The 57,671-nt window shown below is 39.4% G+C and carries 57 protein-coding genes (3 of these 57 cut by a window edge); 21 read left to right on the top strand and 36 right to left on the bottom strand.

Annotation, left to right across the window (positions count from 1 at the left end; genetic code table 11):
• Positions 1-3: the 5' end (the start) of a signal peptidase II gene (gene lspA / locus WFN33_RS08630; protein ID WP_004718873.1), read on the bottom strand. Its footprint begins 537 nt before the window's first position; 3 of the gene's 540 nt are visible here — the first part of the coding sequence; it begins with the start codon at positions 1-3; its stop codon lies off the left edge, out of view.
• Positions 1-2,836 carry the 5' portion of an isoleucine--tRNA ligase gene (gene ileS / locus WFN33_RS08625; RefSeq protein WP_004718871.1) on the bottom strand. 5 nt of this gene lie to the left of the window's left edge, so 2,836 of the gene's 2,841 nt are visible here — the first part of the coding sequence; the start codon lies at positions 2,834-2,836; its stop codon lies beyond the left edge, outside the window. Before ileS ends, lspA begins: the two co-directional genes overlap by 8 nt.
• 61 nt (positions 2,837-2,897) lie before the next feature.
• Positions 2,898-3,899 (bottom strand): riboflavin biosynthesis protein RibF, encoded by a 1,002-nt coding sequence (ribF, locus tag WFN33_RS08620; RefSeq protein WP_336952569.1) that lies wholly within the window; start codon positions 3,897-3,899, stop codon positions 2,898-2,900.
• Positions 3,900-4,106: 207 nt separating this feature from the next.
• Here ribF and WFN33_RS08615 point away from each other — a divergent pair, with 207 nt between their 5' ends.
• Entirely contained in the window at positions 4,107-5,237 is a 1,131-nt protein-coding gene (locus WFN33_RS08615) for a TDT family transporter (RefSeq protein ID WP_336952568.1), read from the top strand.
• 182 nt (positions 5,238-5,419) lie between these two features.
• Positions 5,420-6,136 (top strand): nucleotidyltransferase domain-containing protein, encoded by a 717-nt coding sequence (locus WFN33_RS08610; RefSeq protein ID WP_336952567.1) that lies wholly within the window; start codon positions 5,420-5,422, stop codon positions 6,134-6,136.
• Between the two features lie 49 nt (positions 6,137-6,185).
• Here WFN33_RS08610 and WFN33_RS08605 read toward each other — a convergent pair whose 3' ends face one another.
• From WFN33_RS08605 to WFN33_RS08595, 3 genes are all read right to left on the bottom strand, one after another.
• Positions 6,186-7,487, bottom strand: a complete 1,302-nt coding sequence (locus tag WFN33_RS08605) for a solute carrier family 23 protein (RefSeq protein ID WP_336952566.1) — start codon at positions 7,485-7,487, stop codon at positions 6,186-6,188.
• 331 nt (positions 7,488-7,818) lie between these two features.
• Positions 7,819-10,509, bottom strand: a complete 2,691-nt coding sequence (gene ppc / locus WFN33_RS08600) for a phosphoenolpyruvate carboxylase (protein WP_336952565.1) — start codon at positions 10,507-10,509, stop codon at positions 7,819-7,821.
• A 226-nt stretch (positions 10,510-10,735) separates the two neighbouring features.
• On the bottom strand, positions 10,736-11,356 hold the full coding sequence (locus WFN33_RS08595) for a TetR/AcrR family transcriptional regulator (RefSeq protein ID WP_336952564.1): 621 nt from the start codon (positions 11,354-11,356) through the stop codon (positions 10,736-10,738).
• Positions 11,357-11,501: 145 nt separating this feature from the next.
• Between WFN33_RS08595 and WFN33_RS08590 the strand changes: the two genes are divergently transcribed.
• From WFN33_RS08590 to dnaJ, 4 genes are all read left to right on the top strand, one after another.
• Positions 11,502-12,602: an efflux RND transporter periplasmic adaptor subunit gene (locus WFN33_RS08590; RefSeq protein WP_336952563.1), complete on the top strand. Its 1,101-nt coding sequence runs from the start codon at positions 11,502-11,504 to the stop codon at positions 12,600-12,602.
• A gap of 2 nt (positions 12,603-12,604) precedes the next feature.
• Positions 12,605-15,751: an efflux RND transporter permease subunit gene (locus WFN33_RS08585; RefSeq protein WP_336952562.1), complete on the top strand. Its 3,147-nt coding sequence runs from the start codon at positions 12,605-12,607 to the stop codon at positions 15,749-15,751.
• A gap of 136 nt (positions 15,752-15,887) precedes the next feature.
• A complete protein-coding gene (locus tag WFN33_RS08580; protein ID WP_004718846.1) occupies positions 15,888-16,265 on the top strand; it encodes a hypothetical protein in 378 nt (125 codons plus the stop codon).
• Between the two features lie 92 nt (positions 16,266-16,357).
• A complete protein-coding gene (dnaJ, locus tag WFN33_RS08575) occupies positions 16,358-17,470 on the top strand; it encodes a molecular chaperone DnaJ (protein ID WP_004718844.1) in 1,113 nt (370 codons plus the stop codon).
• An 80-nt stretch (positions 17,471-17,550) separates the two neighbouring features.
• Here dnaJ and WFN33_RS08570 read toward each other — a convergent pair whose 3' ends face one another.
• Together WFN33_RS08570 and WFN33_RS08565 are read right to left on the bottom strand one after the other, a co-directional pair.
• On the bottom strand, positions 17,551-17,766 hold the full coding sequence (locus WFN33_RS08570) for a hypothetical protein (RefSeq protein ID WP_336952561.1): 216 nt from the start codon (positions 17,764-17,766) through the stop codon (positions 17,551-17,553).
• A gap of 271 nt (positions 17,767-18,037) precedes the next feature.
• Entirely contained in the window at positions 18,038-18,229 is a 192-nt protein-coding gene (locus tag WFN33_RS08565) for a hypothetical protein (RefSeq protein WP_336952560.1), read from the bottom strand.
• Between the two features lie 289 nt (positions 18,230-18,518).
• Between WFN33_RS08565 and dapB the strand changes: the two genes are divergently transcribed.
• Positions 18,519-19,334 carry a 4-hydroxy-tetrahydrodipicolinate reductase gene (gene dapB, locus WFN33_RS08560; protein WP_336952559.1) on the top strand — a complete coding sequence of 272 codons (816 nt, stop codon included), beginning with the start codon at positions 18,519-18,521 and terminating at the stop codon, positions 19,332-19,334.
• Between the two features lie 57 nt (positions 19,335-19,391).
• Positions 19,392-20,042 (top strand): START domain-containing protein, encoded by a 651-nt coding sequence (locus tag WFN33_RS08555; RefSeq protein ID WP_336952558.1) that lies wholly within the window; start codon positions 19,392-19,394, stop codon positions 20,040-20,042.
• Between the two features lie 172 nt (positions 20,043-20,214).
• On the opposite strand, the gene WFN33_RS08550 is transcribed toward WFN33_RS08555, so the two are convergent.
• Together WFN33_RS08550 and dkgB are read right to left on the bottom strand one after the other, a co-directional pair.
• On the bottom strand, positions 20,215-21,390 hold the full coding sequence (locus WFN33_RS08550; RefSeq protein WP_336952557.1) for an MFS transporter: 1,176 nt from the start codon (positions 21,388-21,390) through the stop codon (positions 20,215-20,217).
• 276 nt (positions 21,391-21,666) lie between these two features.
• Positions 21,667-22,479, bottom strand: coding sequence for a 2,5-didehydrogluconate reductase DkgB (gene dkgB, locus WFN33_RS08545; protein WP_336952556.1), 813 nt, complete (start codon positions 22,477-22,479; stop codon positions 21,667-21,669).
• Between the two features lie 123 nt (positions 22,480-22,602).
• Here dkgB and WFN33_RS08540 point away from each other — a divergent pair, with 123 nt between their 5' ends.
• Complete coding sequence (locus WFN33_RS08540) at positions 22,603-23,493, top strand: LysR family transcriptional regulator (RefSeq protein WP_336952555.1); 891 nt, start codon at positions 22,603-22,605, stop codon at positions 23,491-23,493.
• Here the strand turns inward: WFN33_RS08540 and WFN33_RS08535 are convergent.
• Positions 23,453-23,860 (bottom strand): hypothetical protein, encoded by a 408-nt coding sequence (locus WFN33_RS08535; protein ID WP_336952554.1) that lies wholly within the window; start codon positions 23,858-23,860, stop codon positions 23,453-23,455. The genes WFN33_RS08540 and WFN33_RS08535 overlap by 41 nt on opposite strands.
• Before the next feature lie 110 nt (positions 23,861-23,970).
• On the opposite strand from WFN33_RS08535, the gene WFN33_RS08530 reads away from it, so the two are divergent.
• Positions 23,971-25,407 (top strand): aminotransferase-like domain-containing protein, encoded by a 1,437-nt coding sequence (locus WFN33_RS08530; RefSeq protein ID WP_336952553.1) that lies wholly within the window; start codon positions 23,971-23,973, stop codon positions 25,405-25,407.
• Between the two features lie 83 nt (positions 25,408-25,490).
• Here the strand turns inward: WFN33_RS08530 and ahr are convergent, their stop codons facing one another.
• The 8 genes from ahr to WFN33_RS08490 form a co-directional block, all read right to left on the bottom strand.
• The gene (gene ahr, locus WFN33_RS08525) at positions 25,491-26,513 is read right to left on the bottom strand and encodes an NADPH-dependent aldehyde reductase Ahr (protein WP_336952552.1); all 1,023 of its coding nucleotides are present in this window, start codon (positions 26,511-26,513) and stop codon (positions 25,491-25,493) included.
• Positions 26,514-26,544: 31 nt separating this feature from the next.
• Complete coding sequence (locus tag WFN33_RS08520; protein WP_336952551.1) at positions 26,545-27,099, bottom strand: DNA-3-methyladenine glycosylase I; 555 nt, start codon at positions 27,097-27,099, stop codon at positions 26,545-26,547.
• Positions 27,100-27,141: 42 nt separating this feature from the next.
• The gene (locus tag WFN33_RS08515) at positions 27,142-27,387 is read right to left on the bottom strand and encodes a hypothetical protein (RefSeq protein ID WP_336952550.1); all 246 of its coding nucleotides are present in this window, start codon (positions 27,385-27,387) and stop codon (positions 27,142-27,144) included.
• Between the two features lie 30 nt (positions 27,388-27,417).
• Entirely contained in the window at positions 27,418-27,966 is a 549-nt protein-coding gene (locus WFN33_RS08510) for a M23 family metallopeptidase (protein ID WP_336952549.1), read from the bottom strand.
• A 76-nt stretch (positions 27,967-28,042) separates the two neighbouring features.
• Positions 28,043-29,077, bottom strand: a complete 1,035-nt coding sequence (gene mutY / locus WFN33_RS08505; protein ID WP_336952548.1) for an A/G-specific adenine glycosylase — start codon at positions 29,075-29,077, stop codon at positions 28,043-28,045.
• A 135-nt stretch (positions 29,078-29,212) separates the two neighbouring features.
• On the bottom strand, positions 29,213-29,581 hold the full coding sequence (locus WFN33_RS08500; protein ID WP_336952547.1) for an HIT family protein: 369 nt from the start codon (positions 29,579-29,581) through the stop codon (positions 29,213-29,215).
• Between the two features lie 63 nt (positions 29,582-29,644).
• Positions 29,645-30,382, bottom strand: a complete 738-nt coding sequence (locus tag WFN33_RS08495) for a dienelactone hydrolase family protein (RefSeq protein WP_336952546.1) — start codon at positions 30,380-30,382, stop codon at positions 29,645-29,647.
• Positions 30,383-30,567: 185 nt separating this feature from the next.
• Positions 30,568-30,726, bottom strand: coding sequence for a DUF1328 domain-containing protein (locus WFN33_RS08490; RefSeq protein ID WP_004718815.1), 159 nt, complete (start codon positions 30,724-30,726; stop codon positions 30,568-30,570).
• Positions 30,727-30,915: 189 nt separating this feature from the next.
• Between WFN33_RS08490 and WFN33_RS08485 the strand changes: the two genes are divergently transcribed.
• The 4 genes from WFN33_RS08485 (at position 30,916) to WFN33_RS08470 (ending at position 36,208) form a co-directional block, all read left to right on the top strand.
• Positions 30,916-31,368, top strand: a complete 453-nt coding sequence (locus WFN33_RS08485) for a YcgN family cysteine cluster protein (protein WP_336952545.1) — start codon at positions 30,916-30,918, stop codon at positions 31,366-31,368.
• 73 nt (positions 31,369-31,441) lie between these two features.
• The gene (locus tag WFN33_RS08480) at positions 31,442-32,371 is read left to right on the top strand and encodes an alpha/beta hydrolase (protein ID WP_336952544.1); all 930 of its coding nucleotides are present in this window, start codon (positions 31,442-31,444) and stop codon (positions 32,369-32,371) included.
• A gap of 70 nt (positions 32,372-32,441) precedes the next feature.
• Positions 32,442-33,716: a replication-associated recombination protein A gene (locus WFN33_RS08475; protein WP_336952543.1), complete on the top strand. Its 1,275-nt coding sequence runs from the start codon at positions 32,442-32,444 to the stop codon at positions 33,714-33,716.
• Between the two features lie 143 nt (positions 33,717-33,859).
• The gene (locus WFN33_RS08470; RefSeq protein ID WP_336952542.1) at positions 33,860-36,208 is read left to right on the top strand and encodes a glycerophosphodiester phosphodiesterase family protein; all 2,349 of its coding nucleotides are present in this window, start codon (positions 33,860-33,862) and stop codon (positions 36,206-36,208) included.
• A 17-nt stretch (positions 36,209-36,225) separates the two neighbouring features.
• On the opposite strand, the gene WFN33_RS08465 is transcribed toward WFN33_RS08470, so the two are convergent.
• Positions 36,226-37,095, bottom strand: coding sequence for a LysR substrate-binding domain-containing protein (locus WFN33_RS08465; RefSeq protein WP_336952541.1), 870 nt, complete (start codon positions 37,093-37,095; stop codon positions 36,226-36,228).
• 97 nt (positions 37,096-37,192) lie between these two features.
• Here WFN33_RS08465 and WFN33_RS08460 point away from each other — a divergent pair, with 97 nt between their 5' ends.
• On the top strand, positions 37,193-37,510 hold the full coding sequence (locus WFN33_RS08460; RefSeq protein WP_336952540.1) for a carboxymuconolactone decarboxylase family protein: 318 nt from the start codon (positions 37,193-37,195) through the stop codon (positions 37,508-37,510).
• Positions 37,501-37,908, top strand: coding sequence for a tautomerase family protein (locus tag WFN33_RS08455; RefSeq protein ID WP_336952539.1), 408 nt, complete (start codon positions 37,501-37,503; stop codon positions 37,906-37,908). The genes WFN33_RS08460 and WFN33_RS08455 overlap by 10 nt, the downstream gene beginning before the upstream one ends.
• 70 nt (positions 37,909-37,978) lie before the next feature.
• Here WFN33_RS08455 and WFN33_RS08450 read toward each other — a convergent pair whose 3' ends face one another.
• Both WFN33_RS08450 and WFN33_RS08445 read right to left on the bottom strand, forming a co-directional pair.
• Positions 37,979-40,381 (bottom strand): TonB-dependent receptor plug domain-containing protein, encoded by a 2,403-nt coding sequence (locus WFN33_RS08450; RefSeq protein ID WP_336952537.1) that lies wholly within the window; start codon positions 40,379-40,381, stop codon positions 37,979-37,981.
• 426 nt (positions 40,382-40,807) lie between these two features.
• On the bottom strand, positions 40,808-40,996 hold the full coding sequence (locus WFN33_RS08445) for a heavy-metal-associated domain-containing protein (RefSeq protein ID WP_004818287.1): 189 nt from the start codon (positions 40,994-40,996) through the stop codon (positions 40,808-40,810).
• 237 nt (positions 40,997-41,233) lie between these two features.
• Here WFN33_RS08445 and WFN33_RS08440 point away from each other — a divergent pair, with 237 nt between their 5' ends.
• Entirely contained in the window at positions 41,234-41,794 is a 561-nt protein-coding gene (locus WFN33_RS08440) for a DUF4303 domain-containing protein (protein WP_336952536.1), read from the top strand.
• Between the two features lie 51 nt (positions 41,795-41,845).
• Here WFN33_RS08440 and purC read toward each other — a convergent pair whose 3' ends face one another.
• The 3 genes from purC to dapA are packed head-to-tail and all read right to left on the bottom strand — an operon-like array spanning position 41,846 to position 44,123.
• A complete protein-coding gene (gene purC / locus WFN33_RS08435; RefSeq protein ID WP_004818291.1) occupies positions 41,846-42,565 on the bottom strand; it encodes a phosphoribosylaminoimidazolesuccinocarboxamide synthase in 720 nt (239 codons plus the stop codon).
• A gap of 37 nt (positions 42,566-42,602) precedes the next feature.
• Positions 42,603-43,211: a lipoprotein-34 precursor (NlpB) gene (locus WFN33_RS08430; protein WP_336952534.1), complete on the bottom strand. Its 609-nt coding sequence runs from the start codon at positions 43,209-43,211 to the stop codon at positions 42,603-42,605.
• A gap of 15 nt (positions 43,212-43,226) precedes the next feature.
• On the bottom strand, positions 43,227-44,123 hold the full coding sequence (dapA, locus tag WFN33_RS08425) for a 4-hydroxy-tetrahydrodipicolinate synthase (protein WP_336952533.1): 897 nt from the start codon (positions 44,121-44,123) through the stop codon (positions 43,227-43,229).
• A 484-nt stretch (positions 44,124-44,607) separates the two neighbouring features.
• Between dapA and pncA the strand changes: the two genes are divergently transcribed.
• A complete protein-coding gene (gene pncA / locus WFN33_RS08420) occupies positions 44,608-45,243 on the top strand; it encodes a bifunctional nicotinamidase/pyrazinamidase (protein WP_336952532.1) in 636 nt (211 codons plus the stop codon).
• Between the two features lie 93 nt (positions 45,244-45,336).
• Positions 45,337-46,290 (top strand): bile acid:sodium symporter family protein, encoded by a 954-nt coding sequence (locus WFN33_RS08415; RefSeq protein WP_336952530.1) that lies wholly within the window; start codon positions 45,337-45,339, stop codon positions 46,288-46,290.
• A gap of 61 nt (positions 46,291-46,351) precedes the next feature.
• Here the strand turns inward: WFN33_RS08415 and WFN33_RS08410 are convergent, their stop codons facing one another.
• On the bottom strand, positions 46,352-46,822 hold the full coding sequence (locus tag WFN33_RS08410) for a DUF523 domain-containing protein (protein ID WP_336952529.1): 471 nt from the start codon (positions 46,820-46,822) through the stop codon (positions 46,352-46,354).
• Positions 46,822-47,340, bottom strand: coding sequence for a GNAT family N-acetyltransferase (locus WFN33_RS08405; RefSeq protein WP_336952528.1), 519 nt, complete (start codon positions 47,338-47,340; stop codon positions 46,822-46,824). Before WFN33_RS08405 ends, WFN33_RS08410 begins: the two co-directional genes overlap by 1 nt.
• 105 nt (positions 47,341-47,445) lie before the next feature.
• On the opposite strand from WFN33_RS08405, the gene WFN33_RS08400 reads away from it, so the two are divergent.
• Both WFN33_RS08400 and WFN33_RS08395 read left to right on the top strand, forming a co-directional pair.
• Positions 47,446-47,715 carry a DUF4031 domain-containing protein gene (locus tag WFN33_RS08400; protein WP_004718783.1) on the top strand — a complete coding sequence of 90 codons (270 nt, stop codon included), beginning with the start codon at positions 47,446-47,448 and terminating at the stop codon, positions 47,713-47,715.
• 250 nt (positions 47,716-47,965) lie between these two features.
• Positions 47,966-48,286 (top strand): ArsR/SmtB family transcription factor, encoded by a 321-nt coding sequence (locus WFN33_RS08395; RefSeq protein WP_004718782.1) that lies wholly within the window; start codon positions 47,966-47,968, stop codon positions 48,284-48,286.
• A 110-nt stretch (positions 48,287-48,396) separates the two neighbouring features.
• On the opposite strand, the gene WFN33_RS08390 is transcribed toward WFN33_RS08395, so the two are convergent.
• From WFN33_RS08390 to WFN33_RS08350, 9 genes are all read right to left on the bottom strand, one after another.
• Entirely contained in the window at positions 48,397-49,368 is a 972-nt protein-coding gene (locus WFN33_RS08390; protein WP_336952527.1) for a cation diffusion facilitator family transporter, read from the bottom strand.
• Between the two features lie 445 nt (positions 49,369-49,813).
• Positions 49,814-51,652, bottom strand: coding sequence for a glutamine--fructose-6-phosphate transaminase (isomerizing) (glmS, locus tag WFN33_RS08385; RefSeq protein ID WP_336952525.1), 1,839 nt, complete (start codon positions 51,650-51,652; stop codon positions 49,814-49,816).
• A gap of 12 nt (positions 51,653-51,664) precedes the next feature.
• Positions 51,665-53,029 carry a bifunctional UDP-N-acetylglucosamine diphosphorylase/glucosamine-1-phosphate N-acetyltransferase GlmU gene (gene glmU, locus WFN33_RS08380; RefSeq protein ID WP_336952524.1) on the bottom strand — a complete coding sequence of 455 codons (1,365 nt, stop codon included), beginning with the start codon at positions 53,027-53,029 and terminating at the stop codon, positions 51,665-51,667.
• Between the two features lie 21 nt (positions 53,030-53,050).
• Positions 53,051-53,527 carry a phosphatidylglycerophosphatase A family protein gene (locus WFN33_RS08375; RefSeq protein ID WP_336952600.1) on the bottom strand — a complete coding sequence of 159 codons (477 nt, stop codon included), beginning with the start codon at positions 53,525-53,527 and terminating at the stop codon, positions 53,051-53,053.
• Between the two features lie 22 nt (positions 53,528-53,549).
• Positions 53,550-54,467: a thiamine-phosphate kinase gene (gene thiL / locus WFN33_RS08370; protein WP_336952523.1), complete on the bottom strand. Its 918-nt coding sequence runs from the start codon at positions 54,465-54,467 to the stop codon at positions 53,550-53,552.
• An 11-nt stretch (positions 54,468-54,478) separates the two neighbouring features.
• Entirely contained in the window at positions 54,479-54,928 is a 450-nt protein-coding gene (nusB, locus tag WFN33_RS08365) for a transcription antitermination factor NusB (RefSeq protein ID WP_004718751.1), read from the bottom strand.
• Positions 54,929-54,931: 3 nt separating this feature from the next.
• On the bottom strand, positions 54,932-55,402 hold the full coding sequence (gene ribH, locus WFN33_RS08360) for a 6,7-dimethyl-8-ribityllumazine synthase (protein WP_004718750.1): 471 nt from the start codon (positions 55,400-55,402) through the stop codon (positions 54,932-54,934).
• A gap of 97 nt (positions 55,403-55,499) precedes the next feature.
• Positions 55,500-56,621, bottom strand: a complete 1,122-nt coding sequence (gene ribBA, locus WFN33_RS08355; RefSeq protein ID WP_336952522.1) for a bifunctional 3,4-dihydroxy-2-butanone-4-phosphate synthase/GTP cyclohydrolase II — start codon at positions 56,619-56,621, stop codon at positions 55,500-55,502.
• A 291-nt stretch (positions 56,622-56,912) separates the two neighbouring features.
• On the bottom strand, positions 56,913-57,671 hold the 3' portion of the coding sequence (locus WFN33_RS08350; protein ID WP_336952521.1) for a hypothetical protein. Its footprint extends 528 nt past the window's final position; only the last 759 of its 1,287 coding nucleotides appear in the window; the start codon falls outside the window, past its right edge; it ends in the stop codon at positions 56,913-56,915.

The raw sequence follows: 57,671 nt of genomic DNA, 5'->3' as shown, positions 1-57,671 counted from the left end.
CATATTTTCTCTCTTCGCCTTGACCTGTAGGAAGGTTAATAATACAACGAGAACAAAGCCCTGGATGTGCATGATGTGTATTCACATCTGGAAGGACATGCCAGCAACGTGCACATTTTTCGCCTTCCGCAGCAGAAACTTTAACGCGTAGGCCTTCAAGTTCTGTTGCTTCACCTTGCTCAGCATAGTCATAAACAATCGCTTGAGAGGTGATCAAGACAAAACGAAGCTCATCGCCCAATTGCTTCAAGACGTTTTGTAGGTCTGTATTTGCCCAAAGTTCAACTTTAGCAGACAGGTTACTACCAACCAATTTAGCATTACGCGCTGTCTCAATCTGTTTATTAACCGCAGATTTGACTTCAATTAAGGTTTGCCAATCCGCTTCAGAGATCAAGTTGGTGCTTGATGCCACTGGAATATCATACCAATGCGCTGTAAATACATATTTTTCAGTTTGTTCTGGAATCAATGGCCACGCTTCTTGTGCTGTAAAGCTCAAGATAGGGCTCATCCAACGAACAAAGGCTTGAACCAAATGATACAACGCAGTTTGAGCAGAATGACGTGCTGTGGAGTCTGCTTTAGTCGTGTATTGGCGGTCTTTGATGATGTCTAAGTAGAAACCACCCAAATCATTGATACAGAAACTGGTCAAAGCATTGGTGACGACATGGAAGTTCATATCTTCATAAGCTTGTTGAATGGTTTTCTGTACGTCTGCTGCACGTTGTAAGATGTATTGATCCAATGCAATCAATTGATCTACAGGTAACGCATCTGTTGATGGTTTAAAGCCATTCAAGTTTGCCAATAAGAAACGTAAAGTATTACGAATACGACGATAGCTGTCACTTACACGGCTAAAAATTTCGTTACTTGCGGCAATTTCATAACGATAATCGCTTGATGCAACATATAAACGTAAACCATCAGCACCTAACTGCTTAATGATGTCTTCAAGTGGGATAAAGTTACCCAATGATTTCGATAATTTACGACCTTTTTCATCCACGGTAAAACCATGCGTAAGCAGGGCTTTATAAGGTGCGCGTTTATGGATCGCAATCGACGTGAGCAATGAAGACTGGAACCAACCACGATGTTGGTCAGAACCTTCAAGATATAAATCAGCAGGATCTTGCAGTTCTGCACGTTCACGCAATACTGCATAGTGCGTTGTACCTGAGTCAAACCATACATCGAGTGTGTCACGAACAGCATTGTACTGTTCAGCATCATCACCGATAAATGCTTTGGCTTCACGGTTATACCAACCATCAATGCCTTCTTTTTCGATGAGCTTCGCCACATCTTCAATGAGCTCTGCGGTACGAGGATGCAATTCATTGGTGTCTTTATGTACAAAGAATGGAATCGGCACACCCCAAGTCCGTTGACGAGAGATACACCAGTCTGGGCGGCCTTCAATCATTGACTTGATACGGTTTTTACCCCAATCAGGGACAAAGTCGATGTCATTTTCAATCGCATTTAAAGCATCTTGGCGTAACCCATTCGCATCCATGCTGATAAACCACTGTGGGGTTGCACGGAAGATGATTGGTGTTTTATGACGCCAGCAATGTGGGTAACTGTGCTTAATTGGCAGATGCGCCCAGAGTTTGCCAGCATCTGTTAATGCTTCAATAATTTTTGGATTGGCTTTATAAATGTGCTCGCCTGCAAAAAGAGGCGCAGTCGGTAAATATACACCATTACCACTTACAGGGTTTTCTACTTTTAAGTTATAGATTAAGCCAACTTTATAATCGTCCACACCATGTCCAGGTGCAGTATGCACAGCACCTGTACCACTGGTTGCGATGACATGTTCACCTAAAATTACAGGTACTTGACGATCTACAATCAATGGATGTTGTAATTGTAAGTTTTCGAGCGTCGCACCAACAAAGTCAGCCAATACTTTTGGTTGTTCAAGTTTGTAACGTTCACATGCAGATTCAACTAAATCTTTGGCTAAGATTAAGTTTTGTGTGCCACGCTCAGACTGAACTTCCACCAATTGATAGGCAATATCTGCATGTAAGGCAACTGCTTGGTTCGCGGGTAATGTCCACGGTGTCGTTGTCCAAATCACGATATCTGTTGGATTACTAACGCTGACACCCACTTTTGCAGACAAATCAGCAAGATCTACAACACCGAAACCCACATCAATTGCATCAGATTTTTTATCTTCATATTCCACTTCTGCTTCAGCAAGTGATGATCCACAATCCATACACCAGTTCACTGGTTTTAGACCAGGTTCGATATGGCCTGCTTTGGCAATTTCACCGAGCGCGCGAACAATATCTGCTTCTTGTTTGAAGTTCATGGTGAGATATGGATTATCCCAATCTCCAAACACGCCCATACGAACAAAGTCTTTTTTCTGTAATTCGACTTGGGTATATGCATATTCACGGCAGGCTTTACGGAAAGTCGATGCGTCAACTTTTACGCCAACTTTACCGATTTTTTCTTCGACTTTGAGCTCGATTGGTAGACCATGACAGTCCCAACCTGGAACATAAGGTGCGTCAAAATCATCTAAAGTGCGACTTTTAACAATAATGTCTTTTAAAACTTTATTGACGACATGACCTAAATGCAATGAACCATTTGCATATGGAGGACCGTCATGCAGAATATATTTTTTCTTGCCAATACGCGAAGCACGAATCTGCTGATAAATGTTGTCGGCATACCACTCTTCTAACCATTTTGCTTCACGTACTGCGAGATTTGCTTTCATTGCAAATTCAGTACCTGGTAGGTTTAGCGTGGCTTTATAATCCACTGCATTTTCAGAAGTTTGCTTATCGCTCATGCAAGTTGTCATCCAATATTATCAGCACCATTGCTGACGCGTTTTACAATAAAAGTTTAAGTTAAAAAGGAAATTTGGGGGTGTTTTTGCGAAACTCAAGCAAACGCTCGACATCATCATCAATTCCCGCCTGAAGCGCTTCAAGTGATGGGTAATTTAATTCACCATGTAAATAGTCGAGGAAAGTGACCCGCATTAACAGACCATACAGATTAGCAGAAACATTTGGAAAATGTACTTCTAATCGCCATTCTGGATGTTCTTGTTTGATTGCAGGGCGTGTTCCCACATGGCCCGCACCAAATAACGCATCTGTTTGATAACTAGCAATACCGATTTTATCGGGGTTCTCAGCTTTGACTTTCTGGGTCAATGAGGTGCTTTCGCAAATAACATCGACGGCATAAATACCACTTAAACAAGGTTTATGACGGCCAAGTCGAACATTGATGGTTGGAAAATTCAAAGTACGACCAATTTGATCACCATATTGCACACGACCAATCATGCTGTATGGACGACCCAATAATTTTGCTGCAAGTGATAAGTCACCCGCTTGGAGAACTTGGCGAATACGGGTTGAACTGACACGTTCGCCATTAAATTCAATGGTATTGAGATTGGTGACATCAAAACCATATTGTTTTAAAAATTCACTATTGCCTTGACGGTCTTTGCCGAAGTGAAAATCATCACCTAAGATCAAACTTTGCGCATTGAGTTTGCTTTTTAACAGGCTTGCAAAGTTTTCTGCACTTAAGCTACGGAATTGATTATCAAATTTAGCGATAGCAATATAATCGACACCCAATTCAGATAAATATTCTACTTTTTCTCTGAGTGATGAAATCCGTGGTGGTGCTTCATAACCTTTGAAAAACTCTAAAGGTTGCGGCTCAAAAATCATCACCAAGGTTTTTAAATTTTGGGCTTTAGCCACTTCTTTGAGTTGAGAAACCATCGCCTGATGTCCCAAATGGACACCATCAAAATTGCCAATCGTCACAGCGGTTTGGGGCAATTGAAAATTTGGTGCTAAGGCATTTAGACGTAACAGCTGCATGGTTTCAAAATAAGCTTAAAATTTGAAAGGACTATATATTGCCATAATCTCACAGTTTCGTCTTTGTTGTTGTGTTTTTATCCAGAAAAAAATGACTGAGAATACTTTTATATCAGTAAAATTGATTAATTTTATGAAATTAAATCAATTTTATTTATTAAAAGATGCTTTTATAATCAATTTATCTGCTGAAATGAGGATGAAGCGATGAAAAAGCCATTTTACCAACTTGAACAAACAGGTGATGTGATTCGACAGTTTACGCCAAACTGGTTCACCATGACCATGGGAACAGGGGTTGTTGCACTGATCTTGCCTGAATTTCCGTTTGCATCTGATTTTTTATGGCAGCTGGCAACTATTTTGTGGCAGTTTAACACGCTACTGTTTACTGTATTTATCATACTGTATGTTCTACGCTGGCTCATCTATCCTCAAGAAGCGAAGCAGATTTTTTCCCATCCCGCAATGGCACTCTTTTTAGGTGCAATTCCAATGGGGTTGGCAACGGTATTAAATGGCTTTTTAAAATATGGCATACCCATTTATGGTGATGTTGCGTTCCAAATTGCGCAGTTGTTGTGGTATGTCGATGTGGTTTTAGCGGTGAGTATCGGGGTGCTGGTACCGTTTTGTATGTTCCACAAACAAGATCATCAATTGCATACAATGACTGCAATGTGGTTATTGCCGATTGTGGCCTGTGAAGTTGCAGCAACTTCAGGCGGTTTACTTTTAGCGCATACGCATGTTAGTCAACAGGCGGTGGGTATTTTATTCACCAGTTACATGCTGTGGGGGATGTCTGTATTGCCTGCTTTTGGGATTCTCACCATTCTAATGTTACGTTTGGCTGTACATCAATTGCCGAGCAAAGAGTTGGCAATTACCAGCTGGTTAGCTTTAGGGCCAATTGGTACAGGTGCGTTGGCACTCTTGATTCTAGGTGCTCAGGCTCCTGAGGTTTTGGCATTGATTCAGTTAGAAAATTTAGGTGTGTTCTTTCAAAATGCTGGGATCGTGGCAAGTTTTATTTTGCTGGGCTTTGGTGTGTGGTGGGTCGCAATCGCAGTTCTAACCACACTCAAACATGCGGCAACTGAGCTACCATTTAATCTCGGTTGGTGGGGGCTAACTTTCCCACTGGGTGTATTTACTTTGGCAATATTGAGTTTAGGTCACCAATTACATCTCAGTTTTATTGTAGATACAGGCTTAGCATTTGCTGCAATTTTGATGATGTTGTGGGTGATGGTGATGAGCAAAACTTTGCAGGGAATGTATCAAGGGAATCTGTTTTTCTCTCCTTGTTTAAAGACTTTTTTAGAACGTGAATAAACAGAAAATGTTGTTGATCAGTCTATAAAAATAATCATTAAGAATCGATGGAAAAAGCGTCCAAACCCAATTGTCTATTGATTACAGTTGGGCTTTTTTAATATTGAAATACAAAATAAATGCTATATAAGCAGTATGATGTTGGTTTGAGAAAATTTAAAAGTGGATGAATATTACAATCAATGAGGATTCAAAAAGCATTTGAACCTGTGCTAGAAAATGTGATTAACCATTTTAGTCGCAGCTTTGTAGAAGATTTACATAGCATCTATGTTTATGGCAGTGTTGCTCAAGGCATTGCAATTATCGGTCAGTCAGATTTAGACCTATGTGTTGTTTTTAAAAATAAACCAAAAAATTTAAATGAAAAGATTGCTGAAATAAGCATAAATCTTAAGGTTTTACACCCATTTCTACCTAAAGTTGATATCGATATTGGTTTTCTAGATGAGGTTTTAAATAAGCATTCCCTACAAAGTTGGGGAGCATGGATCAAATTCTTTTGTCAGCATATTTATGGAGAAGATTTATCTGCGCTTTTTAACGATGTTCAGATTAATCGCGAGGTAATTAAGGCGATAAATAGTGGTTATGATACAGATATACAAGGTTATTTACGCATATTAGAGGCATCTGATAAAACAGCAAAAGAATTAATCAGCCTTAAGAAATCTTTAATTAAACGGATAATACGACTGCTTCCTTTGACATTGGACAATATAAAAGGATGGCCATGCCATTTAAATGATACTGTCGCACAAACGATAGATGTATATCCTGAACAAAAAGCAGTGTTTCAATACTTGTTAAACGAACTTGATCATCCAAATGTACCAAGTGAGACCTCTATCCAAGAAATAAAAAGCGTTTATTTGTGGATAGATGCTCACATTATATAAAAATAAAAAAAGCAGCCTTTTGGCTGCTTAAAATAGGTTAAATTTATAATTATGATTTATCTTTTAAGCTAAAGAACCAGTTGAGTATCAATGCTGCAAACGTTGCAGTACCAATACCACCCAAGTTGAAATCACCAAATTGAAGGGCAAAGTCACCTGTTCCTAAAATGATTGTTACTGCGGCAACCATCAAGTTTTTATTTTGAGAAAAATCGACTTTATTTTCAATCCAAATCTTCGCACCCGCAATGGTAATTAAACCAAAGACCACGATTGAAGCACCTGTTAAAATCGCTGTTGGAATGGTATGAATCACTGCGCCAAATTTAGGTGAAAACCCTAAGAAAATTGCAAAAATACCAGCAATGACAAAAACAATCGTAGAATAAACACGAGTAACGGCCATTACACCAATATTCTCACCATAGGTGGTCATACCAGGTGCACCGACACCACCAGAAAGCGTGGTTGCAATACCATCTGCAACAAAAGCTTTACCAATTTGTGGATCTAGGTTTTCGCCAGTCATTGCACTGACTGCTTTGATATGGCCTAAGTTTTCTGCCACCAGAATTAAAGCAATCGGAGCAATAATTAACATTGCATTGATATCAAAAACAGGTGAATGGAAAGTGGGCGTACCAAACCATGCAGCTTGTTGAATAGGCGTGAAATTAATCGGCGTTCCATTTCCCATTACGTTTGCAACAATGAAATAGATCAAATAAGCCAATAACAACCCGACCAAAAGCAATAAGCGTTGTAATAGACCTTTTGTGAATACAGCAATTGAACCCATACAGAGTACAGTGACCAATGCCATCCACATATTAAAGTCATTACCAGCGACACCTTTCACCGTAACAGGTGCGAGGTTTAGACCAATGATCATTACCACTGCACCAGTCACTACTGGTGGCATGAGTTTTTCAATCCATTTGGTCCCCGTTGCCATCACGAGCAAGCCAAACATTGCATACAACACACCACATGCCATGATCCCACCAGCTGCAATAGCTAAATTTGCGTTTGGCGTACCTGTACCTGATGCAGCATAGCCAGTTGCAGCAATTACTACTCCAATAAAGGCAAAGCTTGAACCTAGGTAACTTGGAACACGACCACCCGTAACAATAAAGAATAAGATGGTACAAATTCCTGACATTAAAATGGCAAGGTTTGGGTCAAAGCCCATTAAAAAGGGGGCGAGTACCGTTGCACCAAACATAGCAAATGCATGTTGAATCCCTAAAACGACACTTTGCGCAGGCGGTAAATACTCATTGGTACCGACAGGTCTTGCATCAATGCTGCCAGAATAAGGACGCCATTTGGGAAACCAGTTGGACATAAATTGAGCACTCAAAAAACAAATTGGACACATCATACGCTTTCTTTTCGAGAGTTTTAATCATTTTAGTCAAACTAAGCATTTGCATTTATTAGGGAAAATTGGTGTTTTGTACCATTTGGTCAAATAATTAAATAATGTTAGTGCGTAAAATCAAAGTATTAAAAAAAATTGTGTGTAAAAATTTAAAAAAAATCCGATTTTGCGATTGGTCAAAAAAAGTTATTGCTGCTTTATAATATGTGAAAAGTTTCGCGTTTTTTAAAAGGAGAGGAGAATGACAGATCACATTCTCCTCGCTTTAGAATTAAGATAATTTTTATAGGGTGGCTTAACCCGTATTACGTAAACCTGCCGCAATCCCAGCAATACTGACCATCAGTGCATGATCTACCGGGGTATGTTCTGCATGACAGTCAGCCAAATATGCACGTCGACGTTTCATTAATTCGGCTTGTAATAAATGTAAGGGCAGTAAATACGGCTTACGTACTTTCATGGCTTGATCAAGCACATCATTGGAACTTAAAAGTTCCGACTCACCTTTCATTGCCAAGAGCGTTTGTACGGCATCATGTAAGCGTTGACGTAATTCTGCACCAAGTACTTTTAAATCTTCATCATCGGTAAGGTGAGATTCATAATACAGTGCAATATTTGAGTCGGCTTTAGATAGCACCATTTCCAACATATCAATTAAAGTTTGGAAATAAGGCCATTCTGTTAACATTTCATCTAATACTGCTTTTTGGCCTTGATCAATCACTTGGTTGATCGCTGCGCCAGTACCCAGCCAAGCAGGAAGCATTAACCGGATTTGTGTCCACGCAAAAACCCAAGGAATAGCACGTAAAGATTCGATTCCACCACTGACTTTACGCTTTGCAGGGCGTGAACCGAGGGGTAACATTTGCAACTCAAGTTCAGGGGTGACAGTACGTAAATATTTTACAAAATGAGGGTTTTCACGCACAGTCTGACGATAAACCTGAACAGATAAATCTGTCATACTGTGCATTAAATCTCGCCAAGCTTGTTTGGGAATAGGTGGTGGTAATAATGTTGCTTCTAAGGTTGCAGCAGCATAAATTTCCAAATTTTGTAAGGCAATTTCTTCTAGACCAAACTTAAAGCGAATCATTTCACCTTGTTCAGTCACACGAATTGCACCTGAAATTGAGCCCGGTGGTTGAGAAAATAATGCTTGTTGAGTTGGTGCACCACCACGACTGATTGAACCGCCACGGCCGTGGAACAAGGTCAATTGAACGCCATGCTGTTTGGCAATTGCGGTCAACTCTTCTTGCGCACGATACTGGGCCCAGTTTGCTGACATAAAGCCAGCATCTTTGGCAGAGTCCGAATAACCAATCATGACTTCATGTTTGCCTTGAATATGTTGTTTATACCAGTGCATATTGAACAGGGTACTCATGGTACTTGCAGCACCATCTAAGTCTTTCAAGGTTTCAAATAAAGGAACAACGCGTAGTGGGTGTTCAATTCCTGCTTCTTTTTGGAGTAATAGTACCGCCAAAACATCACTCGGATATTCAGCCATTGAAATGATATAAGCGCCCAAGCTTTCTTTGGGTTGTTCAGCCAAAGTACGCATGGTTGCAAAGACTTCTTGAACATCAAGATTTTCAATCAGACTACCTGATGGTTCATTTAAATGTTTAGGCAATAACGGGCGTTTGCTTTGTAATTCTTGTAATAAGAAATTTTGGCGAGCTTGTTCTGTCCATGTCTCAAAATTGCCTAAACCAAGATATTCAGTAATTGCTGAGATGGCTTGGCGATGACGACCTGACTCTTGACGAATATCCAGTTTAAGTAATTCAATGCCAAAACAATTTACCCGATAAATAAAGTCGAGCAATTTACCATTGGCAATCTCAGGTAAATTACATGCCATCAGTGAGCGATAGCAGAGCAGTAATGGTTGTAATAATTCATCTTTATGGCGAATGATTAAACTGCGATCTACATCAGAATGTTGACCACGTAATTTATCTGCTAACCATTGACGAGTTGCTTTGAGACGTTCACGGGTCGCACGCAAATATTCGCGGTAAGGTTCAGGATGGCTATAACCCAAAGCTTGAAGTAGCTCATTGGAATAGGCTTCAATCGAGAGTTCCCAACGAAGATCTTCAATATCACGCACATAAAGGTCAGCCGCTTTCCAGCGCGACAACCACAAAACTTCTTGAGTAATGTTATGCGTAACATTTGGGTTACCATCACGGTCACCCCCCATCCAAGATGCAAAACGAATTGGAGAAATATCTAAAGGCAAGGCCTGTGCACAATTGTCCTGAACGAGGTCATCCAATTCACGTATGAATTTTGGAACTGCATTCCATAAGGTCTGTTCAATCGTGGTAAAGCCCCATTTTGCTTCATCTATCGGAGTTGGGCGGTGTTGACGGATTTCGTCAGTTTGCCATGCGGAACAGATCAATTGTTTTAAATCAGTCAACACATCTGCACGTTGCTTAGGTGTCAGTTTTTGCTGATCAAAAGTAGACAGGCAATGATTAATGCCATCATATTTTTGGATTAAAGTACGACGACTAACTTCAGTTGGATGCGCCGTGAGGACCAACTCAATTTTTAATTCACAAATTTGTTTATAGAGCGTTTCTGTTGAAATTTGCTGATCTTTAAACTTGCTAAATAAATGATCCAGCACATTGGGTGATGGTGAATTTTCATCGCACTCACTTTGACGACGACTGCGTACAACGTGATATTGTTCAGCAATATTGGCAAAATTTAGAAAGTGTGAAAAGGCGCGGGTGAGTGGCAGAATTTCATCATCTTTTAAATTTAAAAATAATTGTTCAAGTTGTTTTTCTGCTTCAATTTGACCATCTCGAGCGCCTTTACCTAAAGCCCGAATTTGTTCAATTTGATTAAACAAATCTTGTCCTGCATGTTCTTTTAGCGTTTCGCCTAAAAGGTTTCCGAGTAAGCGTACATCTTCACGCAGCGGAGCATCAATTTGTTGAACCATTTGTTACTCTCCAGTTCTTGTTATCTCGAATATAACGTGATTCCACCACAATCCAAGTGACTCCCTACAAAAGTATGTAAATGACTGTGCAAGAAGTCGACTTTGACTTAATTTTAATTTGGATATTTAGCTTTATTTTTTGCCCTTTTTATATCAACAAGCCTATGCGATATGCATTGAGTATGCCTTAAACAAGAATTGGGCATTATTTTGTTTTTAAATAATTTTAGTTGGGTTTATATTTCAGCATAAATAAATCAATACTTTCGGCGATGATTTGCTGTTTTTCATCTTCCGTAGGAATTTGGCGAATCCCCAATAAGACCTCGTGGTGTCGAACACCCAATAATAATGACAGAATTAGATTAATTTGTTTTTCAATGTCATCTGCTTGAATAAATTTAAGTGTGCCTGCTTGTTGGAAAAAATCTTGCCAGACTGCACACATTCTTTGATGGGAAGAATTATAAAACTGTAAAGCCAAAGGATTTTTCTCTGCGGCAAGTTCTAACAACAAATGCTCGAGTTTAATGGCTTCAGGTAAGCTAATAACAGTGAGTGCCAATTCGCATGCCTGAAAAAAATGCGCATAAAAATCACTTTGAACATTAAGTCGTAATGGTCGAGCATCAATAGATGCTTCACAGGTTGCTTCAATGGCACAGCAAAATAAAGTTTCTTTATCTTGAAAATGGTTATATACCGTCAGCTTTGTGACGCCAGCTTCTTTGGCAATTTGGTTCATGCTTGAACCATGATAACCCAATTTTAGAAATAGCTTTTTGGCGGCTTCCAAAATGTGTTTCCGTTTTTCTAAGTCCTTTGGACGTCCAGCGGTTGTTTGCACAATAATTTCCAAAAAAAAATAGGTTAATTACTCTATACACAATTCACAATTACTGTACCATGCAGTATATTAATTAAAAAATGAGCAAATAAATATACTCATTCTATTTTGCCCGAAAAAATGCATTTGATTAAGAGCCTTGCCTATGCGTAGTTTAAATTTAATGATCACGAGCCTATTGGTATTGTGTAGTGTAACAATAGTGGGGTGTAGCAAACCAGCACCTGAAGCGGAACAAATTCCCTTGGTGATGGTAACCCAACCTGCAACATCACATGAAGATCAAAAAAGTTATGCGGGGGATGTCCAAGCTCGACAGCAAACAGCATTGGCATTCCGTGTCGGGGGACAAATTACAGAACGCTATGTCGATGTTGGTGCTCGTGTCAAAGTTGGTCAAGTCTTAGCAAAGCTTGATGTGAAAGATGCCCAGCTACAATTGAACTCAGCCAAAGCACAACTTGAAAGTGCGCAATCTGCGGCCAAGGCCGCAGCAGATGAATTTAAACGCTTTCAGCAACTCTTACCGATCAATGCTGTGAGTCGCTCACAATATGATTCAGTCAAAAATCAATATGATTCTGCTCAGGCAAGTTTAAAACAAGCCCAATCCAATTATGATGTGAGCGCCAATCAAACCGGCTATAACCAATTGATAGCCAATAAAAATGGGGTGATTACCCAACGTAATATTGAAACTGGACAAGTGATTTCAGCAGGACAAGCGGCATACCAGCTGGCGATTGATGGGGATCGTGAAGTGGTGATAGGTGTCCCTGAACAAGCTATTGCAGAGATTAAAGTCGGTCAAAATGCATGGGTAACTTTATGGTCTAAACCTCAAGATCGATTTGCTGCCTATGTTCGAGAGATTTCTCCAGCAGCCGATCAGTCACGTACATTTATGGTCAAAGTGGCTTTAAAAGAAGGGCAGTCCGCGATTCAACTTGGGCAAAGTGCGCGGGTATTCTTTAATCAAAATATTCAAAATGTATTGAGTGTACCTTTATCTAGCGTCTCGGCAAATAACAATCAAGCCTATATTTGGGCACTGAATCCAGACCAAACCATTCATAAGGTTTCCGTGACTTTAGGCAGCTATGGTCGTGACAATGTTACTGTCGTGAAAGGGTTAAATCCTGGACAATGGGTGGTTGTAGGAGGGGTACATTTACTTCGTGAAAAGCAAAAAATAAACCCAGTAGACCGTGAAAATCGTGCTGTAACTGTTCAAAAAGGAGCATGATCATGAGTCCATTTAACTCCTTTAATTTGTCAGAATGGGCACTCAAAAATAAAGGATTAGTACTTTATTTTATGATTTTGCTGGGTATTGTGGGTTTATTTTCCTACTCAAAACTCTCTCAGAGTGAAGATCCTCCATTTACCTTTAAAGTCATGGTCATCCAAACTTATTGGCCAGGTGCAACAGCTCAAGAGGTTTCTTTACAAGTTACTGATAAAATAGAAAAAGAACTGATGAGTACAGGGCTGTATGACAAGATTATGGCTTACTCGCGTCCTGGTGAGTCAATGGTCATGTTTATGGCAAAAGACTCATTAAAATCTAACCAAATTCCAGATGTATGGTACCAAGTACGTAAAAAAGTAGGTGATATCAAAACACAGTTACCTTCCGGTGTTCAGGGGCCCTTCTTTAATGATGAGTTTGGGGACACTTTCGGTAATATCTATGTCTTAACTGGTAAAGATTTTGATTATGCTACTTTAAAAGAATATGCAGACCGTTTGCAGCTTCGCTTACAACGGGTAAAAGATGTCAGTAAAGTCAATCTGGTGGGCCTACAAGATCAAAAAATCTGGATTGAACTTTCCAACACCAAAGCCGTGCAAATGGGTGTACCAGTTACTGCAATCCAAGAAGCCTTGGCAAAGCAAAACAGTGTAACCAGTGCGGGCTTTTTTGAAACAGGCACTGACCGTATTCAAGTAAGAGTCAGTGGTGCTTTAAAAAGTGTAGATGATTTGAAAAAAATGCCATTGTTGGTGGGAAACAGAACTATTCAACTGGGCGATGTTGCTGAAATTTATCGTGGATTTAGTGAGCCTGCACAACCTCGCATGCGTTTTATGGGCGAGAATGGGATTGGTCTAGCAGTTTCTATGCGTAAAGGTGGTGACATCATCGCACTGGGTAAAAACTTAGAAACTGAATTTAAAACCTTACAAAAATCACTGCCTTTAGGTATGGAGCTGAAAAAAGTTTCAGATCAGCCGGTGGCTGTACAACGTAGTATTCATGAATTCGTCAAAGTTCTTGCAGAAGCGGTCATTATCGTTTTATTGGTGAGCTTTTTTTCGCTTGGTTTTCGTACAGGTTTGGTGGTGGCATTTTCGATTCCACTGGTGCTTGCGATGACTTTTGCGGGAATGAATTTATTTGATGTTGGCTTACATAAGATTTCTCTAGGAGCTTTGATTCTGGCCTTAGGGTTGTTGGTCGATGATGCCATCATTGCCGTCGAAATGATGACCATCAAAATGGAGCAAGGCTATAGCCGGATGAAGGCCGCTGGTTTTGCATGGACCAGTACCGCATTTCCAATGCTGACAGGAACATTAATTACTGCAGCTGGTTTTTTACCTATTGCTACAGCCGCCTCAAGTACAGGTGAATATACCCGGTCTATTTTCCAAGTGGTCACGATTGCCTTAGTTGTCTCATGGATTGCTGCTGTGGTTTTCGTTCCATATCTAGGAGATAAATTACTTCCAGATTTTAACAAAACACCGCAAAAAGCTCCGTGGTATCAGCGTCTTTTGGCAAGATTACGCAAGCAACCAGAACCTCAGCCTGTGATTCATCATAACGGTGAACATTTTGACCCGTATCAATCTAAATTTTATCAAAGCTTTCGAAAGTTGGTGAACTGGTGTGTGACTTATAGAAAAACCGTCATTTCAATTACGGTTGGGGTATTTGTCCTGTCTGTGGTGATGTTTAAGTTTGTACCACAACAATTTTTCCCGTCTTCAAACCGTGCCGAAATTTTGGTCGATTTAAAACTAGAAGAAGGTGCATCACTGACTGCAACTGAAGATGCAGTGAAGAAAGTTGAGGCATTTTTATCCAAGCAAAAGGGCATTGATAATTATGTTGCGTATGTTGGGACAGGTACACCACGCTTCTATCTGCCTTTAGATCAACAAATGCCGCAAGCCAGTTTTGCACAATTTGTGGTTTTAGCATCTTCACTGGATGATCGTGATGAAATTCGTAAATCCTTAGATACGCAAATCCGCCAATTATTGCCACAGGTGCGTATCCGTGTCTCTTTATTAGAAAATGGTCCTCCAGTCGGCTATCCATTGCAATTTCGTGTATCGGGTGAAGATATTGCAGTTGTTCGTGAGGAAGCACAAAAAGTTGCTCAACTGGTTAGTGAAAATCCAAATACCGCAAATGTTCATTTGGACTGGGGTGAGCAAAGTAAAATTATTTCGTTAGTGATTGATCAAGACCGTGCCCGTCAAATGGGTGTGACCTCAGAAGATTTGGCGAATTTTTTAAACAGTTCAATATCGGGTGCAATTATCAATCAATATCGTGAAAAACGTGAGCTGATTGATGTTCGTATCCGAGGAGATCAAGCCGAACGTGTCAATGTTGAAGCATTATCCAGTCTTGCTGTTCCAACAAGTAAAGGCGCCACCGTACCTTTGGCGCAAATCGCTACACTTCAATATAAATTTGAAGATGGTTTGATTTGGCACCGCAATCGTTTACCGACCATTACCGTACGTGCAGATATTCGAACAAAGTTACAGCCTGCAACCGTAGTCAATGAACTGGCTGAAAAAATGGATCAGCTTCGTACAACATTACCAAGTGGTTATTTGCTAGAAGTTGGTGGCGCGGTAGAGGAGTCCGCAAAAGGGCAAACCTCTGTGAATGCAGGTATGCCATTATTCCTTGCGGTGGTTTTTACTTTGCTGATGCTTCAGTTAAAGAGTATCTCTCGCTCATTCATTGTATTTTTGACAGCGCCCTTAGGTTTAATTGGGGTGGTTTTATTCCTGCTCTTATTCAATAAGCCTTTTGGTTTTGTGGCAATGCTAGGTACTATTGCATTATCTGGAATGATTATGCGTAACTCACTGATTTTGATTGATCAGATCGAACAAGATATTCGAGCTGGGCAGAATCAATGGGATGCGATTTTGGATGCAACAGTTCGTCGATTCCGTCCAATTATTCTCACCGCCTTGGCAGCTGTATTGGCCATGATTCCGCTTTCTCGAAGTATTTTCTTTGGACCAATGGCAGTGGCGATTATGGGCGGCTTAATTATTGCGACACTTTTAACGTTATTTTTCTTACCAGCGCTGTATGCGACTTGGTTTAAGATTAAAAAAACTACAGAAAATACATAAATTGTTGAGAATATTAGGTGCGAAAAATTGAAAACTTCAATATAGTAGCACTTAATCTTTAACAGAAAATAACATAGGAAATTTTATTGCATAATAAGTAAATCGGTATGCAATAAATTTGAGGTCAAAAACACCCATGGGGCAAACAAATCCAGAACAGCATCGTAAATTTATTACGAGCTCTTATTTGTTTATGTTTCTCGCATTGTTTACGGTGATTACAGCCGTGTTGGCGTATTGGTTAGCACGTAAAGTAGCAGTGGCAGATAATGCAGAGGTATGGATACATGCGCAAGCGTTGTGGATTATGCGCAATGCTCTTATTTTTTTGATTTTGGCAGCCTTTGCTGCACTATGGTTTATTCCGTTAATCTTTTTCTATTGGGACAGTTTCATTTGGGTAAAAGCGTGCACTGTGGCAGGTGTGGTATTTAGCGCCATTGCGTGGTTATATTTACTCAATACATGGCTCAAAGGTTTTACTAAATATTTGCAGAAAAAAGCTGTTTTTTAAAAAAAACCACATTTCACGCTTGTAAAAAATAACATCGCCCCCAATTTACTCTGCATAGAAGTATTATCAAATTTTGTGGAGCATCGCCAATCATGGCTAAACGTGATTATTATGAGGTTTTAGGTGTTGCTAAAACCGCTAGTGATGATGAAATTAAAAAAGCCTACCGTAAGTTGGCGATGAAGTATCATCCAGATCGTAATCCTGACAATTCAGAAGCTGAAGAAAAGTTTAAAGAATGTGCGGAAGCATATGAAATTCTTTCTGACGGTGAAAAACGTAGCATGTACGACCGTATGGGTCATAACGCCTTTGAAGGTGGTATGGGCGGCGGTGGCTTTGGTGGTGGTTTCAGCGCCGAAGACATTTTCAGTCAGTTTGGTGACATCTTTGGTGGCGCTTTTGGCGGTGGTGGCCGTGGTCAGCAACGTGCGCGTCGTGGTTCCGACCTGCGCTATGTTATGGAATTAACGCTTGAAGAAGCGGTGAGAGGCGTTAAGAAAACCATTACCTTTACTGCACCAGCACCTTGTGATGTGTGTGATGGTAAAGGTTCAAAAAATCCAAATGATGTAGAAACCTGTAAGACTTGCCATGGTGCAGGTCAAGTGCGTATGCAACAGGGCTTCTTCTCTGTTCAGCAGACATGTAGTACATGTCGTGGACAAGGTAAAATTATTAAAAATCCATGCAGCAAATGCCATGGTTCAGGTGTATCAGATCGTCAGCAGACACTTGAAGTTACTATTCCTGCAGGTGTTGATAATGGTGATCGCGTTCGCTTAACCGGTAAAGGTGAAGCAATCCGTGATGGTCAATCTGGTGATTTATACGTTGAAGTCGTAGTGCGTGAGCACGATATTTTCCAACGTGATGGTGCAGACTTATATATGGATGTGCCAGTCAGTATCGCAGATGCTGCTTTAGGTAAAGAACTTGAAATTCCAACGTTGGATGGTCGTGTAAGTTTGAAGGTACCTGAAGGTACACAAACAGGTAAAATGTTCCGACTACGTGGTAAAGGGGTAAAACCTGTACGTAGCAGTATGCAAGGTGACTTACTTTGCCGTATTGTGGTAGAAACACCTGTACACTTGACCAGCCGCCAACGTGAGCTATTGAAAGAACTTCAAGCCACGATGGAAAGTGATGATAATAAATCGTCACCGAAGAAAAAATCTTTCTTCGATCGTTTATTTGACTAATTGAGTTTAGACCTTTTCATTTAGCAAGCTAAACATTGAATAGGTAAAAACGGAGCAACAGATCTTGTTGCTCCGTTTTTTTATTTTGATGCTTGATCCGATGGTGATAAATCAAATTCGTTGTCGTCCGGGGCAGCATCTATTGAATTATCATCTTGGGGGAGGATTACCGCGGGATTTGTTGCTGATATCGATGATTCTGACGATGGAGCGGTAGGCGGGGGGGTGTCTTCGGCCCAAACGAGTGAAACAGTTGTAGTCATCATCAATCCTAAAATGATTTTTTTGAGTTGCATGATATTTCCTCTGATATTTGCTTTTTATGATTGCATCCAAGCGTCTTTAGTTTAATAGATCTGAAAATTTAAATTTTGCTTTTTAGTTATTTTTAGCTGTAATTTAATACACATTTCAAGAATTTTTTAGATGATTTACAAACAAAATAAGTGTTGATGTTTAGCTGCAGCGTCTGATTTTTATGATGATGATTACAATTGAATTGAGCTATTTAAAAAGACAGGTCGAAGATATTGGACATACCCTCAACCACTGAAAAATAGGTGATTATTACTCGATGATTGGTGCATCAATATCTTCAACACGGACTTCTGTTTGAGGTTCAGATGCTGTGTTGCTATTGGGTTGAGCAAGCGTTTTTTCTTCAGTTGTTGCTGATGTTGTTGCAGGCGCTGATTCAGCCCAAACATTTGTCATGATCATGCCGAGTACCAGAGCGAAAGCCATTTTATTCGAATGCATATTGATCTCCTTATAAGCCATATTATTTTCATTCGTGGCATGTAGTCTGCTGTGGGATTCTTGCATTTTGATGAAATAGATTTGAAAAGTTTTAAATTTTTCAAAGTTTTATCGATATGTTTTATAAAATTAATCTATTTATTCGTTCAGGCTATTTTGGATCAATGAGCGCACAAGATCCCAAAGCAAGCAAAAAGATTGCAGTATTTTTTTATATTGAAACGTCGTCTTAGAACCGAGTTTTGTTATAGTAGAGCCAAATTTTCAAATTCAGATTTAGGAATAACGTATGTCAGCAGCTCCACGCATTGGTATTGTAGGTGCAGGTGGCCGTATGGGCCGTACATTGATTCAAGCTGTACAACAAGCTGGTTTTCAACTTGCTGCTGCAGTAGAGCGTCCAGAAAGCACATTAATTGGCGCAGATGCAGGAGAGCTTGCAGGAATTGGTGCTGTGGGGATTAAAGTGGTTGGCAACTTAGAAGAGATCCTCAACGATGTGGATGTGGTAATTGATTTTACTGCACCTGTTGCAACTGAACATAATTTAAAATTATGCAGTGCTGCTGGTGTTGCGATGGTGATTGGCACAACCGGTTTTTCGGATCAACAAAAAGAGCTGTTAAATCAATCTGCGACTCAGACACCGATTGTCTATGCTGCAAATTACTCAGTGGGTGTGAATGTTTCGATTAAATTACTTGAGCTGGCAGCTAAAGTATTTGGCGATACTGTGGATATTGAAATTATTGAAGCACATCATCGTCATAAAGTAGATGCACCATCAGGTACTGCACTGATGATGGGTGAAGCTGTTGCTGACACACTGGGGCGTGATTTAAAGAAAGTTGCTGTCTATGGTCGTGAGGGGCATACAGGTCCACGTGAACGTGAAACCATTGGTTTTGAAACGATTCGTGGTGGTGATATTGTAGGCGAACATACAGTGATGTTTATTGGCGAAGGTGAGCGTGTGGAAGTGACACACAAAGCCACGAATCGTATGAATTTTGCTGCAGGTGCTGTACGTGCAGCTGCTTGGGTTGTCGGCAAAGATGCAAAAAAATACGATATGAAAGACGTTTTAGGCTTAAATGATATTTAAGCTTAAAATCTGATGCGATAGAATTAAAACAATTAGTCAAATTTTGAACATTCAAAAATGAAAAAAACAGTGATGTTATTTGCTTGTGTAATCAGTGCTTTTGGCCTGACTACACAAGCTGCTTTACCAAGCAATGCTAAATTAAGTTTGAATAAGAATAACGTTCAGGTATGGACATACAAGGATGCCAGTAATTCTGTGTTGTCTTATAAAGCTGAAACAATATTAGACGTGCCGATTGATCGTGCTGTTGCTTTGGTATTGGACGTCAAAAACTCACCGAAATGGGTCCCCAATGTTGCCAAAGCTGAAGTGTTATCTCGCGATGATAAAAAAGGCGAATTCAGCATTTATATGGTTTTAGATTTCCCCTTTCCGTTAAAAGATCGAGATATGGTGGTTAAAGGAACCATGTCTAAAGATGCAAATGGCAGTATTTTTATTAAAAACTCTGCGATTCAGCAAGGCAAAGCAGTGAATCCTGACTATGTGCGTTTAAAAGATTATTCAGGTGATTGGACCTTTCAAAAACTGGGTGCCAATAAAGTCAAAGTCATTACCTCTGGACACGCCAATCCAGAAGGCTCTATTCCTGCAAGCTTAACCAATATTTTGGTTGAACAGCAGCCTTATCAGATGTTGCAGAAAATGAAAACAGAATTGGCAAAGAATAAACCCTTTACAGCTTTGCCTGATATTTTAAAATAGGCGTTATTAGATCAATAATCCAGAAGCAGACCTTACTGACGAAACAACGCTATATTTGAAAAAATAATGCTTGGCAGATCTTTCCGCTCATTTAAATATTGAAAGTAACCTTTCTCAATGTGTTGATATAGAAAGAAAGGTTACTTGTAGTCTTTGTGACGATTGTTAATCACTACGCTGAATGACTATACTGCCGTACAGATGCTTTATTCATTTTCATTTGAATAAAAACTAGCACTAACCCTAAAGCTGTGAGTACCGCACCTGCAATAGACACTGCAGCATAACTCATCCCCATACTCAATACTGCTCCACCAGCTGTTGCACCTAAAGCATTACCTAAATTAAATGCACCAATATTCACAGAGGATGCCAATCCAGGTGCTTCATGAGCAACAGACATGACACGCATTTGTAAAGGTGGGACCACTGCAAAGGCTGCAGCTCCCCAGACAATCAGTGCCAATGCTGCACCAATTTGAGTTTGAGCCAGGATTGGAAACAGCAACATGCTCACCATTAGTAACAGTAAGAAACTGGTCAATGTTTTGGTCAGTGACAAGTCTGCAAATTTTCCACCTAAGTGATTACCAATTGAAAAGCCAATCCCAATCAGTACCAGCATCAAGGTAATAAACATCGGACTTGCATGGGTGATGTTTTGTAGGCTAGGCGCAATATAGGTATATAGGGTAAACATTGCACCTGCACTCATCACCGTGGTGAGCAATGCAAGAACTACAGGCAACCGAGTCAGCACTTTTAATTCCGCTTTGACATCTGGACGTTGGCTTGCTTTATCTTCAGGCAAGGCTTTCCATAGCGATAACATGGTAATCACGCCGAGTAAAGCGATTGCTGCAAATGACATACGCCAGCCAATATTCTGCCCAACCCATGTGGCTAAAGGCACACCACCAATGTTGGCAATGGTGAGGCCCATAAACATGGTGGCAACTGCACTGGCTTGTTTGTCTTTAGGTACGACGCTTGTTGCAACAATAGAACCAATCCCGAAAAACACCCCATGATTGAGGCTGGTCAGAATTCGAGCGGCCATTAAGCCCCAATAATTGGGAGCAATTGCAGCGAGAATATTGCCAATGGTAAAAATAATCATGGCTAAAATAAGCGCTTTACGTCGTGGAAACCGTCCAAACCATAAGGTCATAAACGGTGCACCAATCATGACACCGAGTGCATAAGCGGTAATCAGCATACCTGCGGTTGGGATTGAAATATTCAAATTTTCTGCAATTTGGGGAAGAAAGCCCATAGGGGAAAATTCTGTTGTTCCTATTGCAAAAGCGCCAATGGCCAAGGCGAGTAAGGGAAAATTTAATTTCATGAGAAATCTCAAATATACAACATATTGAAAATGATGGCGTGTAACAGCGTTCAAGCAATCAAGTTAATGACGATCTTTACTTTTCAGCCGTTATTTTGATGAAGTGACAAAATAAAGCTTCGCAAGAAACAATCTTGCGAAGCAAGCTAAGCCATGAGCAAAAGGGGTAAAGTGTATTTCGAAGCCTAGCAAGCAAAACCTAGCAATCAAACTTTGCTAATCAAAGCCTGAGCCAAGATTTGTTCTGCTTTAAATCACTTTTACTCCATTGGCGAATTAAACATCCCACTGAGGTGCTAAGTTTTCAGGATCAACCTCACGGCCATTACGTTCCAATTGCGCGATTAATTGCATTTCTTCAGCAGATAATTGAATCTCTTGCGCTTTTAAGTTGGAAATTAAGTTTTCACGTTTAGTTGACGACGGAATGACAGCAAACCCTTTCTGCAACGCCCATGCCAATGCAATTTGAGCGCTAGAAGCCTGATGTTGTTTGGCAATTTCAGTTAACGTTGGGTCATTTAAAACTTTGCCATACGCCAAAGTCATATAAGAGGTCACATCAATATTTTGTGATTGTAAAAAGCTCACTAAATTATCATTTTGTAAATAAGGGCTAAGTTCAATTTGGTTGGTGGCAATATTTTCAAGTCCTACAGCAGTAATGGCTTGTTGCGATAAGTCGATATTGAAGTTTGAAATTCCAATATGTTCAGTTAAGCCCAGCTTTTTCGCTTCTAACAGGTTGTGCATCATTTCTGTAACAGAAATTCCTAGACTTGGTGCAGGCCAGTGAATTAAGGTTAAGTTGACAGCATCAGTACCCAGCTTCTGTAAGCTCTCTTTAAGGCTTGGAATAAGTTTGTCGGCTTGATAATGATCTGTCCATATCTTTGTTGTGATAAACAAATCATCACGATGGATATGGCTTTCTGCAATGGCCTGACCGACTTCTGCTTCGTTGCCATAGATTTGAGCAGTATCTACAGCACGATAACCAACGTCTAATGCTGTTTTCACCGAATCAATCACAGTTTGCCCTGTTAAACGGAAAGTACCTACACCAAATTGAGGAACGATGTTTGTCATACTGGATTTCACTTTATTTTCTGAGATTGAGTGTATTTTGCTACTTTAATTGTTGCGGAAAAATACAGGAATATGCAAAATGTTGTTGACTAAAAATCAACAATAAACAGAGCGCTAGCAGCAATGAAATCTACACTCGAAGAATTACAGGCTTTTATTAATATTGTCGATAGTGGTTCGATTGTTGCAGCAGCAACGCATCTTGAACAAACCACTTCAGGTGTAAGTCGAGCCTTGCAACGACTTGAATCTAAACTGAATGTCACTTTATTAGAGCGGACAACACGTAAACTTAAATTGACCCAAGAGGGGCAATTATTTTTAGCAAAAGCCCGAAAAATTGTTCATGATCTCAATGAAGCAGAAGATGCTTTATTAAAATCTGACAGTGATACATCTGGGCTGATTCGTGTGGATTCTGCGACACCTTTTGTATTGCACGTGATTGCACCATTGATGCAAGAGTTTTCTCGATTGTATCCTGAGATTGAAATAGAGTTAAACAGTAACGATCAGATCATCGATTTATTAGAACATAAAACAGATGTTGCGATACGTTTTGGGGATCTTAATGATTCGAGTTTACATGCGCGTTTGTTGTGTAAAAGCCGGTTATATATCGTTGCCAGTCCTGAATATTTAGCAACACATGGTTATCCAGAGACACCGCAAGATATTTTAAATCATACGCAAATTGGCTTTAGCAAAGTCAGTCGTTTAAATACTTGGCCGATTCGAGTCAATGGAGAAAGGCTTACTGTCAAACCAAAAATCAAAGCATCTAGTGGTGAAACTGTCCGCCAATTGTGTTTACGCGGGCATGGAATTGCGAGATTGTCTGAGTTTGAGATTTTAAAAGATATAAAGCAAGGACGCTTGATCGCTCTATTTGAAGATCAAATAGAGCTTTACGAGCAACACATCCATGCAGTGTATTATCAACAGGAACATTTACCAAAGCGTGTTCGTTTATTTATTGAGTTTTTAACGCAAAAGCTGTCAAAGTTTCGATAGTCTTTTGTGGCGGTAAATCCAGACTCAGTAAAGTTTGGCTACGGGGTTGGTGTGGATTAACCAATTGGATTTCAAAATGATCATTTGCTGTCTGAAGGCATTTAAACGCCAAGTCTTTTTGCACAGGAATATTAATTTTCATCCGCTGATCACTGCTGGCATGGTAGCGGTAGTTTCGGATAGGTGCGGTCTGATGTAAAGTTGGCTCTAAATGATCAAGTTGATATTCACCTAAATTTTGTGTTTTTAAAAAGCCTTCAATCAAAGATTTACATACAAAATGTTGTTTCTGAGCAGCTTGATTTACGTGTTGAGGTTGGCAAGCAGTTAATCCAAAGACAATACTGATTAAAGCGATCGTTCTCATTTTTTTCTCCTTTCAAATCAATTTGTTTGTAAAAATTGGCTGTGAAACAAGCATAAATCTGTTAACTTTATAGATACAGATACAACAAATATTAAAATTTGAGTACAGATATGACTTTTCAATATCAAACATTAGCACAGCAAATTGCACAGAAAATTTATTGCGGTGAGTTGGTTGTTGGGCAACGACTTAGTTCTTTACGAAAATTTGCTGCGTTGCAAAATATTAGTCTCAATACAGCAAAAAGTTGTTATGAATTGCTTGAAGCACAAGGTTTGATTTATGTCAAAGAAAAGTCTGGCTATTTTGTTCAATCACAGCAAAAAATTCCGCAGATAGCTGTACCTGACCATCCTGATTTTAAGTCGAGAGCGCGTGAGGTTTCAAATCTAGACTTACAAATTCAAATTCATGAAGCAGCAATCAACAATAAACTGATCCATTTAGGTTCGATTCAGTTATCGCCTAATCTAGTTCCTGTAGAGGCATTACGCCGTTCAATACAACGTGCTTTAAAGCACAGTAAACCTGAAGACTTTTTATATAATGACCGCCAAGGGCACCTTCAGCTAAGAGAGGCTTTGTCAGCACATTGGGCTGAAGATGGTTTTTATATTGCCAAAGAAGATATTTATATCAGCAATGGTTGTATGCCAGCATTGTCTGTGATGATTCAAAGCCTTAGCCAAATCGGTGACAGTGTGATTGTGCCCACACCAAACTATAATGGTCAGTTGCAATTGTTGGCGTTGCTCAAACGAAAAATTATTGAAATCCCTGCCAATACCGAAGGTTTTGATCTAGATCGTTTAGAACAAGAGATGCAAAACTCAGCTGCAAAAGTCTGTTTATTAACCGCCAATTTTCAAAATCCTTTAGGCTTCTGTTTGACTAATGCCGAGAAAGAAAAAATTGCACAGCTGGCAGCGAAGTATCAGTGTTACGTGATTGAAGATGATATTTATGCTGAATGTAGCTTTAATGCCAAACGCCCGTTACCGATTAAATATTGGGATCAACAGGGCTATGTGGTTTATTGCGGATCGGTTTCCAAGTCGTTGTCGACCTCTTATCGGGTAGGTTGGTTCTGTTTACCACAACGTTTACAGCACTTACATGCCAAGTTGATTTTACAAAATGTTTCGGTCAATACACCATTGCAATTGGGACTTGCTGATTTGATTTATAGCAGAGCCTATCGTCAGCATTTGAGTGAGTTACGCCCTAAGTTGATGACTCAAGTTGCGCAATATCTACAGTTTATTCAACATGCTTTTTATGGGGTAGAGATTCGTCTAAATCAACCGCAGGGAAGTTATGCCTTGTGGTTACAGTTCCCAGAGCAGATTGATAGTTTGGCGTTGTATTATTATGCCCAGCAATACAGTATCAATATTGTGCCAGGGATTATTTTTGGTGAGGATCACCGTTATAACAATTGTATTCGCTTAAATGCAGGGCATGAACTATCGGAAGAGATTCAGGATGCAATTATGTTATTAGCAGATTGGATAAGGGGTGAATTGTTAGCCAAGAGTGTGGCTTAACTGATCTTTGAGCAAACGCATACCACGACAGCCTTATTCCATTCACGGTTCTTGATAAACCGTGATGGATGGTCAGACTTAAATTAGAAATCCGCTTTTAATACGATACGATAACGGGCTTTTCCAGAATGAAGTCGCTCCAAAGCCTCATTAATTTTTGACATTGGATAAACTTCAATTTGCGGTGCAATGTTTTTGCGTGCTGCAAATTGTAATAATTGACGCAATGCAAAAGGGGAGCCCGTTGGTGAACCAGTCACTGATTTTGCACCGCCAATCAGTGCACCCGCAGGAATCGGCATAGGTTCGAGGACTAAACCTAGCATATGAATTGTGCCATTTGGTGCCAGTGTATTTAGATATGCTTTCCAGTCCAAACTCACATTTACCGTACAGAGCAATAAATCAAATTTGCCACGTTGCGCTTTTAACGCATCGGCATCGCGACTATTGACCACATGGTCTGCTCCCATTGCTTTAAGTTCATCTGTTTTATCCAAACTCGATGTGAAAGCGGTGATCTCACAACCCCAAGCTTTGAGTATTTTAATGGCCATATGACCTAAGCCACCAATCCCAATCACACCGACATGGTGAACTGCTTGAATTTGATGTTTTAAAATTGGGTCAAAAACAGTGATACCACCACATAATAAAGGACCAGCACTTTCAGGGTTTAAATCTTCAGGAAAAGGAATAATCCACTGCCAACCTGCACGGACCTTATCTGCAAACCCGCCTGCATGACCAACGATGGTTGCAACTGAACCTCCTGTGCAAAGCACTTGTTGACCACTAACACACGGATCACAGTGCTGACAACTTTCCGCAGTCCAGCCGATACCAACACGTTGACCGACTTTTAATCCTTTCGCTTCTGAACCCAGTTGAATGATGGTACCGATAATTTCATGACCGCCAACCACTGGAAAAACTGAATTTCCCCATTCATTGTTAATCACTGAAACATCGGAATGGCATAAACCGCAATATTCAACTTTGACTTCGACCTGATGAGGCTGTAATTCACCTGCATCAAATTGATAGGGCACAAGTGCTGCACCTGCCTCTAAGGCAGCATAAGCATGAAACGTATTATTTGACATGTGAATCCTTCCTGTTTGCTCAGTTAAACTTTTAGCGGGATATACAATCATTTTCATGGTCATTGACCATGCCCACTGCTTGCATAAAGGCATAGCAAGTGGTTGGACCAACAAATTTAAAACCTTTCTTTTTTAACGCTTTGGAAAGCTTTTGACTGGTTTCGGTTTGTGCAGGCGCTAATTTATAATCAGGGACATCATTGAGCTGTACTTGCTGGTCTACGAAATCCCATAACCAGTTCACCATATCAATGTCTTGAGCTTTCATGTTTTGCCATGCAATGGCATTGTCACGAATCGCTGTTAATTTCCCGATATGGCGAATCAACCCAGCATCCTGACATTTTAGTGCAAGCTCTTGTTCAGTAAAATTGGCAATGGTTTGAATCGGGTGGTTAAAAAATTGGGCGCGATAGCTTTCACGTTTTTTTAAAACAGTAATCCAAGATAAACCTGCTTGTTGCCCCTCTAGGCAAAGCATTTCAAATAAATGCTGTTCATCTCGATTGGATTTACCCCACTCTTGATCATGATATTCAATATAAATAGGATCATCTGAACACCAACCACAGCGTTTATTTGTCATAAAAGATCTACCATTGTTCTGATTGATTTAAGTTTTAATTGTCTAAAGTTTAAATTCGACCCATTGATCTTGTTTGTTGTCCCAATAGGAAAGTTGCGCATGTTCTAAATCTTTAAAATTTACCCAAATATCTTTACCCGCTTTGTCTGCAAAGCCAGTACTGATCATTAATGCTTCATCGGTGATTTCCATAATCCAGCCTTGATGATTTTGTCCATTGAGGGCAATTTTTTGTTGATTGCCTGATTCTGCAAATTCAACTAAACGCTCAAGCAATGCTTCTGACATGGAATATTCCTAAATTGATTCAATCTAAAATTAACGTAAATAAGGGTAGGGGTTGACTGCACCTTGTCCTTTACCTCTTAAGTATAGTCCATAGTGCAAATGCGGTGCAGTATGTCGTGCATTTCCCGTATTTCCCACATAGCCAATTAGCTGGCCTTTTTTAATATAATCACCTTCTTGTAATCCACGTTTGTGATCATTTAGATGTGCATAATAGTGATAAACACCGCCTGGCCCGATGAGCCAAATCACTTTGCCACCTAGATTATTGCTCTTTAAACTGGTAATTACACCTTCAGTGCTACTGTAAACTTTGGTTCCACGTGAAGCCATGATGTCAATTCCTTCATGTGCTCGCCCAGCACTGCGAGATGCACCCCAAGTATCTGTGAGGTTTTGTGGTTTTACTCCATCTACAGGAATTGCCAATCGGGTTGGCATTGACATTGCTTTTAGGCGGTTAATTTGAGCTTGTGGAAGCTGTGGCTTAGATGAGCTTGGTTTTTTAGGTGCAGTGGTACATGCAGTTAAAATAATGGCAAGCAAAGCCATCAAGCAATATTGGATGCTACGTGACACGAGAAATCCTTTTTTTCAAGTTTCAAAAGGGCAAATTAAAATTGAAATATGCTTAGAATACCCGTGTTTGACTATGTCATATTTTTACTGCTGAGATCAATTTTTTCATGGCTGTCGGGATACCCATTTGTGTAGCTTTTTGTGGTGTTAACCATTCGCCCCCAAGTTCAGCCTGGAGGTATTCTTTTTGGTCTGATTCAACTCGAACAATATGTGCATTCAAAATCCAAGTGAAATGGGTAAAGCTATGCGAGATTTGGACAGATTCAACAGTTGAAATAAGCTTTAGACTTTGACAAAGCTGTTGAAACGCGAGCTCGTTTTCAAAAATCGGTAAACTCCATAAGCCTCCCCATAAACCACTGTTAGGACGCTGTTCCCATAACCATTGTTGATCTGACTCAATTAATAACACTGTGGCAGTTCTAGCTGGAACAGGCTTTTTAGCTTTCTTATAAGGCAGTTCGGTTTCTAGCCCCTGTTGATGGGCTTGGCAATGTTGTTGCATGGGACAGTATAAGCAGAGTGGCTTTTTTGGTGTGCAAATGGTTGCGCCCAAATCCATAATTGCTTGGGTATAGTCATGGTTGCGTTCAGTTGGGCATATGCTTTCCGCCAGTTGCCACATGGCTCGTTCATGGATGGGTTTACTCAGGTCATCTTCAATGGCAAAAAAACGGGCCAAAACACGTTTTACATTGCCATCCATAATGACGCCGTATTGGCGTAAGCCAAGTGACATCAATGCGCCACCAGTAGAGCGACCGATACCTGGAAGTTCCACCCATTGTTCTAAGCTTGGTGGGAAATGCCCCTGCTGGCTGACCACGCCTGCTGCTTTATGCAAATTTCTTGCACGGGCGTAGTAGCCTAATCCTGCCCAATAGGGGGCTACATCGTCCCAAGAGGCTTTACCCAAGTCATCGACGGTTGGAAAACGTTGGATAAATTTATCAAAATATTGCAGTACAGTTTTGACTTGAGTTTGTTGCAACATAATTTCAGATACCCAAACTTTGTAGGGATCATCAGCCACTTGCCAAGGTAAATCATGGCGCCCGTGTTGATCAAACCAAGTCAATAGCGCATCTGAAAATGAAAATTGCGACATAACAATCTAGCGTAAAAATTAGATAGTCAGTATAACCAAGATAAATTTATTGCGGAAAATTATCTTAAACCTGAGCATTCAATTTGCATAAAAAAAGACGCCAGAGCGTCTTTCAAATGAGTTTGTATCCACAACTTAACTTTCGTTCACGATACCCCAGCGCTTATCGAGTTTAAGCGGTTCATTTTTATAACGTGGGATAATATGAATATGGAAGTGTCCACTTTGATCTTCACCAAATACATGCCCATCATTAAAGGCAATATGGAAACCTTCAGGTTGATGGCGAATCTTAAGCTCGTTACGAGCGAGTTCCAATAAAGAGGAAAGGCTTTTTCGTTCTTTCTCTGAAACTTCAAAAAAAGAATCAATATGGCGCAAAGGAATAATAACTGAATGACCTTTTGACAAAGGCTGGTGTTCAGGCAAAATTGCACCAAATTCATTTTTATCAATGATATCAAATTCGTCAAAGTCACAATAAGGACATACTTTTTCAGTCATTTCGAATTCCTCGTTTTGTTGTCTCAATCAATGTAGAACGTATTTTAATTAAGCCAGAGTAGGTTAAACCAAGGTACGGTCTAATAAATCATACATTGCTGCTAATCCGTCTTTCTCTGCTTTTGCGTTATAACCTAGATCTACACCATTGGCTTTTGCTTTTTCATCTGCTTGAGGATTACTAAAGCCATGTTTAGCATCTTTAAGGATGATCACTTCAGATTTTACCTGAGCATGATTCATTTCTTGTTTAAACGATTCTACATCCGCCAAAGACACCATACTGTCTTTTTCACCATGCAGGACAAGAACTTGCGCTTTAAATTTTCCTGATTCCGCTGCATTTTGTGCGGATAAATTTGCATGGAAAGTAATGGCAGCTTTTAATTCTGCACCTGAGCGTGCCAAATCTAATATCACTTTACCACCATAACAGAATCCAATTGCCGCCAGTCGGTTTGCATCTACTTCTGGCTGTTCTGCCAAAGCAGCGAGAGCCGAAGCCGCACGCTCAACAATGGTATTTTCATTTTGGAAAGTTTGCATCATCCACTCTTGAGCTTGAGTCGCAACAGTCGTGGTTTTTTTATCACCATACATATCAATTGCCAGCGCAGCAAAACCATGTTGTGCCAACTCTCGAGCACGTTGTTCAGAATACTCGTTTCGGCCCCACCATTCAGGACCAACAATCACGCCTGCAACTTGTTGTGCGGATTCAGGCGCAGCAAAATAACCGATTAAAGTTGTTCCATCTTTTGCTTGGTATTGAATTTCACGAGTTTTGATTGCAAGAGCCATCGGTTAATCCTTGTGTATTGGCGAGAATGAGATTGATTAAAGCATAAATATATAAGATTCAAATGACTAAATTTGGAATATTTACAATTGAAATGTGAAAATTTATGAATAGAAAAGATAGTTTTCAAATGAAAAAGAGAAGAACCGGGGTTCTTCTCTTTTTATTGAAAATTGATCAGGAAAAGTTAAACTTTTCCTCTCGAAATAAATCCAACAATCGCGAGGATTACAGCGACAACGAGAAGAATGACTGCGAAGTCTTTAGACATTCCCGCAACACCACCAAAACCGAATAAACTTGCGATTAAGGCGATCACAGCGAAAATAATTGCCCAACGGAACATAATATTCATCTCCATATTTTTGTTATGTATTTTCAGTATATGCAGAAAAACCTGACTTACTTGTGAAGTTGTGTTTAGAAAGTGTGATTAATAAAGAAATATGTAAAGGTTTGTTCTGTTTTAATTTTTCTAATTTCTGCTTTTATACTGGTATAATTATTCCGCCTTATATGACTTTAATGTTATGCCATGACCTTTGAGATACGTCCCCAGTTTTGGAAGAATTATACGCTGTCTGAGTTAAATCCGACTGAGTGGGAAGCATTGTGTGATGGTTGTGGGCTGTGCTGTTTGGTGAAATTAGAAGATGATGACACACATGAAATTGCCTATACTAAAGTGTCTTGTAAACTCCTCGATTGTACGACCGCTCAGTGTTCTGACTATCCCAACCGTTTAAATTATGTACCCGACTGTATTCAATTAAGCCCTGAAAAATTAGCCAATATTCATTGGTTGCCTTCAAGTTGTGCTTATCGCCGTGTGCATGAAGGTAAAAATTTACCGGCATGGCACTATCTGATCACAGGCTCAAGAAGCAATGTGATTAAAGCGAGAAAATCTGCTGCAGGGCGTTGTATCTCCGAAACCGAAGTCAATGAAGAAGAAATTGATGAGTACATTGTAAGATGGGTGCGTTAATTCATTTATGAATTGATAATCATTATCAAATAGTAATATGATAACTAAGCCCTCCAGTTTGATGTGTTTTAAAATGTTTGCTTTATCTTCGCTGTTGAAAAAAAGTACCTTTTGTCTATGTGCTATCAGCCTGAGTTTTGGTATTCACTCCAATGTTTATGCAAAGCCAGCTTTGCAAGCTTTAGGGCCAAATATTGCGGAGCAAGGCTCCAGTTATTATCAATTCCAAGTAAAAAATTTTAAATCCGCAGATCAACAACGTTATTATAAAGTTTGGGTCGGTATTCCTAAACACATCAATAAAAATAAGATTTTACCTGCTGTTTTTATGTTAGATGGCAACTCTGCTATGGCGCGTTTAGATGAGTCACTGTTGAAAAAATTCTCAGAACAAGACAGCCCAGTGTTGGTGGCAATCGGCTATCAAACCCAATTACCGTTTGAGTCTGCTTCAAGATCTGTAGACTACACACCTGCGGATGAATCTGGAAAAGTAACTGTTGATCCACGCAATCCTGAACGTATGGCAGGGGGAAGTGCGCAATTTAGACAGGTATTGTTTGAAAAAATTATGCCGTGGGTCAATACGCAAGTAAAACTGGATGAGCAACGTACCGCTTTGTGGGGACATTCTTATGGTGGTTTGTTTGTTTTAGATACCCTTTTAAATAGTCAAAGCACAGATAATAAGTTTTCACACTATTTTTCAGCCAGTCCATCTCTCACATGGGCAGATTCGCGACTGCTTAAAGCTGTTGGAAAAGCCAAGCCTGAACAACTAAAAAATAAAAAATTGTGGGTAATGGAAGGTGACATCATTCAGTCTACAACTAGACCAATCAGCCCAAATGCAGATCGGGAGATGATTCAAAATAACCGTCAATTGGTTTTAGATTTGGCCAGCAAAGGTGTAGATGCAAAATTGATGCTTTATCCACATCTCAGTCATGGCCAAGTATTTCAGGCATCATTCATGGATGTTTTACAGAATCGATTATTTTAAAGCTAAAAGTGTAATATTGATGATTTTCCATAGTAGACTAAGGGCAGCATTCATCAATTAAAAAAGCAGTATGTCAGACACTCAAATTCCGCTTCCAGAACGTTTACGTCCACGTGATTTGTCTGAAATTATTGGGCAAGATCATTTACTCGGTGTCGCAGCACCACTCCGTCAAATGATTGATCAAGGGCATTTACCCTCAATTATTTTTTGGGGGCCTCCTGGTGTTGGAAAAACGACAATCGCATTGTTATTGGCGCAAGCGGTTGATCGCCCATTTATCAGCTTATCTGCTTTAAATACGGGGGTAAAGGAGCTACGTGAGGTGATTGCTGAAAGTGGTGATTTATTAACACCAGTAGTGTTTATTGATGAAATTCATCGTTTTAATAAGTCTCAACAAGATGCTTTATTAAATGCTGTCGAAAAAGGCAAAATTACCCTGATTGGTGCAACAACCGAAAACCCTTCATTTGAAGTCAACAGTGCTTTGTTGTCACGTTGTCAGGTTTATACCTTAAATGGCTTAAGTAATGAGGCGATTCAAGAACTCATTTTACGCGCAATTCAACAAGATAAATTTTTACAAGACCGGCATATCCAGATTGAAGAATTTGATGCGTTGGTTCAATTTGCTGCGGGTGATGCACGTAAGGCACTAAATTTAATCGATTTAATTGCTAGCACCTTTGAGTCCGATATAGAAAATATTGTGACCAATGCGATCGTGGTCAAAGTTGCGCAACAGAACATTGCACGCTATGACAAATCAGGTGAGCAGCATTATGATCTGGTGTCTGCATTTATTAAATCTATTCGGGGTAGTGACCCTGATGCAACGTTGTATTGGATGGCACGTATGCTTAAAGGCGGTGAGGATCCGGTTTTTATCGCTCGTCGTATGTTGATTGCTGCTTCAGAAGATATTGGTAACTCAAATCCAAATGCATTGCTTTTAGCGGGAGAATGTTTCCGCTCGGTTCAAGCGATAGGCATGCCTGAGTGTCGAATTATTTTAGGCCAATGCGCAGTTTATCTGGCAACCAGTGCAAAGAGTAACAGCACTTATTTGGCGATCAATAAAGCCTTAGAACTTGCAGAAAAAACTTCCAACCTACCTGTGCCACTCCATTTACGTAATGCACCGACCAAGCTTATGAAACAACAAGGCTATGGTGTGGAATATCTTTATCCTCATAACTATCCTGAAAATTTTGTGCTACAGGAATATTTACCACCTGAATTGAAAGGCACAAAATTATATGAGTCTGCTCGTAATAAGCGTGAAGTTGAAGGTGAGCGTTTACAGCAACGTCGTTGGCAACAAGAACAGCAGCAACAGTAGTTGTGAAGTTTATTTGCTTAGGCATCTTTTAAATAGATGTTCTGTGTCATATAAAGGTTTAAAATATCGGCAAAATTTAAATTAGGCTAATGTTTTTGAAATGTAGCTTGCTAAAAATACATTTTAAAGGCTCTAGAAATTTTATGAAATTATCCGTTTTATCTTTTGCTGTTTTAATTTCTTTGCCGATGTTGAGCCATGCTGAGCTTGCAAGTAAAATTTCGACCCAAAATCAGCCTAAACTTGCTTCGCAGCAGCTTAAAACACTTTATCAACAAAGTTTTGTTCAGCAAAAAACAATCCCTCAAGGCTGGCGTATTCCTGGCAACAATGCCGGCAACGTCTATGTTGAAAATGGGATGCTTCATATTGATGGTCGAGCAAATTCAGTCAGTCCGACCTCAATTTTATTACCGCAAAATCTTGAGAAACAACAAAACTATCGCATTGATCTCGAATTTACTTTAGACCAAGCTGTCAATAACTCGCGTTGGGGCAGTGTGATTTATGATGTCACAGAAACACAGGGGGTGATTCCAAGCAGTTATTATCAATTTACCCTCAGAACAGACACCACTGCAAAAAATGGTACGGAGTTTGGTCGGCATAAAAGTAACGGGCAATGGGAAGTCTCTGAAACGAAAGCATTTTCGGAGAACATCAAAGCAAATCAATGGTATAAAGCCAGCATTGTGGTGTCTGGACAACGGGTACAACACTATTTAAACCACCAGTTGATGCAAGATGTAGAACTTGACCAAGGATCTGCCAAAGGTGGCATCGGCCTTTCAGCAACAGGCCTAGTCTTAAAAGTTAAAAATATTCAAGTCTCTGAACAAACCAGTGCGTTGCCAGACTTAGCCAATAAAGTCACTCAAGTGCAAGAAATTCAAACTAATGTTGGTTTGGCACCGACGCTGATTCAAAAAGTTAAAACTACCAGCAGTCCATTAAATTCAACCAATCAGTTATATTATCAATTAGATGCCAATTTAAACTTGCTTGATCAGACAGGGCAGGTGGTTGAAACATTACAACAATATTTATCCAATCCACAGCGCAATACCATTCCTGTTTTAGAAATCAAAGATCCCAAAAGCATTGAAGCCTTAAAATTACTCTCTAAATCTCACGATATGAGCGATATTACTGTATTGTCCAAAAGTGATGATTTACTCAAGTCTGCGCATCAAATTGTACCTACGCTTCGAACAGCATTAGATTTAAGTCGCGAAAATTTAAAGGAGAGTCATGTTGGTCTTTCTGAAATTATGCGTCGTACTAATCAGGCCTATGCACGCATCGTGGTTCTTCCGCATAGCCTTGCCAACAAACCCAGTGTCAGCTTTATTCAACGTCATTTAATGACAGTGTGGGTTGATACACCAGCACATGATCCGCAGGATGTTGCCAGTATTTTGACTTCAGGTGTGAATGGGATTATTACAACGCAAAGTACGCTATTTGCCAGTGTCTTAAAACAATTTCCAAAAAACACTTTATTGCGTAAACCCTTTATTATTGGGCATCGTGGTGTACCAAGTTTAGAAGATGAAAATACCTTAGAAAGTGCAAAACATGCAGTTGCTTTGGGTGCAGATATTGTTGAAAACGATATTTATTTAACAAAAGACCAGCATCTTGTGGTGATGCATGATGCAACAGTGGATCGCACTACGCGTTCAACAGGTAAAATTGAAGAAATGAGCCTTGCGCAGGTTCAGCAATTAAAATCTAAAAACAAAGCTTATCCAATACCGACCCTTGCAGAATATTTCACTACATTTAAGCACAATCCAAACTTTGTATTGATGATCGAAATGAAAAGTGCCAATCCAGCATTGGTTGCAAAAATGCAGGATGAAATTAAAAAGTACCAAGTTGAAAATCAAGTCGTCACGACCTCATTTAATGCAGATCAAGTTGCACGTGCACAGTCACAATTGTCTGAGATACCGCGAGGGTTATTGGTTGGAAGCATGCCCAATAGTCGCAATACTTTAATTGCCGCCAAACAAATCAATGCCGATGTTCAGAAATATAATTCAACGTATAACCCTGCTTATCGTGCTGATTTGATCAATCTTTTAGAAACGACCAAGCACCGTGGAATCAGTTTTTGGCCTTGGGCATTGACTGATGAAACATTTAAAAAATTATATATTGCAGGGACCTACGGGATAACCACCAATTCTGCGCAACTTTATGCGAAATATATCGTTGATATTCAAGCACCCAAGAATGTCAAAGTAAAAACTGACCAGCCAGTATTACTCAATGCGCAATTGGTTCAGCAAGATGGAGCGAAACTCAATCAGCAACTCAGCAATTTTGTCATTTTATCAGGTTCTGCAAAACATGAGATTAAAAATGGTCAGTTGAGTTTCTCTGAAAAGGGCACTGCATATGTTTTGGCTGGTTATAAATATCAGATCGATGCACAAAACTTCTATCAAATCTTTTCAGCACCTATAAAAGTGGTGGTGAAATGATGGTTTATGAATCTCGGTTAATTTAAACAATTATTTATACATTGTATAAAACAGTGATCAATTTGCTTCAACATTTTGTCTGAATGATATAAACCAAAATTAAAATCGGGTAACTGAGGAAGTGAATGATTTCTAACTTTCTCTAACTCTTGTGGAATAGAAAAATCAGAACGAATCGAAATTCCAATCCCAGCACGCACAGCTGCCCAGAGAGCATTGAGGGAATTACATTCATAAGCAATATGCCAAGGTAATTGATGCTTATTGAGTGTATCAATTGCAATTTGACGTAGGATACAAGGTTGGTTTAATACAATTAATGGTATAGATTGCTGGTTTTGAAGCAATTGACCCAACTGAAAATCTGGATACTTTACCCAAAATGTTGCAATTGATTGCAGTGTTTGAAATTGATTTGATAAATGATCTTGTTGCCATATCAAGGCAAAATCAATACTATTTTTTTCAATTTTTTGAATTAAATTCGCATTACGATCTACTTGAGTATGTAATTTAACATTTGGAAATTGTTGAATAAATTGAGCAATTACAGACTGTAACAAACCATCCCCAAAATCTTCCTGTAAACCAAAATAAATTTCTCCATCACTTTGATTTTGCTGTAATTGAATAAGTATTTTATCATTGCATTCTAATATTTTTTTAGCAGATTCAAACAGCATTTCTCCTTGTTTTGTTAAGACTAAATGACGTCCTTTCTTTTGTACTAAAACAGATTGAGTTTGTTCTTCTAATTTTCTTAAATGCGCACTTACCGCGGCTGGAGAGCGATAAAGCTGACTTGCTGCAAGATTAAAATTACCAAGTTCAATGCCTATAACAAAAGAACGTAAAGCATCTAAATCAAGATTAACTGGATTTTTCATAATTCATAAATCCTGAAGTATTGATTAAAAATATTTTGATTTTTTAAATTATAAAATACCTACATAGTAAAGCAAGGACATAGTAGAGGTTCACACAATGTTTAGACCCATTGATATTTCTAATTTGGCTCAAATTTCACCCAAACTTTATGAATTGAGTAAAGACGTACTCTTTGAAGATATCTGGAAAAGAGAAGCATTAGATACTAAAACCCGTTGTGTACTGACCATTAGTGCTTTGATGACTTTAGGACGGTATAGCCAATTAAATTGGCATATTCAAAATGCTTTAAAGCTGGGAATCAGCAAAGAAGAAATTTTGGAAATGGTTACACATTTGGCTTTTTATATTGGTTTACCCAATGCTATTTCAGCATTGGAACATATGCCTGAGGAGATTTGGACATGCCCATGATTCGTATTGTAACAGCACATACTTATAGTGCAGAGCAGAAATCACAGATTTCTGATTTAACTCAATTCTGTATGGAAAATTACTTTAATACGCCTAAAAATGATCGCTTCCATTTTTTTCAACAATTAAAGTCAGAAGATATAATTATTGATGCAAATTATGGGGTAGAAAAGCAAAGGACTTCTCAATTTATTTTATTTAATATCACAGCGGGTAAACTAAGAAGCCCAGAGCAAAAAGCTGAGTTTATACATGAATTAACCAATCAGCTCAACGCAAAATTTCAGATTCCAAAGCAAGATATTATGATTGTTATTCAGTATAACCAATTAGAAGATTGGAGTTTTGGAGAAGGTGTCCGAGGTGATATTTTAATGAAAAAACTTGTGAGCCAATGATTCTTCGAATTATAGGAATAAAAAACCGAGTCATTTAACTCGGTTGGAAGCCCTTAGTTAACTTTAATCTCTACCACTTATAATTAATTTTGCCGTAATAGAATGCACCATTAAAACCAAACGGTGAGAACTGGCTGTATTGCAAACTTCCGCCTGTAGGCTTATTGATGTCATAAACATCTTTATCTGGGTAAACATTGGTAATGTTGTCCCCCCCAACAGTAAATTTCCAATCGTTTAATTGGTATGTTAGTGCTAAATCCAACAGCCATTTTGCAGAAAATTTCTGATCACTGGCAGCACCTGAGTTACTGTAAGTTTCAAAACTTCCATAACGCGTGATATTGGTATTGATACCAAAATTTCCAATTTTATAATCATTGGCTAAACTGAATTTATGTTCAGGAGTACTTCCGGCCAATAGACCATATTGTTCACGACGGTCTAAACGGGTAAGGTTGACACCCAAAGCATTTAAAATTTCAGGGTTTTTATCAACATCGGTGACTTTATTACGATTAAAATTATAAGCCAAAGATGTGGTTAACTCGCCATAAGGCAGGTTTTCCCATTGGTAATTGGCAACTAAATCTACACCACGAGTGCGAGTATTACTGGCATTATTAAAGAAACGTACCGTGCTGAAATTGGTATCGGTAATCCCTTTAGACACCAAATAAGCGCGAACAGCGGGGCTGCTGGCATTGATATTTGAAGATAAGCTAATACGGTCATCAATATCAATTTGGTAGGCATCCAAAGTCACATATAGGTTTTTAGTTGGGGTAAATACTAAGCCAAGACTATAGTTCTTTGATTTTTCAGCTTTTAAGTCTTCTGCGCCGAGCAATTGTGCAACTTGTGAAGAACTTGGAAATGTTCCAGCCTCAACAAACTGTCCATTGACCAATTGCGAAGAGGTTTGAGTGAAATATTGTTGTGCTAGACTCGGTGCGCGAAAGCCTGTAGAAACTGAGCCACGTACCGCAACTTGAGGTAAAAGCTTATAACGTAATGAAAGAGATGCATTATTGGTGTCCCCAAAGTCATCATATTTCTCATAACGATAGGCTGTAGATGCTGAAAGTTTTTGGGTAATATCTGTTTCTAAATCGAGATATCCTGCATAACTGTCACGTGTCCATTTCCCGGCATCTGCTTGGCGAAAGCCTGATAAACCTGAAGAACCACTTTTATAATAAGAGGCAGGATTGCCTGCTTTGATTTGATATTGTTGGTTTAAATATTGAGTACCAAACGCGACATTTAATGGACTTGCAAAAGCAGAGATCTCAAATTCTTTTGACAAATCAATATTATAAACAGCTTGGATATTCTTTAACTGTCCATTATGGAATGAATTTGGTGTTGAACCTGTATCTTTGTATAGATCGACATTAATGGTTTTTGTATTTACATCATATTGGTTTAAGCCATAATTGGCTGAAACATCATAGCGCCAGTCTGCGACTTCCCCACGTAAGCCTGCAACAGCACTAAAGTCATCTAATTGACCGCGAATCAGGGGTAAATAACCATTTGGAAATAATGCAGGTACATTGTTCGAGGCATTACTCAAACGATAGAATCCAGCAGTTTCTGCATTACGATGGCTATAGGTTGAAAAGCCATATAATTCAACACTCTCACTGAGGTCAAAACCAGCATTAACAGAAGCTTTTACCTCATCAGATTTTGGATCACCAAAACGGAAGGTTCTTTGTCCGTATGTGGTAGCATTTGGATCACGAAAGTCTAAACCTGCACGATTGGTTGCTTCATTGTCCTGCCATTCACCGGAAAAAATGGCATAACCATAATTGCCCAGTTGAGTACCGCCCGAGACATAGGATTGTTTTTGTTCACCATCACCTTTGTTATAAATACCGTAACGAATACCAGCATCACCTGTTTTAGGATCAGACTTTAAGATAATGTTGACGACCCCCGCAATTGCATCTGAACCATAGCGAGCAGACGCACCTTCTCTAAGTACTTCAATACGGCTGATGGCAGAAATCGGAATGGCATTTAAATCGGTCGGTGCTGAACCACGTCCAATGGTGCCCCCAAGGTTAATAAATGCCCCTGTATGGCGACGTTTGCCATTCACTAAAACCAAAACTTGATCAGGAGAAAGCCCTTTTAGTTGCACTGGGCGAACGAGTTCTGTTCCATCGACAACGGTTGGACGAGGAAAGTTAATCGAGGGGATAATTTTAGCCAGCGCAGTACCTAACTCACTTGAACCTGTACGTTCTGTCAATTCCGCTGCACTAATCACATCAATCGGTTGGAAGGAATCTGTTTTAGAACGTTTTAGCGAACGTGTACCTGTGACAACAATGGTATCAAGTGTTTTAATTTCTTGGGTGGCTGGAATCTGTTCCGCAGCGTATGCATGTGGATACAGAAATGTAAAAACTAAGCTGGCGGTCAGGCTTAATGAATATCGTTTTGATAATGTACGCATAACTCTATTTTGTAGCTCTTTTTGTAACGGTTTGTTGTGATCATAGTGAGCTTGAGATTATTTAGAAAACAACTTTTAAAAATATAAATAGAATAAAATCTGCAAAGTGTAGGGTTATTTAAAGTGTTCTCAGTTTAGAAATCTAGATTTTATCATGCGATGTTTTATGGGAAATTTGATACACAATCTTTTGAAATTATTGATAAAGCGTATGATTTTGAATGGCTCAGTGATGAGGCGATGATATTGAATCAAGTTGATGAAATAGAGTGATGATCAACAATTTACATCAGAAAAAGCTGTGTTTGATCAATGCTATACAGACGTATAATTCCCCTGACAGAGCCCAGTTTGATCAGTTTATATTTGCTTTAATGCAAAAGGGCTACCTTAAATTGATAGCCCTTTTAACTTTATCCAATCAGCTTAGCGTGGAGGAAAGCCCGCTTCTGATAAAGCATCAACCACTTGTTGCTGTGTTGCTGTTGTTTCAACTTTAACACTGTGACTTGGTGGATCGGCAATCACCTTAGCATTTTCATCTACAGATTGAATTGCTTTGGTTACACCACGTGCACAACCACCACAGGTCATATTTTCAATATAAAATTCCATATCTCACCCTGCTCTAAGAAGACTTAAACTTAAGATAAACCTTACCATAATTGTAAGGTCAAGTTTTAATGTTTAAAGTTTCATCGCAACGCTTTTTCAAAAATAATTTACAGTATTTTTAAGTCGTCGATTGCTCAATTTTTTACGAATGCTAAATGCCAACCTCGGTGAATGGTTTATATACAGAATTTATGCTTTGATAGTAAACTCTGTATTGAAATTGTGAATGATAAGAACATGATGATGAATAAAGACGATTTATATTCAGTGATTTACCAAGATATCCAAGATGCTTTCGCTGAAATTCAGCAGCTTACACAAGATCAGCATTTATGTGCTATTGGTTTGGGAATGGTTGAGGATTTGTGTGGTTTCTTTTATGTAGGATGCACATTAGAACAATTAAAAACCTTTGAAGACGTCTATGAAGCATGGTGGATTTCAGAATGGAGTTGTTCAAGTACTGCCAATAATCGTGTTCACAATGCAATCACGGCTTTGTATCAGGATTTGGGAGAGGATTATACAAATGAGCAATATAGCGAATTACAAGCGCAGTATCAAAAGACCATTATTCAAGCATTACAAGATTTAAGAATACAAGGAAAATTAAAAAACCAACAGGGTGAAGAAATTATTGTCATTATTCAATATGCAGACTCATCCGATGAAGATTTTGAGGACACCAGCTTCCCACAAATTAATCCTGAGTTTTTGGTACCTTTATTTGAAAACCGCTTTCAGAAAAAAGCTGGTGAAAATTTATATGATTATCTATTAGAAAAATCAGCATTTTAAAATAAGAAACCGAGCTAAAAAGCTCGGTTTTTGAAGAATCAGTATCTAAAATTAGATATCTGAAAGATCTACACCAATGCGTGTAGCCACTTCTTCATAAGCCTCAACAACACCACCTAAACCTTGACGGAAACGGTCTTTGTCGAGTTTTTTCTTGGTGTCTTTATCCCATAGACGGCAACCATCTGGAGAGAATTCGTCACCCAATACGATACGGTCATGGAACACGCCAAATTCAAGTTTAAAATCAACAAGAAGCATGTTGCCTTGAGCGAATAAATCTTTAAGCACAACATTGACTTTTTGAGTCAATTCTTTCATTTGTGCCAATTGTTCAGCATTTGCCCAACCCAATGCAATTGCTTGAGATTCGTTCACCATAGGATCGCCTAAAGCGTCATCTTTGAAGAACAATTCAAACGTTGGTGGAACAAGTTCTAAACCTTCTTCAACACCCAAACGGCGACATAGTGAACCTGCTGCATAGTTACGCATTACACATTCAACAGGGATCATTTGCAATTTTTTCACTAAAACTTCAGTTGGAGAAAGAAGTTTTTCGAAGTGTGTTTCAATACCAGCTGCAGCCAGTTTTTCCATGATAAAGGCATTAAAACGGTTGTTCACCTTACCTTTACGGTCTAGTTGCTCTATTTTTTCGCCATTAAATGCAGAAGCATCGTCACGGAAAACTAGAATTAGATGATCCGCGCTATCTGTTTCATAAACAGATTTCGCTTTACCAGTATAGAGCAAGGTTTGTTTTAACATGGGGGAACCTTTTGCAAAAAAAAATTGCCTAGAACGACTAGGCTGGCCAGTTTTGGTAAATCTGGGTTAATAGTTCTGCAGCTTTTTCTTTGTCTGCAAAGCTATTATCGGCGTTAAACACAGCAAGCGTGTTACTTGAACCTACGGAGGTAAGCTTCAATACATAGGTTGAATTATCGATTTTAACAGTTGCCTCATTGGCATTTTTGCTTTGGCCGATAACCTTATGATTTAAGCTACTGAGGGTCGCAAGTGCGTACTGCCAAATTGTAGCAGAATTTCCATCAATTTTGATCAGTGGATTGCCATTTCCATCAGTTAAAATTTGAGGACGACCAACACTTTCAGCTGATGCAGAAACTTCATCAGCAGGTGCACTGATTTGAGCAACATCTGGACGAGGAACTTCGTAACGATTGCCTCGTTTATTTTCAAATTTTGGTGCATGCTGAAGAGCAAGTGGGTCAACAATAGGAGCTGGATACATTGGCGTTGCAGGTCTAACTGTCGAACCTTCAGGGTAGCTAAGTGGCTCTACGGTGGTCGTGTTTTTATAATCTAAAGAACCATTGTTGATTCCAAGGGAACTACAACCCGCCAAGCTTAAAGCTGAAATGGCAAGAGTTAAACCTAAACGTAATTGCATAATACTAAGCTCTTATTAAATGAGACCCACTGCTTTGAGTTCTTCACGCAGTGGTGCACGGTATTGTTCTGCTAGGGGAGTTAATGGTAAGCGAATGCCAGTACCAATTAATTCCATTTCATGAAGTGCCCATTTCACTGGAATTGGGTTCGATTCGCAAAATAGAATATTGTTTAATTTTGCAACTTGGTCATCTTTGCTTTTCGCTGTTGTAGTATCACCTGCAATTGCAGCGGCACAAAGTTCACTCATGATTTTTGGTGCAATATTTGCTGTTACTGAAATATTGCCGTGGGCGCCTAACTGAATCAATTCACTCGCAGTCGCATCATCACCTGAATACACCACCATGTTTTTGCCTTTTAAGCCATCAATCAGCTCTTTACCACGAGGAACATCGCCAGTCGCATCTTTAATTCCTACGATTTGAGGAATATCTGCTAAACGAATTGCGGTGTCGTTGTGCAGATCTACACCAGTACGGCCAGGCACGTTGTACAGAATGATAGGTAAATCAACAGCTTCAGCAACTGCCTTATAGTGTTGAAATAAACCTTCTTGCGTTGGTTTGTTATAATAAGGGGTGACTAAAAGTGCGGCATCTGCGCCGAGTTGTTTGGCTTCTTTGGTGAGTTCAATCGCTTCGTGTGTCGAGTTTGCACCAGTACCGGCAATAATTGGAATACGTTTATTGGCAACACGGATAATTTCTTTAATTACTTCTGTGTGTTCTGCCATGCTAAGAGTAGATGCTTCGCCAGTTGTTCCGACAGCAACAATACTATTAGTGCCTTGTTCTATGTGCCACTCAACGAGCTTCTCGAGACCCTTCCAATCTACGCTGCCATCTTCAAACATAGGGGTGACGATTGCGACAATTGAGCCTTGAATGGTCTGTGCTTGCTGAGTCATTTTAAAAAAATATCCTATTTTTCCATCCACATGCGTTTGAGTAAACATGGATTGGGATGGTTGCAGTATTTTGATTTGAGCGAGAAACAATCATCTTAAAGATTGCCTAATGCTTACGCAAATTATGACTGATTCAGCGTGTCAGAACAATATGCTTTAGTCAAAGCTTGGAAATTCTTTAACAAAAGCAACAAATCACTCACATTTCCAAGCAATTTTTTTAATTTTCATTTTTTTATCCAAATTGAACAGCGTGCAGTTTTAATTCAAATACAGGGTGAAATCCATCCGCGCTAGAAAATAAGTTTCTATTGGATGGCTGAGCCTCGCCGTTTAGAATCTAGCGAACCGTTCTAGATGATTTCACGATTGATTTTGATAAGACGCTCGCAAAAGTATGCTTTTTTATTGTATGTTGAGTCATCGAATATTTAAATTTTTACGATTAAAATAATAGTCATTGGGCCAATATAAGGGTAGGGAAATGTTGCAATCTGAGCGTAGCGCCTTGATCGTTGTTGATGTACAAAATGGTTTCACTTCAGGGGGAAATTTAGAAGTTGCCTATGCTGAGCAAATCATTCCAACCATTAATCAATTGGCACTACATTTTGACAATATCGTACTGACCCAAGATTGGCATCCTGAAAACCATATTTCATTTGTTGAGAATCATCCCAACCGTAAAGCTTATGACCTGATCAGCTTAGATTACGGCCCGCAAGTATTGTGGCCATCCCATTGCATACAAGGGACCCAAGATGCTGAATTCCATCCTGATCTAAACATACCAACTGCTCAACTGATCATTCGTAAAGGTTTTCGTTCCCAAATTGACAGTTATTCAGCCTTTATGGAAGCCGATCATAAAACCACTACAGGCTTGGCGGGCTATCTTAAAGAGCGCGGTATAGATACAGTGTATATTGTGGGGATTGCGACAGACTTCTGTGTCGCATGGACGGCCATGGATGCCGCCAAGTTAGGTTTTAAAGCCTTTGTGATTTCGGACGCTACCAAAGCAATTGATTTACATGGTTCTTTACAACATGCATGGCAAGAAATGCTGGCTGTGGGTGTAAAACGCCTGATCTCAAAAGAGATTCTCAACACAGCATAAGCATCAAGACTTGCATCATTTGAGAAATATTACTGCTTTAAAACATCTTGCTTTAAGATAAGCCGAAATCCTCAATCTGCTTGGGTAGGGACAATGTCAGCAATTTTACGTTTTAGTCAGTTTGTACAAAAAACTTTTGCCTTGTGGGTTGTGGTGTTTGCCTTTATTGCATTATGTTTTCCAGCAGCATTTGTCTGGATGAAAGCATATATTCCCTGGGTTTTAGGGATTATCATGCTGGGAATGGGCATGACCATGACCGTGGATGAGTTTAAGAATGTCTTGTCAAATCCCAAAGCGGTTGTGATTGGTGTCGTTGCACATTTTGTGGTGATGCCCAGTGTGGCATTCTTGCTCTGTAAAGTTTTTAATTTACCACCCGAAATTGCGGTAGGAGTAATCCTTGTCGGCTGTTGCCCTGGAGGGACAGCATCCAATGTCATCACCTATATGGCCAAAGGAAATACAGCTCTATCCGTCACATGTACATCTGTTTCAACGTTTTTAGCGCCTATTTTGACACCAGCGATATTCTATGTTTTAGCCAGCCAGTGGATTCCGATTGATGCGGGTTCAATGTTCATCGATATTCTTAAAGTGGTGATTTTTCCAATTATTTTGGGCGTGATTTTAAGAAGCCTATTTAAACAAAAGACCGAGCAATATATTCAAGTGATGCCTCTAATATCTGTAGTCGCCATTGTGGTGATCGTGGCGGCAATTATTGCAGCCAGTAAGGCTTCAATTTTACAATCGGGTTTACTGATTTTGGGTGTGGTGATTTTACATAATGGTTTAGGCTTTTTATTAGGCTATTGGGCAAGTCGCCTATTCAACTTATCTTATCCTGACTCTAAAGCTGTTGCGATTGAAGTGGGGATGCAAAATTCTGGTTTAGGTGTGACCTTAGCGGCAATACATTTTGCTGCATCTCCAATAACCGCAGTACCAAGTGCTATTTTTAGTTTATGGCATAATATTTCTGGACCTATTTTAGCCACGTATTGGGCAGCAAAAGCAGATAAAATGGCTGAAAATAAACAATAATACTATTTTAAAATTTACGTTTCATTTAGAGAGCTTTGGCTCTATTTTTATTTATACTGACTTATTCTTGCGCTAACTGCTTTAAAAACTCATCTTCTGTGAGTACGCTAAAGCCATGTTGTTCGAGTAGAGCTGCAGTAACCCCTTTGCCTGATATTTTATGCCCTGAAAATGATCCATCATAAATCATCTGTGAACCACAAGAAGGACTGTTGGCTTTTAAAATAATATGTGTCACTTGATGGTATTGGGCGAGTTTTAGGGTTTTTTCTGCACCTAGAATAAATTCAGCTGAAACATCATCACCATTGGCATCTTTTACTTTGGCTTGCCCCTTTAAAACTTGATAACCATCACCACCTACGATTTCAGCAGGTTGCCGAGGTGTACTTAAGCCGCCTGAAACTTCAGGACAAATCACTACGGCTTGTTGCTTGTCTAACAGTTGTTTAAGCTTGTGTTGTAGGCAGTTCTTGGCATCGTAGCGAACATTTTCACCCACAAGACATGCACTAATCAGGTATTTTTTCATTATCTTGAGGTTAATTCGAGTTGCATTAAATCCATACCAATATCATATAAATCTGTTTTAAAGTCGATGCTTAATTTCTCTATAAAAGCAAAATTTTGATAGAATTTTTTTGCACGGGTGTTGGTTGTTAATACTTCCAAAAATACAGAAGCTTGTTGATATTCACGTGCAATATCAATCGCATTTTGCATAAGCGAAGATGCAAAATTTTTCCCAACCGCCTCTTTAAGCAAGTAAATTTTCTGTAATTCTGCACCAATAATATCTAAATGTGGTTCATATTGGTTGAGATTTAACTTGGCATATCCAATAATTTGCGCTTGTTCATTTTCCAGCAATAGCCAAACTTGATCAGGATCTCGCAGAGATTCGGACAAATTTTCTAAACTAAAATTTTGATTGAGAAAATTTTGTAGGCCTTGTTCTGACCAAAGATCAGCAAAATGTTGGTGATATGTGGTGCAGGCAAGCTGATTGAGTTGCTTGAGATGGATTGGTGTGGCTGGATAAATTTTCATTATATTTTGTCATCAAATGACGCTTTGCTATACCTTGAATTTGTATTCAATCATGGATGAATTTCATGGGATAATCAATCCGAAATAGGGAAAATGAATCTTGTTATGAGTGTGTATGTCGATCGCGCAAAAGTTCCGTTTAAAGGCCAAGAATGGTGTCATTTGATGGCAGATACACTGGAGGAATTACATCACTTTGCGCAAATGCTGGAAATCGATGCCCGTTTATTTCATCGCTCGGCCTCTTATCCGCATTATGATATTACCCTGCAAATGCGGGTAATGGCGATTGCTTATGGCGCAATTGATGCCGATCGAAAAACCATTATTGCTTGTGGAAAGAAACTGAAGTTACAACTCAATCAATCTTTATGAAGTGTTGATAGGCTGAATGAATATATTTATTAAATTCAATTTTTTATGTTTTTAGTATGCTTGTTTCGTACTTAGATGTTTTTGATTCGTGTTTTAAACATTAGAAATAAAGAGTTGGTTTTTTATTTAAGCTTGATAAAACCGCATCTCCAGAAAAATACTTTATCGCGATTAAGTCTTGTCCTTATGAGAAGCACAAGAGTAGAATCTTTTATGATGAAAAATTATGAACAACGATTGTGATTAATATATGACTTTTAAAGACGGCTCAACAGAAATATCGCAAGACGAGATTATTATTCTGGCTGAAACTTTTCGACTTTTAGGAGATGCTTCACGTCTCAGAATTCTTTTATTCTGTATGCGTGGACCTAGTCCAGTTGGCGATATCTGCGAAGCACTCGATTTGTCGCAATCTTTGGTTAGTCATCATTTACGTTTATTACGTTCAGCACGTTTGGTGAAAAGTGAACGTCAGGCCAAACAAGTCTTATATGAAATCGCTGATACGCATGTCAGTCATGTTCTGTCTGATATGGCAAAACATATTGCAGAAGAGCAGTGCGGTTAAATTTTCTATTTTTCAAATCGATTTTAAAACTAAAGTGAATTTCAAAATGTGGATGCCACAAAGCAACAATCAATGACCTTGTGGCGATTTGTGCTTGATCCATATTAATCTTAATGATTATGTCCAGCATGAGGATCAATTTTTGTCGGTTTTTCAAGGCTACAGGTACTATCACCTTGCCAATCAATCGCGACAGTTGGATGTTCAATATCAAATTTGGTTTTTAATTCATCCTCAATTTGTTCGGTGAGTGTCTTGATATCAACATCTGCTTCAGGTTGGACATGTAATGTTGCCATTGCTCTTCCTGAAGTGATCATCCATACATGAATATGGCTAATTTTCTGAATGCCTTGAACGGATTTTAATAAGTGAGTGGTGATATCTGCGGTATTGGCATTGGCCGGCGCACCTTCTAATAAAATATGAATGGTTTGTTTAAACAAAGACCATGCACTGCGCAATACAAGTAATGATACAAGCACAGACAAAATCGGATCAATCGGTGTCCAACCTGAATACCAGATGACGATTGCAGCAATAATTGCAGCAACAGAACCCAATAAGTCACCCATCACATGCAGAATCGCACCTTTGATATTTACATGATCCGTATCATCTCGTGTGAGATACCATAAAACAAAGATATTCACCAACATACCAACAATTGCGACGATAAACATCGGTCCCGCAAGAACGGGTTGTGGTGATTGAAAGCGTACTATCGCTTCATAGATGATCCATCCAACAATCCCAAACAATGTTAGAGAATTGATCAGACCTGCAATCACTTCAAAGCGCATATAGCCGAAAGTCCGTGATTTATCCGCAGTACGACGACCAAAGCGGAACGCTACATATGCTAATCCTAATGCCAATGCATCCGTCATCATATGGCCTGCATCAGCTAACAGTGCCAGTGAACCAGATATGATTCCCCCTGCAGCTTCAACAAGCATAAAACTGAAAATAATGAAGAAGGAAATCAGAATTTTTCTTTCATTTCCTGTAGTTGCTTCAGGTACATGCGTGTGGTTGTGATCAATATGGCTATTATGGGGATGATTGTGATTGTGTCCCATAAGGACCTCTGGATTGGATTATTTACATATGAATATATGTTCATATGTTTGTTTTGTCAAATAGCTTCATGTTAATTTTTTACAGTAATATGAATCAAAAAATTTAAAATTTGATGTCACTAGGTGTTTAAGTTTAATAAAACACAATAAAGTTTTTAAAATGAACTGATTCACTTTTGAGCTTATTTACTTTGATGCGAAGTAAAAAAAAGGAGGCTTTTTCTCGCTAAGGGATCTTGTTGGTTTAAGTTCAAGAGGATGGTTTTTGTTTTGGTTATTTTTAAATTGATGGATCTATAAAAATTAGGCATCAAAAAATCCACACAGCCATGCTTTTCTAGAGCATATCTTGTGTGGATTTTTTGAGCAATCCAGTATTACACTTTATTACTCAGTATGAAACTTTATTACTCTCATACAAACACTACAATCAGTAACTAATTGATTATTCAACCGTAACTGATTTTGCTAGGTTTCTTGGTTGGTCTACGTCAGTACCACGTAATACTGCAACATGATAAGACAACAACTGCACAGGTACACTATAAACAATTGGTGCTAACCAAGTATTGACCGTTGGAACATAGACAACATGTTGACGATCTTTAGCCACGATACCGCTATTTTCATCTGCAAAAACAAACAGTTCACCACCACGTGCTTGGACTTCTTCCATATTGGATTTAAGTTTATCCAGCATTTCATCATTCGGTGCAAGAATCACCACAGGCATATCATTGTCGACCAAAGCCAATGGGCCATGTTTCAATTCACCCGCAGCATAACCTTCGGCATGAATATATGAAATTTCTTTAAGTTTTAATGCACCTTCAAGCGCAATTGGGAATTCTGTACCGCGACCCAAGAACAAGCAATGCTGTTTTTCTTTAAACAGAACAGACAAACGTAAAATTTCTGCATCATTTTGTAAGGTATCTAAAATGACTTTAGGAATATGCCACAACGCAGAAGTGATTTCATCAATATGTTCAGCTGAAATGGTTTGCTTAACCTGACCAAGTTTAAGGGTCAATAACATTAAAGCCGCAAGCTGTGTGGTAAACGCTTTGGTTGATGCCACCCCAATTTCAGGACCAGCTAGGGTTAATAAATGATGATTTGTTTCACGAACCATAGATGAGGTCGCGACATTACAAATCGTCATAGTATAGATATTTAAGCCTTTTGCTTTAGCACGCTTTTGTGTATCACGTAATGCAGCCAAGGTATCCGCAGTTTCACCTGATTGGGAAATACAAACATACAATGTGTTATCTACAATCACAGGCGAGCGATAACGGAATTCACTGGCAATTTCGACTTGGCAAGGCAGATCAATCAGTTGTTCAAACCAATATTTTGCAATCATTCCAGCATGGTAGCTGGTACCACATGCAAGCACTTGAACTTGCTGAACATTTTTAAAATCTATTTCAGCATTTTGTAAAAAGTCTTCTCGTAGTGTATTGCCATTTAAAGCTTGAGAGATCGTTTGTTGAATTGCTTCAGGTTGCTCAAAAATTTCTTTGAGCATGTAGTGTTTATACTCACCTTTAGAGGCATTACTCACGGTTGCATCCAGCTCTTTCACCGGACGATCAACCAATTGGTCATTGACAAAAACTTCAATCGTTTCACGAGTTAAACGCGCAATATCACCTTCTTCAAGATAGATAAAACGGTTGGTCACAGGTAACAGTGCCAATTGGTCTGAACTAATAAAGTTCTCACCAATACCAACACCAATGACTAAAGGTGAACCTTCACGAACAGCAATTAATTCGTTTGGGTAATCGGTATGCACAATCCCCAGTGCATAAGCACCTTTCAGTTGAGGTACGATTTCTTCAACAGCTTTTAATAGATTGGGTGATGATTTCAGTGCTTCAGTAATTAAGTGAGCAACGACTTCAGTATCTGTTTGAGATGTAAACACATAACCCAAAGCTTCAAGATCATCTTTAAGCTCTTGGTAATTTTCAATAATACCGTTATGTACCACTGCAACATGCCCAGAAATATGCGGATGGGCATTGTTTTCAGTTGGTTTACCATGGGTTGCCCAACGTGTGTGTGCGATACCCACAGAACCTAAAATATTAGACTCTGCAACCGCACCTTCTAAATTTGCAACTTTACCGACACGACGTTCACGTAAGATTTGCCCTTGATCAACCAGTGCAACACCCGCAGAGTCATAACCACGATATTCAAGACGTTTTAGGCCTTCAATTAAAATATTTGTAATGCTTCGTTCAGCAACGCCACCAACAATACCGCACATAATAATATCCTCTTATTTCTTGACCTTTTGGGGACGTTGATAATTTTCTTTCGAAATTTGTTTTGCACGTTCAAATGCAAGACTGTTGTCTGCTACATCATGGGTAATCACTGAACCCGCACCCGTGGTTGCGCCATGACCAATTTTAATCGGTGCAACCAGTGAGTTGTTGGTTCCAATAAAGGCATTATCACCAATGATGGTTTTGTGTTTATTGGCACCATCATAATTACAGGTAATTGTACCTGCACCGATATTTGAACCCGCACCAATTTCTGCATCGCCTAAATAGGTGAAATGATTGGCTTTTGAACCTAGACCAACAGAAGAGTTTTTCACTTCAACAAAGTTACCGATATGAACTTCATCTGCTAATTTTGCACCTGGACGTAATCGTGCAAAAGGACCAATGTGTACATCGGCACCAATTATCGCATCTTCAAAAACACTATAAGGTTGAACTTTGGTTCCTGCTGCAATTTGGGTATTTTTAATAATACATCCTGCACCAATTTCAACGCCATTTCCGAAAGTACATCGACCTTCAATAATCACATTAATATCAATACGAACATCCGTACCCGCCGTGAGTTGACCACGTAAATCAAAGCGTGAAGGGTCAATCAGATGCACGCCTTGCTGCATCAGTGATTTAGCTTGATAGTTTTGGAATTCTCGCTCTAATGCTGCAAGTTGAATACGATCATTCACACCTTCAACCTCAAAAGCTAATTCTGGTTGAATGGATGCGATTTCCATACCATCAGCTAAAGCCATTGCCACGATATCAGTGAGGTAGTACTCGCCTTGAGCATTGTCATTGCTGAGTTTCGGTAACCATTCATGTAATTTGGCATTGCTAACACAGTAAATACCTGTGTTGATTTCTTTAATTTGACGTTGTTCATCAGAAGCATCTTTATGTTCAACAATCGCTTGGATTTTTTCATCCTTACGTACGATGCGACCATAGCCTGTAGAATCTTCAAGCGTTAATGTGACTAGACCAATACCTGTTTGACTAGATACATCAACCAAACGTTGTAGGGTACTTTGTTGTACGCAAGGCACATCACCAGAAAGAATCAAAGAAATGCCGTCTTGGGGCAAAACCGGCAAAGTCACTTTAACTGCATGACCAGTACCGAGTTGTTCTGTTTGCTCTACCCATTGAATATTTTCATGTGCAAATGCATTTTGAACCAGATCACCACCGTGACCAAAGATCGTAATGATATTTTTTGCTTGTAATTGTTTTGCTGTTTCAATCACATGACCGAGTAGTGGGCGTCCTGCTAAAGGTTGGAGTACCTTGGGTAAACTAGAACGCATACGTGTTCCTTTACCTGCAGCAAGAATGATCACAGTTGTAGACATATCACACCTAACAGATCTGGCTTAAGCCATTTTAAAATATAAATAAATCACGATACATATTGCTGCCCAGAGGCCTGCAATAATATCGTCAAGCATGATCCCAAAGCCACCATCGACTTTTTGGTCAATGACACGAATAGGCCATGGTTTCCAGACATCAAATAAACGGAACAGTGCAAATCCAACCAGTGTCCAAATCCAATTCATTTGTCCTAAATAAATTAAAGGCAGGAAGGTGATTGATTGCCCAGCAAACTCATCCCAAACAATGCGCCCATCATCATGCACATGGATAATATCTGCGGTTTTCCCACAAATCCAAATACCGACCAATGACATGATTATGATGGCCAATATGGAGCCATAAAAACCAATTGCAAGCCAAATCGGAATAAACAAAAGGGCAAATGCTGAGCCAAATGTACCTGGTGCTTTAGGCGCTAAGCCTGAACCAAAGCCTACACCACAGAACACAATAAAGCGTTCAGCCCATGTCATACTTTTAAAGACAATCGGAGGTTTATGCAAAGTGTTGGTACCCTTGAAGTTGAAGTGGATGGTCTAAGCCATCTTTCTCAAATACAATCCCAGATTTTTGTGTAACTTGGCCGATGATTGTAGTGGTTACATTTGGTTTTAATTGCAAAAGTTTAGCATAATTTTGCATAGTTATTGTAAAGCATAACTCATAATCATCTCCGCCCGCTAAAGCATATTTCCATTGCTCATTGTTGCTGAGCTGCTTTAAAGTTGGATGAATTGGGAGTTGATTTAAATCTATTTTTGCACCGACACCCGAGGCATCTAATATATGCCTCAGATCTTGAGCAAGCCCATCTGAAACATCAATCATACTGGATGCCAAGTCTTTTAACATATCGCCTAATTCGCAGCGCGGTGTTGGGTAATCTAGACGTTGTTGTAGGGGATGTCCTAAATGCTTTAATCCAAAAGCGGCATCACCAATCGAGCCACTGACTACAATTAAATCATCGACTTGCGCGCCAGAACGGGTAATGGCTTTGCCTGTTTCAATCCAGCCTAGTGCAGTGATGGTAATGGTAAGATGTGGACTTTGCGTGGTATCACCGCCAATTAAACGTACGCCAAATTGATCGCAACAATCATATAAACCCTGACTAAATTGTTTTAGCCAGTTATGATCAATTTGGGATAGGCTCAATGCGAGTAAAATACTGTGGGGTTTTGCACCCATTGCAGCAATATCTGAAAGATTAACAGCAACAGATTTCCAGCCAATGGCATGTGGAGAGGCTTCTAGCGGAAAATGTCGACCAGCGACAAGCGTATCTGTGCAAATCACCAATTGATGATTTAAAGGTGGGGAAAGCAGCGCTGAGTCGTCACCGACGCCTAAATCAACATCAGTTTGCTGCTGACGATTGAAATAGGTCTCAATAATTGAAAACTCAGCCATGTAAAAACAACTTATTTACTTTGTTGCTTTTCTGCTTCACGCAGGCTTGTTGCTAAACGATCTAATACACCATTGATGTATTTATGACTGTCAGCACCACCAAAGTGTTTTGCCAGCTCAATGGCTTCATCGAGTACAACTCGATAAGGGACTTCAAGATGGTCTTTGAGTTCGTATGCACCCAAACGTAATGTAGCAAGTTCTACACCGTCTAATGCACTCAGTTCACGATCCAGAACAGGAACAAGTAAAGCATCCAATGCTTCATGGTTTGCGATCACGGCTGTGAGCAACTCATGATAATAGCCGAGATCCACTTTATGCATTGCGTTTTCAACACGTGTACGTGCTTCAATTTCATGCACTGGGTTGTGGCTCATTTGCCATTCATAAATCCCTTGTACAGCAAAGCGACGTGCTTTACGTTTTGCTGCATAAGTAGCTTGGAGTGTTTGCGACATGCTTTAAATTGCCTTTAACAGGTTAACCATTTCAATAGCAGTAAGGGCAGCTTCACCACCTTTATTACCTGCTTTTGTACCAGAGCGTTCAATCGCCTGTTCAATACTGTCCGTAGTCAATACACCATTGATCACAGGTAGGCCGGTATCTAAACCAACTACACCTAAACCTTTGGCACATTCACCTGCAACGAAGTCGAAATGTGGCGTACTACCACGAATCACTGCGCCAAGTGCGATCACTGCATCGAATTTACCAGAAGCTGCTAATTTTTTAGCCACAACTGGAAGTTCCCATGCGCCCGGTGCATGAACGACAGTGATATTATCGTCGCTTACACCATGACGATGCAATGTATCAATTGCACCTTCTAATAAATGTTCAACAACAAAGCTGTTAAAACGACCAACTAAAATCGCGTAACGGTCTTCGCTCGCGAGATGTAATAAACCTTCAATTCGGCGAATCGCCATGGCAACCTCGATAATTTAATAGATAAGTGGTTGTACAGATTGCTTTTATTTCCCAACTAGAAACCTAATTGAGTAATACAAGCCATCTGATTAAAAATTATTGACCGGTTTTTTGGTCAGCAGTGATGTATTCCACCACTTCTAAATTAAAACCTGATAATGCATTAAAACGTAATGGTGAGCTAAGAAGTTTCATCTTTTCAACACCGAGATCACGTAAAATTTGTGCACCAACACCAATCGTTTGATATTGCTGTGAAAGTGCGGCATTTGATTTTGTTGGTTTTGGCTTACCAAGTTCTGCTAAAGCAGGGCCTAAGTCAGATAGATGACGCTGACCAATCCAGACCAAAACCCCTCGATCACTCTCAGCAATCGTTTTGAGTGCTTTATCTAGGTTCCAAGCAGGCTCACCATCTTTTTTATTAAGTTTCAATAAATCACGTACAGGGTTGAAACCATGTACGCGGACAGTTGTCACACCTTGTTGCGGTTCACCTTTAACCAAAGCCAAATGAATGTCTGGATTACCAATTTCACGGTAACGGTATAAATCAAAGGTACCGTATTCAGTATCTATGCTTTGTTGATCCAATCGTTCTACTGTTTGTTCATTGGTCATACGATAATGAATCAGATCAGCAATTGTACCAATTTTTAAGCCATGTTTTTCAGCAAATACTTCAAGATCTGGACGACGTGCCATCGTGCCATCTTCATTGATAATTTCACAAATCACAGATGCCGGCTCTAAACCCGCTAAACGAGATAAGTCACAGCCAGCTTCAGTATGTCCAGCACGGTGTAATACACCACCTGGTTGTGCCATCAATGGGAAGATATGCCCAGGTTGTACTATATCAGCAGGTTTGGCATGAGCAGCAACTGCAGTTTGTATGGTATGGGCACGTTCTGCGGCAGAAATACCCGTGGTAATACCATTTGCAGCTTCAATAGAAAGCGTGAAATTTGTACTGTGTTGTGCGCCATTATGGTCGACCATTAATGGTAGATCGAGTTGCTTACAGCGGTCACGACTTAGTGTTAGGCATACAAGACCACGAGCATGGGTGATCATAAAGTTGATGTCTTCAGGGCGTACGTGTGTTGCAGCAATGACTAAATCGCCTTCATTTTCACGATCCTCGTCATCCATGAGGATAACCATTTTACCTGCACGGATATCTGCTACAAGCTCTTCAACAGTATTGAGCGGCATCAACCTTCACCTTTTTGTTCTGTCGTATGACATTTTCATTGAATATATTCGGAGCATAGTCTAACGTGTTTTTACGTATTTTGCCTATGCTTATCATCTTCCTTTGAGATAGATAGTTATACACAAGCTTGTAGGGCAATGAAAAGAGAAGAAAAATGATTTATCGTGATTTAGTATAAAGATCAGACACTCATTTCGAAAAAAATAAGATGAACTTATCGGAAATTGAGCGTAATAAAAGAAAAACCCTCACACTTTAAAAAAGAGGAGGGCTTGATAGATGGTAAATACTTAATTCTCTGAGATTACTTCAGAGTTTGGTGTATTTTTCTTTCCTTTTAAAATCTCAGTACGAATATTTTGTGCAATTTCAGCACAGTCATTATTCATACCATTGATCATAAATGAATGACGAGTCAACACATTGGTTGGATTTGGTAAGGCAACCAATTGATAACAATCACCAATATGCTTGAGCTGATCATTACTTAAATACAATGCCATTTCTTTGGCAATTAAATGGTTCACCAAGCGCTCAGCCGCTTGAGACGCATCAAGTTGCATCGCCTCTACTGAGGTGGTGACCGCACAACGCGTCTGTAAAACAAAGCGCTTATCTTCACGGTAACGTTTATACAGAACTTCTGACAATAATTGAAATACCGAACCAACCATTAATATAGATTGTGCTGCATTGGGTTTTTCAGCATCAATACTCAGGATTGCACCATTCTGATTAAATTCTTGATGAATGGTGAAATCTTTTGCATTCAATTTGAAATGCTGTGCGCAAAGTTCAATACTTTTATTAAGAAAAATCTGACATAAATTAAAATAAGGCAGTGAAACCGATTGGTTGACCGTATTCATCAGTTGCTTTGGATCATAGTACTGAATATTCAGCGCCAAAATCTCTTGGTCATTTTCCAGTGTCGTGGTTACAGGTGTTTTGGGTTCAGGTTTTGCTTTGGCTTGTGCTTGTTGTTGAGCTTGCGCAATCGCAATCGTGCGATTGGCTTTCTCAGCTTCAAGTGCTTCTGTCAATTGTTG

The organism is Acinetobacter sp. AS167, from assembly GCF_037152175.1.
Classification (GTDB): domain Bacteria; phylum Pseudomonadota; class Gammaproteobacteria; order Pseudomonadales; family Moraxellaceae; genus Acinetobacter.
This window is presented reverse-complemented; position numbering and strand designations above follow the sequence as displayed.

Excerpts from the sequence above, each read along its gene's own strand:
- WFN33_RS08535 (WP_336952554.1), bottom strand. The coding sequence starts at position 23,860 with ATGAGAACGATCGCTTTAATCAGTATTGTCTTTGGATTAACTGCTTGC.
- WFN33_RS08565 (WP_336952560.1), bottom strand. The coding sequence starts at position 18,229 with ATGCATTCGAATAAAATGGCTTTCGCTCTGGTACTCGGCATGATCATG.
- ribF (WP_336952569.1), bottom strand. The coding sequence starts at position 3,899 with ATGCAGCTGTTACGTCTAAATGCCTTAGCACCAAATTTTCAATTGCCC.
- WFN33_RS08390 (WP_336952527.1), bottom strand. The coding sequence starts at position 49,368 with ATGGGACACAATCACAATCATCCCCATAATAGCCATATTGATCACAAC.
- ahr (WP_336952552.1), bottom strand. The coding sequence starts at position 26,513 with ATGTCAAATAATACGTTTCATGCTTATGCTGCCTTAGAGGCAGGTGCA.
- WFN33_RS08455 (WP_336952539.1), top strand. The coding sequence starts at position 37,501 with ATGCCCATGATTCGTATTGTAACAGCACATACTTATAGTGCAGAGCAG.
- WFN33_RS08490 (WP_004718815.1), bottom strand. The coding sequence starts at position 30,726 with ATGTTCCGTTGGGCAATTATTTTCGCTGTGATCGCCTTAATCGCAAGT.
- nusB (WP_004718751.1), bottom strand. The coding sequence starts at position 54,928 with ATGTCGCAAACACTCCAAGCTACTTATGCAGCAAAACGTAAAGCACGT.
- WFN33_RS08570 (WP_336952561.1), bottom strand. The coding sequence starts at position 17,766 with ATGCAACTCAAAAAAATCATTTTAGGATTGATGATGACTACAACTGTT.
- glmU (WP_336952524.1), bottom strand. The coding sequence starts at position 53,029 with ATGTCTACAACTGTGATCATTCTTGCTGCAGGTAAAGGAACACGTATG.
- WFN33_RS08445 (WP_004818287.1), bottom strand. The coding sequence starts at position 40,996 with ATGGAATTTTATATTGAAAATATGACCTGTGGTGGTTGTGCACGTGGT.
- WFN33_RS08540 (WP_336952555.1), top strand. The coding sequence starts at position 22,603 with ATGAAATCTACACTCGAAGAATTACAGGCTTTTATTAATATTGTCGAT.
- ribH (WP_004718750.1), bottom strand. The coding sequence starts at position 55,402 with ATGGCGATTCGCCGAATTGAAGGTTTATTACATCTCGCGAGCGAAGAC.
- dapA (WP_336952533.1), bottom strand. The coding sequence starts at position 44,123 with ATGACTCAGCAAGCACAGACCATTCAAGGCTCAATTGTCGCAATCGTC.
- WFN33_RS08500 (WP_336952547.1), bottom strand. The coding sequence starts at position 29,581 with ATGACTGAAAAAGTATGTCCTTATTGTGACTTTGACGAATTTGATATC.
- WFN33_RS08480 (WP_336952544.1), top strand. The coding sequence starts at position 31,442 with ATGTTTGCTTTATCTTCGCTGTTGAAAAAAAGTACCTTTTGTCTATGT.
- WFN33_RS08465 (WP_336952541.1), bottom strand. The coding sequence starts at position 37,095 with ATGAAAAATCCAGTTAATCTTGATTTAGATGCTTTACGTTCTTTTGTT.
- WFN33_RS08615 (WP_336952568.1), top strand. The coding sequence starts at position 4,107 with ATGAAAAAGCCATTTTACCAACTTGAACAAACAGGTGATGTGATTCGA.
- WFN33_RS08450 (WP_336952537.1), bottom strand. The coding sequence starts at position 40,381 with ATGCGTACATTATCAAAACGATATTCATTAAGCCTGACCGCCAGCTTA.
- WFN33_RS08400 (WP_004718783.1), top strand. The coding sequence starts at position 47,446 with ATGAGTGTGTATGTCGATCGCGCAAAAGTTCCGTTTAAAGGCCAAGAA.
- dkgB (WP_336952556.1), bottom strand. The coding sequence starts at position 22,479 with ATGACAAACATCGTTCCTCAATTTGGTGTAGGTACTTTCCGTTTAACA.
- WFN33_RS08555 (WP_336952558.1), top strand. The coding sequence starts at position 19,392 with ATGAAAAAAACAGTGATGTTATTTGCTTGTGTAATCAGTGCTTTTGGC.
- thiL (WP_336952523.1), bottom strand. The coding sequence starts at position 54,467 with ATGGCTGAGTTTTCAATTATTGAGACCTATTTCAATCGTCAGCAGCAA.
- pncA (WP_336952532.1), top strand. The coding sequence starts at position 44,608 with ATGTTGCAATCTGAGCGTAGCGCCTTGATCGTTGTTGATGTACAAAAT.
- dnaJ (WP_004718844.1), top strand. The coding sequence starts at position 16,358 with ATGGCTAAACGTGATTATTATGAGGTTTTAGGTGTTGCTAAAACCGCT.
- WFN33_RS08605 (WP_336952566.1), bottom strand. The coding sequence starts at position 7,487 with ATGTCCAACTGGTTTCCCAAATGGCGTCCTTATTCTGGCAGCATTGAT.
- WFN33_RS08475 (WP_336952543.1), top strand. The coding sequence starts at position 32,442 with ATGTCAGACACTCAAATTCCGCTTCCAGAACGTTTACGTCCACGTGAT.
- WFN33_RS08430 (WP_336952534.1), bottom strand. The coding sequence starts at position 43,211 with ATGCAATTACGTTTAGGTTTAACTCTTGCCATTTCAGCTTTAAGCTTG.
- ppc (WP_336952565.1), bottom strand. The coding sequence starts at position 10,509 with ATGGTTCAACAAATTGATGCTCCGCTGCGTGAAGATGTACGCTTACTC.
- WFN33_RS08485 (WP_336952545.1), top strand. The coding sequence starts at position 30,916 with ATGACCTTTGAGATACGTCCCCAGTTTTGGAAGAATTATACGCTGTCT.
- WFN33_RS08495 (WP_336952546.1), bottom strand. The coding sequence starts at position 30,382 with ATGGCTCTTGCAATCAAAACTCGTGAAATTCAATACCAAGCAAAAGAT.
- dapB (WP_336952559.1), top strand. The coding sequence starts at position 18,519 with ATGTCAGCAGCTCCACGCATTGGTATTGTAGGTGCAGGTGGCCGTATG.
- WFN33_RS08550 (WP_336952557.1), bottom strand. The coding sequence starts at position 21,390 with ATGAAATTAAATTTTCCCTTACTCGCCTTGGCCATTGGCGCTTTTGCA.
- WFN33_RS08520 (WP_336952551.1), bottom strand. The coding sequence starts at position 27,099 with ATGACAAATAAACGCTGTGGTTGGTGTTCAGATGATCCTATTTATATT.
- WFN33_RS08375 (WP_336952600.1), bottom strand. The coding sequence starts at position 53,527 with ATGACATGGGCTGAACGCTTTATTGTGTTCTGTGGTGTAGGCTTTGGT.
- WFN33_RS08610 (WP_336952567.1), top strand. The coding sequence starts at position 5,420 with ATGAGGATTCAAAAAGCATTTGAACCTGTGCTAGAAAATGTGATTAAC.
- ribBA (WP_336952522.1), bottom strand. The coding sequence starts at position 56,621 with ATGCCGCTCAATACTGTTGAAGAGCTTGTAGCAGATATCCGTGCAGGT.
- WFN33_RS08590 (WP_336952563.1), top strand. The coding sequence starts at position 11,502 with ATGCGTAGTTTAAATTTAATGATCACGAGCCTATTGGTATTGTGTAGT.
- WFN33_RS08585 (WP_336952562.1), top strand. The coding sequence starts at position 12,605 with ATGAGTCCATTTAACTCCTTTAATTTGTCAGAATGGGCACTCAAAAAT.
- WFN33_RS08440 (WP_336952536.1), top strand. The coding sequence starts at position 41,234 with ATGATGATGAATAAAGACGATTTATATTCAGTGATTTACCAAGATATC.
- purC (WP_004818291.1), bottom strand. The coding sequence starts at position 42,565 with ATGTTAAAACAAACCTTGCTCTATACTGGTAAAGCGAAATCTGTTTAT.
- WFN33_RS08395 (WP_004718782.1), top strand. The coding sequence starts at position 47,966 with ATGACTTTTAAAGACGGCTCAACAGAAATATCGCAAGACGAGATTATT.
- WFN33_RS08460 (WP_336952540.1), top strand. The coding sequence starts at position 37,193 with ATGTTTAGACCCATTGATATTTCTAATTTGGCTCAAATTTCACCCAAA.
- WFN33_RS08530 (WP_336952553.1), top strand. The coding sequence starts at position 23,971 with ATGACTTTTCAATATCAAACATTAGCACAGCAAATTGCACAGAAAATT.
- WFN33_RS08470 (WP_336952542.1), top strand. The coding sequence starts at position 33,860 with ATGAAATTATCCGTTTTATCTTTTGCTGTTTTAATTTCTTTGCCGATG.
- WFN33_RS08405 (WP_336952528.1), bottom strand. The coding sequence starts at position 47,340 with ATGAAAATTTATCCAGCCACACCAATCCATCTCAAGCAACTCAATCAG.
- mutY (WP_336952548.1), bottom strand. The coding sequence starts at position 29,077 with ATGTCGCAATTTTCATTTTCAGATGCGCTATTGACTTGGTTTGATCAA.
- WFN33_RS08515 (WP_336952550.1), bottom strand. The coding sequence starts at position 27,387 with ATGTCAGAAGCATTGCTTGAGCGTTTAGTTGAATTTGCAGAATCAGGC.
- WFN33_RS08580 (WP_004718846.1), top strand. The coding sequence starts at position 15,888 with ATGGGGCAAACAAATCCAGAACAGCATCGTAAATTTATTACGAGCTCT.
- WFN33_RS08415 (WP_336952530.1), top strand. The coding sequence starts at position 45,337 with ATGTCAGCAATTTTACGTTTTAGTCAGTTTGTACAAAAAACTTTTGCC.
- WFN33_RS08410 (WP_336952529.1), bottom strand. The coding sequence starts at position 46,822 with ATGAAAAAATACCTGATTAGTGCATGTCTTGTGGGTGAAAATGTTCGC.
- glmS (WP_336952525.1), bottom strand. The coding sequence starts at position 51,652 with ATGTGCGGTATTGTTGGTGGCGTTGCTGAACGAAGCATTACAAATATT.